The sequence below is a fragment of the Nocardia sp. NPDC051929 genome (assembly GCF_044548645.1).
Lineage (GTDB): Bacteria > Actinomycetota > Actinomycetes > Mycobacteriales > Mycobacteriaceae > Nocardia > Nocardia sichangensis.
In genome coordinates this window covers 115,344-160,249 of the sequence record NZ_JBIUCG010000002.1, presented here as the reverse complement: position 1 = coordinate 160,249, position 44,906 = coordinate 115,344, and the positions used below count along the sequence as shown (strand labels likewise).

General features: G+C 66.7%; 39 protein-coding genes and 2 tRNA genes (1 of these 41 only partly in view). 19 read left to right on the top strand and 22 right to left on the bottom strand.

Annotation, left to right across the window (positions count from 1 at the left end; genetic code table 11):
* Positions 1-811 precede the first annotated feature (811 nt).
* From ACIHAX_RS02860 to ACIHAX_RS02845, 4 genes are all read right to left on the bottom strand, one after another.
* A tRNA-Glu gene (locus tag ACIHAX_RS02860) sits at positions 812-884 on the bottom strand.
* 146 nt (positions 885-1,030) lie between these two features.
* Positions 1,031-1,102 (bottom strand) — tRNA-Gln (locus ACIHAX_RS02855).
* Positions 1,103-1,217: 115 nt separating this feature from the next.
* A complete protein-coding gene (gene gltX / locus ACIHAX_RS02850) occupies positions 1,218-2,708 on the bottom strand; it encodes a glutamate--tRNA ligase (protein ID WP_397275505.1) in 1,491 nt (496 codons plus the stop codon).
* A gap of 13 nt (positions 2,709-2,721) precedes the next feature.
* Complete coding sequence (locus ACIHAX_RS02845; RefSeq protein WP_355069792.1) at positions 2,722-3,495, bottom strand: fumarylacetoacetate hydrolase family protein; 774 nt, start codon at positions 3,493-3,495, stop codon at positions 2,722-2,724.
* Positions 3,496-3,700: 205 nt separating this feature from the next.
* On the opposite strand from ACIHAX_RS02845, the gene ACIHAX_RS02840 reads away from it, so the two are divergent.
* Positions 3,701-4,882, top strand: coding sequence for an MFS transporter (locus ACIHAX_RS02840; protein ID WP_397275503.1), 1,182 nt, complete (start codon positions 3,701-3,703; stop codon positions 4,880-4,882).
* Between the two features lie 237 nt (positions 4,883-5,119).
* On the opposite strand, the gene ACIHAX_RS02835 is transcribed toward ACIHAX_RS02840, so the two are convergent.
* Positions 5,120-6,127 (bottom strand): 3-isopropylmalate dehydrogenase, encoded by a 1,008-nt coding sequence (locus ACIHAX_RS02835; RefSeq protein ID WP_355069789.1) that lies wholly within the window; start codon positions 6,125-6,127, stop codon positions 5,120-5,122.
* Positions 6,128-6,570: 443 nt separating this feature from the next.
* A complete protein-coding gene (serA, locus tag ACIHAX_RS02830; RefSeq protein ID WP_355080573.1) occupies positions 6,571-8,169 on the bottom strand; it encodes a phosphoglycerate dehydrogenase in 1,599 nt (532 codons plus the stop codon).
* A 143-nt stretch (positions 8,170-8,312) separates the two neighbouring features.
* On the opposite strand from serA, the gene ACIHAX_RS02825 reads away from it, so the two are divergent.
* Positions 8,313-8,867, top strand: a complete 555-nt coding sequence (locus tag ACIHAX_RS02825) for a TetR/AcrR family transcriptional regulator (RefSeq protein WP_397275500.1) — start codon at positions 8,313-8,315, stop codon at positions 8,865-8,867.
* Between the two features lie 75 nt (positions 8,868-8,942).
* Positions 8,943-10,652 (top strand): alpha/beta fold hydrolase, encoded by a 1,710-nt coding sequence (locus ACIHAX_RS02820; protein ID WP_397275498.1) that lies wholly within the window; start codon positions 8,943-8,945, stop codon positions 10,650-10,652.
* A 909-nt stretch (positions 10,653-11,561) separates the two neighbouring features.
* Here the strand turns inward: ACIHAX_RS02820 and ACIHAX_RS02815 are convergent.
* Positions 11,562-12,488 (bottom strand): LysR family transcriptional regulator, encoded by a 927-nt coding sequence (locus tag ACIHAX_RS02815; protein WP_397275496.1) that lies wholly within the window; start codon positions 12,486-12,488, stop codon positions 11,562-11,564.
* A gap of 92 nt (positions 12,489-12,580) precedes the next feature.
* Here ACIHAX_RS02815 and ACIHAX_RS02810 point away from each other — a divergent pair, with 92 nt between their 5' ends.
* Positions 12,581-13,771 carry an MFS transporter gene (locus tag ACIHAX_RS02810; protein ID WP_397275494.1) on the top strand — a complete coding sequence of 397 codons (1,191 nt, stop codon included), beginning with the start codon at positions 12,581-12,583 and terminating at the stop codon, positions 13,769-13,771.
* 51 nt (positions 13,772-13,822) lie between these two features.
* Entirely contained in the window at positions 13,823-14,629 is an 807-nt protein-coding gene (locus ACIHAX_RS02805) for a DNA polymerase beta superfamily protein (RefSeq protein WP_397275492.1), read from the top strand.
* Positions 14,630-14,632: 3 nt separating this feature from the next.
* Here the strand turns inward: ACIHAX_RS02805 and ACIHAX_RS02800 are convergent, their stop codons facing one another.
* Positions 14,633-15,145 carry a helix-turn-helix domain-containing protein gene (locus ACIHAX_RS02800; protein WP_356961224.1) on the bottom strand — a complete coding sequence of 171 codons (513 nt, stop codon included), beginning with the start codon at positions 15,143-15,145 and terminating at the stop codon, positions 14,633-14,635.
* Between the two features lie 110 nt (positions 15,146-15,255).
* Here ACIHAX_RS02800 and ACIHAX_RS02795 point away from each other — a divergent pair, with 110 nt between their 5' ends.
* Positions 15,256-15,894: a dihydrofolate reductase family protein gene (locus ACIHAX_RS02795; RefSeq protein WP_356961223.1), complete on the top strand. Its 639-nt coding sequence runs from the start codon at positions 15,256-15,258 to the stop codon at positions 15,892-15,894.
* Positions 15,895-15,963: 69 nt separating this feature from the next.
* Here ACIHAX_RS02795 and ACIHAX_RS02790 read toward each other — a convergent pair whose 3' ends face one another.
* From ACIHAX_RS02790 to ACIHAX_RS02750, 9 genes are all read right to left on the bottom strand, one after another.
* Positions 15,964-16,167, bottom strand: coding sequence for a cold-shock protein (locus ACIHAX_RS02790; protein WP_014987157.1), 204 nt, complete (start codon positions 16,165-16,167; stop codon positions 15,964-15,966).
* Positions 16,168-16,635: 468 nt separating this feature from the next.
* A complete protein-coding gene (iolD, locus tag ACIHAX_RS02785; protein ID WP_397275489.1) occupies positions 16,636-18,477 on the bottom strand; it encodes a 3D-(3,5/4)-trihydroxycyclohexane-1,2-dione acylhydrolase (decyclizing) in 1,842 nt (613 codons plus the stop codon).
* Positions 18,474-19,364: a 5-deoxy-glucuronate isomerase gene (gene iolB, locus ACIHAX_RS02780; RefSeq protein WP_364429165.1), complete on the bottom strand. Its 891-nt coding sequence runs from the start codon at positions 19,362-19,364 to the stop codon at positions 18,474-18,476. Before iolB ends, iolD begins: the two co-directional genes overlap by 4 nt.
* Positions 19,365-19,584: 220 nt before the next feature.
* Positions 19,585-20,478, bottom strand: coding sequence for an aldolase (locus ACIHAX_RS02775; RefSeq protein ID WP_364429169.1), 894 nt, complete (start codon positions 20,476-20,478; stop codon positions 19,585-19,587).
* A gap of 526 nt (positions 20,479-21,004) precedes the next feature.
* Positions 21,005-21,943 (bottom strand): 5-dehydro-2-deoxygluconokinase, encoded by a 939-nt coding sequence (gene iolC, locus ACIHAX_RS02770; protein ID WP_397275486.1) that lies wholly within the window; start codon positions 21,941-21,943, stop codon positions 21,005-21,007.
* A gap of 16 nt (positions 21,944-21,959) precedes the next feature.
* Complete coding sequence (locus tag ACIHAX_RS02765) at positions 21,960-22,742, bottom strand: ATP-binding cassette domain-containing protein (RefSeq protein WP_355080596.1); 783 nt, start codon at positions 22,740-22,742, stop codon at positions 21,960-21,962.
* Positions 22,739-23,782: an ABC transporter permease gene (locus ACIHAX_RS02760; protein WP_397275483.1), complete on the bottom strand. Its 1,044-nt coding sequence runs from the start codon at positions 23,780-23,782 to the stop codon at positions 22,739-22,741. The genes ACIHAX_RS02765 and ACIHAX_RS02760 overlap by 4 nt, the downstream gene beginning before the upstream one ends.
* A 10-nt stretch (positions 23,783-23,792) precedes the next feature.
* Positions 23,793-24,800, bottom strand: a complete 1,008-nt coding sequence (locus tag ACIHAX_RS02755; protein WP_397275481.1) for a sugar ABC transporter substrate-binding protein — start codon at positions 24,798-24,800, stop codon at positions 23,793-23,795.
* 11 nt (positions 24,801-24,811) lie between these two features.
* Complete coding sequence (locus ACIHAX_RS02750; RefSeq protein WP_397275479.1) at positions 24,812-25,708, bottom strand: TIM barrel protein; 897 nt, start codon at positions 25,706-25,708, stop codon at positions 24,812-24,814.
* A 254-nt stretch (positions 25,709-25,962) separates the two neighbouring features.
* Between ACIHAX_RS02750 and ACIHAX_RS02745 the strand changes: the two genes are divergently transcribed.
* The 9 genes from ACIHAX_RS02745 to ACIHAX_RS02705 all read left to right on the top strand — a co-directional run bounded on the left by ACIHAX_RS02745 (position 25,963) and on the right by ACIHAX_RS02705 (position 37,908).
* On the top strand, positions 25,963-26,964 hold the full coding sequence (locus ACIHAX_RS02745) for a LacI family DNA-binding transcriptional regulator (RefSeq protein WP_355080602.1): 1,002 nt from the start codon (positions 25,963-25,965) through the stop codon (positions 26,962-26,964).
* Positions 26,965-27,013: 49 nt separating this feature from the next.
* On the top strand, positions 27,014-28,033 hold the full coding sequence (locus tag ACIHAX_RS02740) for a Gfo/Idh/MocA family oxidoreductase (RefSeq protein ID WP_397275477.1): 1,020 nt from the start codon (positions 27,014-27,016) through the stop codon (positions 28,031-28,033).
* 208 nt (positions 28,034-28,241) lie between these two features.
* Entirely contained in the window at positions 28,242-29,219 is a 978-nt protein-coding gene (locus ACIHAX_RS02735; RefSeq protein WP_397275475.1) for a DNA cytosine methyltransferase, read from the top strand.
* A 46-nt stretch (positions 29,220-29,265) separates the two neighbouring features.
* Entirely contained in the window at positions 29,266-30,375 is a 1,110-nt protein-coding gene (locus ACIHAX_RS02730) for a DNA cytosine methyltransferase (protein ID WP_397275473.1), read from the top strand.
* A 226-nt stretch (positions 30,376-30,601) separates the two neighbouring features.
* The gene (locus tag ACIHAX_RS02725; RefSeq protein ID WP_397275471.1) at positions 30,602-33,178 is read left to right on the top strand and encodes a Z1 domain-containing protein; all 2,577 of its coding nucleotides are present in this window, start codon (positions 30,602-30,604) and stop codon (positions 33,176-33,178) included.
* Positions 33,178-34,194, top strand: coding sequence for a PD-(D/E)XK motif protein (locus ACIHAX_RS02720; protein WP_397275469.1), 1,017 nt, complete (start codon positions 33,178-33,180; stop codon positions 34,192-34,194). Before ACIHAX_RS02725 ends, ACIHAX_RS02720 begins: the two co-directional genes overlap by 1 nt.
* Positions 34,191-36,185, top strand: a complete 1,995-nt coding sequence (locus tag ACIHAX_RS02715; protein WP_397275467.1) for a hypothetical protein — start codon at positions 34,191-34,193, stop codon at positions 36,183-36,185. Before ACIHAX_RS02720 ends, ACIHAX_RS02715 begins: the two co-directional genes overlap by 4 nt.
* Entirely contained in the window at positions 36,185-37,081 is an 897-nt protein-coding gene (locus ACIHAX_RS02710) for a hypothetical protein (protein WP_397275465.1), read from the top strand. Before ACIHAX_RS02715 ends, ACIHAX_RS02710 begins: the two co-directional genes overlap by 1 nt.
* Positions 37,078-37,908, top strand: coding sequence for a DUF6339 family protein (locus ACIHAX_RS02705; RefSeq protein WP_397275463.1), 831 nt, complete (start codon positions 37,078-37,080; stop codon positions 37,906-37,908). The genes ACIHAX_RS02710 and ACIHAX_RS02705 overlap by 4 nt, the downstream gene beginning before the upstream one ends.
* A gap of 92 nt (positions 37,909-38,000) precedes the next feature.
* Here the strand turns inward: ACIHAX_RS02705 and ACIHAX_RS02700 are convergent, their stop codons facing one another.
* A complete protein-coding gene (locus tag ACIHAX_RS02700) occupies positions 38,001-38,303 on the bottom strand; it encodes a hypothetical protein (protein WP_397275461.1) in 303 nt (100 codons plus the stop codon).
* A gap of 306 nt (positions 38,304-38,609) precedes the next feature.
* Positions 38,610-39,098, bottom strand: coding sequence for a DNA-directed RNA polymerase subunit beta (locus ACIHAX_RS02695; protein WP_397275459.1), 489 nt, complete (start codon positions 39,096-39,098; stop codon positions 38,610-38,612).
* Positions 39,099-39,276: 178 nt separating this feature from the next.
* Between ACIHAX_RS02695 and ACIHAX_RS02690 the strand changes: the two genes are divergently transcribed.
* The 3 genes from ACIHAX_RS02690 (at position 39,277) to ACIHAX_RS02680 (ending at position 41,988) form a co-directional block, all read left to right on the top strand.
* Positions 39,277-40,611: a helix-turn-helix domain-containing protein gene (locus tag ACIHAX_RS02690; protein ID WP_397275457.1), complete on the top strand. Its 1,335-nt coding sequence runs from the start codon at positions 39,277-39,279 to the stop codon at positions 40,609-40,611.
* Positions 40,608-41,228, top strand: a complete 621-nt coding sequence (locus ACIHAX_RS02685) for a GNAT family N-acetyltransferase (RefSeq protein ID WP_397275455.1) — start codon at positions 40,608-40,610, stop codon at positions 41,226-41,228. Before ACIHAX_RS02690 ends, ACIHAX_RS02685 begins: the two co-directional genes overlap by 4 nt.
* Positions 41,229-41,754: 526 nt before the next feature.
* Complete coding sequence (locus tag ACIHAX_RS02680) at positions 41,755-41,988, top strand: hypothetical protein (protein WP_397275453.1); 234 nt, start codon at positions 41,755-41,757, stop codon at positions 41,986-41,988.
* Between the two features lie 97 nt (positions 41,989-42,085).
* Here ACIHAX_RS02680 and ACIHAX_RS02675 read toward each other — a convergent pair whose 3' ends face one another.
* Complete coding sequence (locus ACIHAX_RS02675) at positions 42,086-42,436, bottom strand: DUF6463 family protein (RefSeq protein WP_397275451.1); 351 nt, start codon at positions 42,434-42,436, stop codon at positions 42,086-42,088.
* 30 nt (positions 42,437-42,466) lie between these two features.
* Here ACIHAX_RS02675 and ACIHAX_RS02670 point away from each other — a divergent pair, with 30 nt between their 5' ends.
* Complete coding sequence (locus tag ACIHAX_RS02670) at positions 42,467-43,090, top strand: TetR/AcrR family transcriptional regulator (RefSeq protein ID WP_364429210.1); 624 nt, start codon at positions 42,467-42,469, stop codon at positions 43,088-43,090.
* 122 nt (positions 43,091-43,212) lie between these two features.
* On the opposite strand, the gene ACIHAX_RS02665 is transcribed toward ACIHAX_RS02670, so the two are convergent.
* Both ACIHAX_RS02665 and ACIHAX_RS02660 read right to left on the bottom strand, forming a co-directional pair.
* Positions 43,213-44,637: a VWA domain-containing protein gene (locus tag ACIHAX_RS02665; protein ID WP_397275449.1), complete on the bottom strand. Its 1,425-nt coding sequence runs from the start codon at positions 44,635-44,637 to the stop codon at positions 43,213-43,215.
* Between the two features lie 146 nt (positions 44,638-44,783).
* Positions 44,784-44,906, bottom strand: the 3' end of a protein-coding gene (locus tag ACIHAX_RS02660) for an AAA family ATPase (protein WP_397275447.1). The gene runs 762 nt beyond the window's last position; only the last 123 of its 885 coding nucleotides appear in the window; its start codon lies off the right edge, out of view — the gene reads right to left on this strand; its stop codon occupies positions 44,784-44,786.

The window sequence follows — 44,906 nt, the reverse complement described above, 5'->3', positions numbered from 1 at the left end:
GATTTGCGTCCGTCCCCCGCGACCGGCGCGGCCCGGCGGCCGATTTGCGTCCGTCCCCCGCGACCGGCGCGGCCCGGCGGCCGATTTGCGTCCGTCCCCCGCGACCGGCGCGGCCCGGCGGCCGATTTGCGTCCGTCCGCTGCCACCGGCGCAGCCGGGCCGCTCATTTGCCCCCATCTCCCGCGAACGGCTCGGCTGGATTGCCGGACTCACCGGGACGGCTCGAACAGTCCCGCACCCGGAAGACCCGGCACGGGCAATTCGGCGCCACCACCGCGCTGCCCGATTCTGCCGGTGGGCGATCCTGACCGTCCGCACAGGCGGCTCCGACGCTCTCTGCCGTGCGATCCAGGTCATTGCGGATCGAGACTCGGGCCGACTGCCGCAGCATGCGAATCGGTCCACACGAGCACGTCGCATGGGATGCCGCTCTGCCTTCGATGACTCGGCGGCGTTCCCATGGTGGGACGGCACCAGAGCTGGTACCCGCCGAACACCTGGATCATGGCCCCTTCATACGGAGCCGGACAGCGCCCACGGGGTCCAGCGCGAACCCGATCGGCCGAGAGTGAGATACGGCACAGTCAAGGTACCACCAAACGACAGGACGAGCTTCCGAAGAGATCCGCCGCCCGCCTAGGCCCGGATCCGCCACTGACCACACCACCGGACCACGACCATCCAGGCGCGGCGAAGCCCTCACGGGGGTCCGGGGCGAAGCCCTCCGGGCGGGGCGTGGGGGTTTGCACCCCACAAGACACTGCGAAACGAGAAAGGCCCATGCTCCATGAGCATGGGCCTTCCATTCGTGTAGCCCCGACGGGATTCGAACCCGCGCTACCGCCTTGAGAGGGCGGCGTCCTAGGCCGCTAGACGACGGGGCCAGGACTGCTTCTCACTGTCGCGAGGAGCGCCGTGGTTGATCTTTCGATCAGGAGGCTCGGCTAGTTTATCTGGCCGAGGCCCGGCGACCAAATCGCCAGGTGCTGAGGGATTTCGGCCGCGAACCGAAGTCTTACAACACACTCCGCTGGGGTACCAGGACTCGAACCTAGAATGGCTGAACCAGAATCAGCTGTGTTGCCAATTACACCATACCCCAATGACCAGGTCGTTCAGCCTCGCGTCTGGGTGACTCGAGACCGTGTTCCGGGCCGAGAAGAAGAGTACCAAACGGCTACGGGTTAACTACAAATCGCCTGGTCAAAGCCATATTTTCAGCCTTCGGAGCCGGTCTGGGCGGTCTCCTTCCAGTCCAGCGCCGCGCGCAGCCGATCCAAGGTGAGGTCGCGGCCGAGCAGTTCCAAGGATTCGTACAGCGGCGGGCTGATATGCGATCCGGTGATCGCGACCCGCACCGGAGCGAAGGCTTTGCGCGGTTTCAGCCCGAGATCATCGATCAGCGCCTTTTTCAGTGCCGCTTCGATCGCTTCGGTGGTCCACTCGGTCAACGGCTCCACAGCGGTAATAGCCGCCTGCAATACCTGAGCCGCGTCGGGACCGAGATTCTTGGCCCCCGCGGCCGGTTCGATCGCGAACTCCTCCGCCGGTGCGAACAGGAAACGCAGAAGGTCCCAAGCGTCGGACAAGACGACAATCCTGGTCTGCACGAGTTCCGCCGCCGCGGCGAACACTTTTTCATCGATTTCGGCGCCGATATGGCCGTGTCCGGTGAGATACTCCCGCAGCCGGTGGGCAAAATCACCCGGAGCCAGCAATCGGATGTGCTCGGCGTTGAGCGCGTCCGCCTTCTTCTGGTCGAATCGGGCCGGATTCGAATTCACTTTCGAAATGTCGAAGGCCTCGACCATCTCCGCCATGGAGAACACGTCGCGGTCCTCGGACAGGCCCCAGCCGAGTAGCGCGAGATAATTCAGCAAACCCTCGGGGATGAACCCGCGGTCGCGATGGGCGAACAGATTCGACTCCGGATCACGCTTGGACAACTTCTTGTTGCCCTGACCCATCACGAACGGCAGATGGCCGAACTCGGGAGTGAAATCGGCGACCCCGATCCGGCGCAGCGCGGCGTACAGCGCGAGCTGGCGGGGAGTGGAGGAGAGCAGGTCCTCGCCGCGCAGTACGTGGGTGATCCGCATCAGCGCGTCGTCGACGGGGTTGACCAGCGTGTACAGCGGCTGGCCATTGCCGCGGGTGAGCGCGAAGTCCGGGACGCTGCCCGCCTTGAAGGTGGTCTCCCCGCGCACCAGATCGTTCCAGGACAGGTCTTCTTCCGGCATCCGCAGCCGGACGACGGCGGCGCGCCCCTCGGCCCGGTACGCCTCGATCCGCTCCGGCGTCAGGTCGCGATCGTAGTTGTCGTAACCGAGCTTCGGATCGCGTCCCGCGGCGCGATGACGGGCCTCGACTTCCTCCGGCGTGGAGAACGATTCGTAAGCCTCACCGGCCTCCAGCAAACGCCGAACAACGTCCTGGTGCAGTTCTTTTCGTTGCGACTGGCGATATGGCGCGTAAGGCCCGCCGACCTCCGGCCCCTCGTCCCAGGTGAGGCCGAGCCAGCGCAGCGCGTCGATAATCGCCCGGTAGGATTCCTCGGAATCCCGTGCGGCATCGGTGTCTTCGATTCGAAAGACGAATGCGCCACCGTGGTGGCGGGCGTAGGCCCAGTTGAACAGCGCCGTCCGGATCAGGCCGACGTGCGGCGTCCCGGTCGGTGACGGGCAGAATCGGACCCGTACTTCAGTCATGGCTCTCTTTCGATCAGCGTTTGGCGGCAACGGGATTGGTGAGGGTTCCGATGCCCTCGACGGTCACCGACACCTGCTGGCCCTCCCGCATCGGGCCGACGCCCTCCGGGGTGCCGGTGAGGATGACGTCACCGGGCAGCAGTGTCATCACGGTGGTGATCCACTCGATGAGCTTCGGAATGTCGTGCAGCAGAAGCGAAGTGCGGCTGCGCTGACGCACTTCACCGTCGAGCTCGGTGACGACCTCCAGATCCGAAGGGTCCAGGGAGGTTTCGATCCACGGACCGAGCGGGCAGAACGTGTCGTAGCCCTTGCCCCTGGTCCACTGGCCGTCGTGGCGCTGCTGGTCGCGGGCGGTCACATCGTTGGCGGCGGTGTAACCCAGCACCACGTCCAGCGCGCGGGCGGCGGGCACGTCCTTGCAGGGGCGGCCGATGACGATCGCCAGCTCCCCTTCGTAGTCGACCTGAGATGAACTGGGCGGCAGGATGATCGGGGCGTTCGGCCCCACGATCGCGGTATTCGGCTTGAGGAAGATCACCGGGTCGGCGGGCGCGGGACCACCCATCTCCGCAGCGTGGGCGGCGTAGTTCTTGCCGATGCAGACCACCTTGCTGGCCAGGATCGGCGCGAGCAGCCGCACGTCGGCCAGCGGCCAGCTGCGGCCGGTGAACGTCGGTGTGCCGAACGGGTGTTCCGCGATCTCCTTGGCCACGCTGTCGCTTCCGTCGCCTTCGATGCTGACGAAAGCGACTCCATCGGGACTGGCAACTCGACCTAGACGCATGCCCGGAGTCTATCGACCCACCGTCACCTGCTCGAACGCGCCCGACCGGGTGGTACGGAATCCGCCCGGATCCGGCGGTGGCGCGCGCTGTGAGCAGCCCGACAACCGCAACCGTCGAATCGAGCCGCCGCCGGGTGTACCGTGAGCAGCGAAGTTCACACAATGGGAATTGTATCCCAAATAATGAGATTCCGAGGTGAGGCCGATGGCGACCGTTACGCAGATCGACGAGGTTCGGCGCTGGTCCATGCTCGGTCTCGGCGTGTTCGCCCAGGCCTCCAGCGCGGTCTTCATCCACGGCGTCCCGTTCCTGCTGCCCGCGCTGACCGACCGTGGCTTGCCGCTGGCGACGGCGGGCCTGCTGGTGGCCATGCCCACCGTCGGGCTGGTGTGCACCCTGATCGCGTGGGGTTATCTGGTGGACCGGATCGGCGAACGCAAGGTGCTGGTCGGTGGTCCGCTGCTGATGCTGGCGGCGGGCTGCGCCGCCGCGGCGACGACGAACGACATCGCCCTCGGCGCGCTGCTGTTTCTCGGGGGCGTCGGGGCGGCCAGCACGAACGGCGCGAGCGGCCGGGTGATCGTCGGCTGGTTCCCGCCGCAGCGGCGCGGGCTGGCGATGGGCATCCGGCAGACCGCGCAGCCGCTGGGCGTCGGTGTCGGCGCGCTGGCGATTCCGGCCGTCGCCTCCGCCCACGGTGTACCCGCGGCCATTCTCGTTCCCGCACTCATGGCGGGTGTGGCGGCCATGGGTTGCCTGGCCGGCATCGTGGACCCGCCGCGTCCCGATCGCGCCGCCGCCGATCCGGCGTTGCGCGCCAATCCCTATCGCGACAACGCCATGCTGTGGCGCATCCATCTGGTCTCGGTTCTGCTCGTCGTCCCGCAGGGCACCGTGTGGACGTTCGCGCTGCTGTGGTTGCACCGGGATGTCGGCTGGTCGTTGGCCGCGGCGGGTGCGCTGGTGACCGTCACACACATCCTCGGCGCGCTTGGCCGCATCGGTGCGGGCGCGTGGTCGGATCGGGTCGGCAGCCGGATGGGCCCGCTGCGCACGGTGGCCGTCGCCGCCGTGCTGTCGATGACCGCGCTGGCGCTGACCGCGTCGACCCACTGGTGGTGGGCCGCCATTCCGCTGCTGATCGCCGCGTCCGTGATCACCGTCTCCGACAACGGCTTGGCCTTCACCGCGGTCGCCGAGATCGCGGGCCCGTACTGGAGCGGCCGGGGCCTCGGCATCCAGAACACCGGGCAGAACCTCGCGATGGCCGCGGTTCCGCCCGTGTTCGGCGCCCTGATCACCGCGAGCGGCTTCCCCGCCGCCTTCCTTCTGGCCGCGGTCTCGGCCGTCGCGGCGGTCCCGCTGGTTCCCCGCGACCCCGCCTAGGTTCGCGCGTCGAAGGATTGCCGGGTCCGCGCCACAGGGCCGCACTCCACATGCAGATCGCCCCGGACGATCTCGACTCGATGTCGCTGTGTCACCTGAATTCGGTGACACAGCGCTGGTCGAGCGCGCCGCGGGCGCGGGAGGCCGCCGCGGGATTCGCCCGCGCCGGCGGGGCGGACGGCTGAACGCGGAAGGTCCCGTTGCCGGAGGTGGCAACGGGACCTTCCTGGGCGACGGTCAGAGAGTGGCCGCGATGCGGTCGCCGATTTCCACGGTCGACGCCGTGCCGGAGCGAGACTCGAGGTCCTTCGCGACCGCCGACTCGATGCGCGCGGCCTCCTCGGCGTCGCCGAGGTGGTTGAGCAGCAGGGCGACCGAGAGGATCGCCGCGGTCGGGTCGGCCTTGGACTGGCCCGCGATGTCGGGGGCGCTGCCGTGCACCGGCTCGAACATGCTCGGATTCGTGCCGGACGCGTCGATGTTGCCGCTGGCGGCGAGGCCGATGCCACCGCTCACGGCGGCGGCCAGGTCGGTGATGATGTCGCCGAAGAGGTTGTCGGTGACGATCACGTCGAACCGGCCCGGGTCGTTGACCATGTGGATGGTCGCGGCGTCGATGTGCTGGTAAGCCGTTGTGACATCGGGGAACTCGGCCGCGACCTCGTCCACCGTGCGCTGCCACAGCGAGCCGGCGAAGGTGAGCACGTTGTTCTTGTGCACCAGCGTCAGGTGCTTGCGCCGGGCCTGCGCCTTGGCGAAGGCGTAGCGCACCACGCGCTCGATGCCGAAGCGGGTGTTGGTGCTGACCTCGGTCGCCACCTCGTGCGGGGTGCCGACGCGGATCGCGCCGCCGGTGCCGGTGTACGGGCCCTCGGTGCCCTCGCGCACGACGACGAAGTCGATGTCGGGGTTGCCGGCCAGCGGGCTGGTCACGCCAGGGAACAGCTTGGACGGTCGCAGGTTCACGTGGTGGTCCAGCGCGAACCGGGTGCGCAGCAACAGGCCGCGTTCGAGCACGCCACTGGGCACCGACGGATCGCCGATCGCGCCGAGCAGGATCGCGTCGTGCTGCTTCAGTTCGGGCAGCACCGAATCCGGGAGGATCTCGCCGGTCGCGTGGTAGCGGCGCGCGCCGAGGTCGTACTCGGTCTTCTCGACGCCGGGCACGACCGCGTCGAGCACCTTGAGCGCCTCGGCGATGACCTCGGGCCCGATCCCGTCGCCCGGGATGACAGCAAGCTTCATGACAAATGCTCCGTTCGATATTGCCGGTCGCGGGCCGCCGCAACGTGCGGCCCGGAGGCGACCGTCGGCGTGCGCACGACATTCCGGCCGGGTGACCGCAGCACCGTCACGGTACTCGGCGCGGCCGGATCGCCGAGCATCGGGCGCGCGGCGGGCCTGCGCGCCGACGAAGAGACCGGCGCCGGGCCCCCGGGGGCGGGGGCGGGGCGCGGGGGGGGGGGGGCCGGGGCCCCCCCCCGCCCCGGGGGGGGCCACGGGGCCCGCACCCCCCAGGGCGCGCCCCCCGGCCCCGGCGGGGGCCCCCTCATCCCCCCCCGCCCCCCGCCCCCCCCCCCGGGCGGGGGCGGGGGGGGGGGGGGGGCCGCCGCCCCCCCCGCCCCCCCCCCCGCGGGGGGGGGGGCGCCCCCGATTCCGAGTTCACCGGGGCCGCGCCCCGGATCGGATCAGGACAGGTCGACCTGCACGACCTTGGCCGCGCCGACGGACTCGGCGATCGCGGCCTGGACGTCGGCGGGCACCTCGCGGGCCACGCGCAGCACCACGGTGGCGCCTTCCTTGTCGACGTCCTGGGTCAGCTGCGCGGCCAGGATGTCGACCTCGGCCTCGCCGAGCTTGGTGCCGATCTTGCCCAGCGCGCCCGGCCGGTCGTCGTAGTTCAGGATGGCCAGGTTGAGGCCCTCGGCGCGCATGTCGTAGTTGCGGCCGTTGACGTTGACGATCTTCTCCACCAGCTGCGGCTCGGTCAGCGTGCCCGCCACGTTCAGGGTGCTGCCGTCGCCGAACACGGCGCGCAGGTCGACGACGCTGCGGTGGCTCGGGCTCTCCGTCGCGGTAGTGACCTCGGCGGTGATGCCCCGCTCCTTGGCCAGCGCGGGCGCGTTGACGAAGGTTACCTGGTCCTCGACCAGCGCGGAGAAGATGCCGCGCAGCGCGGACAGCTCCAGTACGCCGACCTCTTGCGCGGCCAGCTCGCCGCGCACCTGCACCTCCACGCTGACCGGCAGCTCGTTGGACAGCGCGCCGAGCAGGGCGCCCTGCTTGCGGACGATGTCCAGCCAGGGGGCGACCTCTTCGCCGACGGCGCCACCGGTGACGTTCACCGCGCCGGGCACGAACTCACCGGCGAGCGCCAGCAGCACCGACTTGGCGACGTCGGTGCCCGCGCGGTCCTGCGCCTCGGAGGTGGAGGCGCCCAGGTGCGGGGTCACCACGACCTGCGGCAGGTCGAACAGCGGGCTGTCGGTGCACGGCTCGGTCTCGAACACGTCCAGGCCCGCGGCGCGCACGTGGCCGGACTTGATGGCCTCGGCCAGGGCGGCCTCGTCGACCAGGCCGCCGCGCGCGGCGTTGACGATGATCACGCCGGGCTTGGTCTTGGCGATGGCCTCCTTGCCGATGATGCCCTTGGTCTCCGGGGTCTTCGGCAGGTGGATCGAGATCAGATCGGCACGCTCGAGCAGTTCGTCCAGGCTGAGCAGCTCGATGCCGAGCTGCGCGGCGCGCGCGGGCGACACGTAGGGGTCGTAGGCGACGATCTTGGTCTCGAAGGCGGCCAGTCGCGCGGCGAACAGCTGGCCGATGCGGCCGAGGCCGACGACGCCGACGGTCTTGTCGAAGATCTCGACGCCGTTGAACTTGCTGCGCTGCCAGGTGTGCTCACGCAGGGTGGCGTCCGCGGCCGGAATCTGGCGGGCGGCGGACAGCAAGAGGGTGACCGCGTGCTCGGCGGCGGTGTGGATGTTCGAGGTGGGCGCGTTCACGACCATGACGCCGCGCTCGGTGGCGGCGGGAACGTCGACGTTGTCCAGGCCGACGCCCGCGCGAGCGACGATCTTCAGGTTCTTCCCGGCTTCCAGGACCTCGGCGTCGACCGTGGTCGCCGACCGCACGAGCAGCGCGTCGGCCTCGGGCACCGCGGCCAGCAGGGCCGGGCGGTCCGGTCCGTCCACCCACCGGACCTCGACACCGTCACCGAGCGCGTCGACGGTCGACTGGGCGAGCTTGTCGGCGATCAGAACTACAGGACGGCCTGCTTGGCTCACGTGGAGTACTCCTGGGGAATGGGGTCGGCAATTACCGCCGACCAGCTTAGTGCGCGCGATTTCCGACCCGGCTACCACCTGGTGGGCGGCCGTCGTCAGTCCCGACGCTGGCAAAAATATGCAGACCGGTCTACAGTCACCGCATGGGCGTCAAAGGCACCGAGACTCGCGGCAAACTCGTCGACGCGGCGCGCACGCTGGTGGAGCGGCACGGTTACTACGGCGCCGGGCTCAACCAGATCCTGGCGGCCAGCGGGGCGCCGCGCGGATCGTTGTACTTCCATTTCCCCGGCGGCAAGGACGAATTGGTCGCGGCGGCGGTCGCCCAAGCGGGCAAGGAGATCGCCGCGCTGATCGACGCCATCGAGCCCGGCGATGCCGCCGAGGCCGCGAGCAGGCTGCTCCGAGCGTTCGGCGACCGGCTGGAAGCATCCGGCTGGCAACAAGGCTGCCCGGTCGCCACCGTCGCCCTGGACGTCGCGGCGGCGAACGACCCGATCCAGGCCGAGTGCGCCGCCGCCTACGCCGCTTGGGAGCAGGCGCTGCGGATCCGGCTGCGGGCCGACGGCCGCGACGACGCGGACGATCTGGCGGCAGCGGTGCTCGCGATGGTCGAGGGCGCACTGCTGCTGGCACGTGCGCAGCGAAGCCGTGAACCCTTGGAACGGGTCGAACGCACACTGCGCGCCATGATCTGAGGCCGAATCCGCCGATACCGCAAGAAGTTTTCCATGTCCACAGAATATGTAGACCGGTCTAGTAAGGAGGACGTCATGTCCGACAGCATCGTTTTCGGAGCCGCCGGGTTCCTCGGCCGCAATGCGGTCGCCCGCCTGCTCCAGCAGGGGCATTCCGTCGCCGCCGCATTGCGTGCGGGCAGTGCGGAGCGGCTCACCAGTTGGCTGCGCAGACAAGGCGTGGACGAGAGCGGGTTGGAGATCCTCACCTGTGACGTGACCGCGCCGGACCTCGGCCTGCCCGCCGAGTTCGATTCGTCCGGCGTGCGCGACGTGTACAACTGCGCGGCCCGCTTCGCCTTCGGGCTCGCCCCCGAGGACGCGTACGCGGTGAACGTCACCGGGGCGCTGCGGGTGTTGGAATGGGCCGCCGCCCTCCCCGAGTTGCGACGCGTCGTGCACATCACCGGGTACCGGATCACCGTGGAGGAATCCGAGGAGCAGCACTACGAGAACGGCGCGTACGGCGCGTCGAAGTTCGAATCGGATCCGCTGCTGCGTCGCCGGGCGGCGGAACTCGGCGTCGCGCTGACCATCGCGAACCCGAGCAGCGTCATCGGTCCCGGTCAATACATCGGGCTGGCGAGCGTCGTCGAGGATCTGTGGAACGGGCGGCTCCCGGCTCTCCCCGGCGGGCCCGAGACCTTCGTGCCCATCGTGGATCTGGGCTACTTCACGGATTTCTTGATCAGCCTGCCCACGCTGCCCGATACCGCGGGCCGGTCCTACACGGTTCTGGATGATCGGACTCCCGTGCTGCCGAAGCTTGTTCGGCTACTGGCGGATCACCTGGGCGTCCGTGCGCCCCGGTTCTCGATTCCGGTCGGCGTCATCTCGAAGCTTCCGCCCGCACTCACCGGCGCCGACCCGGAGACGCTCAGCTTCATCGCCGACGACCGCTACGACACATCGGCGGCGCTGGAAGTGGCGCGCCGAGCCGGGCTCACCATGCCGCCGACCGAGGCGACCCTCCTGGGCTGGGCCGACCATCTCGTGGCCACCCGGTTCGGCGCGGTGGCCGATGACCCGACAGCCGGTTTCGCCCACGGTGTCTGGGTCGGCGGCGAGCGCGTCCGCCCCGCTTACGTCCTGGTGCACGGCCTTCCGTTGGACGGCGAGTCGTGGAACGAGGTGCGCGCGGAGCTGGACGGGCCCAGCCTGGTCGTGGACCTGCCCGGCCTCGGGCGTTCGGCGCCCGGGGATCGTGACGCGGTGCTGCCGGGATTGCTCGCTTCGGTGCACACGCGCCCCGTTCTGGTCGGCCACTCGCTCGGCTGCGGCCCGGTGCTGCGGTACGCGGCGCAGCATCCCGACCGAGTCTCCGGCGTGGTGCTGGTCGCGCCCGCCTTCTTGCAGCCGCGGTCGGGCCGGCTGCTGCGCTCGCCACTCGCGACCGCGGCGATGCGCCGGATCTCGGCGGCGGCCTTGTCGAAACGGCTCGGCGTGCCCGAGAGCGACGCCATCGCGAGCGCGGCGGCGAACCTGCGCAGGCCGGGCGTCGCGGGTCGAACGGTCGGCGCGTTACGCGAGGCGAGCGCTCCCGCGCGGCGTGCAGAGTTGCGAACTCTGCTGGAACGGATCGACGTGCCGGTGCGGATCATCGCCGGTTCCGACGACCCGATCACCGCTCCGACCGTGCGAGAGCGGATTTCGATCGAAGGCGCGGGCCACTACCCGCAACTGACCCACCCGGCCCAGGTGGCGGCAGAACTCAGCCGGATCTCCGCCGTCGCGGCGCAGGGCTGATCTCGCACTCCGACATCGCGGCGCAAGGCTGATCTCCGACTCCGGCGTCGAGGGCACGGGGCCACACCCACCGCTGACCACGCGGCACGAGGCCGATCCCGACCGCCGACATCCCGGCCGCGCGGCCGATCCCGCCCGTTGCGGGGCGCGGCTTGTCGACGCGCAGCACACGCGGCCGCACTGTGCTTCGACCTTCCCGGCATCGGCGCGGACCTCATCGCGGCGGAACCCGACCACCCCGGCTCGTCCACCAACCGCACACAGCGGCGGGCCCCCACACCACCAGGTGCGGGGGCCCGCTCGGTCACGCCATCGGTCGGCGTGCGACCCGGTCGACTCTGCTCGACCGTTACGTCGGTCAGCGGCCGCCGAAGGAACCCGTCCACAGGGTGTCGACAAGACCGTGCAGCGCGGCGCCAAGGGTGCCGAAAAGACCGTTCAAGGCAGCGCTACCGGTGTCGATGATAACGGGGATCATGGAAATACCTCTTCCTCGAAACTTATCCAGTCGAACTGGCTGACACGGGGCATGTCGGCGCCGGATCGGCGACAGTTACAGAATTCGAATGTTTGGTAATGCAGACCACATATCAATCGAAATGTGACTCACGACACTCATCTCATTGCGAATGAGCTGGGAATCTATACGTTTGTCCAGGTCAAGACACCGAAAGCGCTAGAAGATTTCCCTCGCTAATAGAAGTCGAATGCGACATTCCAGAAAAACTTCGTACGAATCTCGCGCCGCGTCCGGAAATGAGGCTGCCGAGTGATTCGAGCCACTTCGACAGACCCGGCAATAGAGATACCAAATAACTTTCGAATACGTCGAAGCGGTAGACGGAGAAATGCTCGGCTCCACGTCGGCGGCCCTGTTCCCGATTCTCCGGGCGCCGCGGCGGCAGACCGTCAGGATGCCCCGACAGTGACCGATCGCACATCTTCGGACGGCTTGGTGGCCGCGACGGCGCGGGAGAACGCGCGCACCCGCGGTGTCTCGCGATACCGGCGCCACACCAATCCGAGCCGGGACTCGGCGATCCCGGTGACCGGCACGAAGGCCACCGGCCGTCTGCGGTGGGAATCCGCGGTGGGATGACACAGCAACATCGCTCCGCGGCCGGCCGCCACCGCGGCGAGACCTTCTTCCAACGTGCCGACCTCGGGCCCGGAGCGCACCCTTCGACCGCCCGGCGTGACGTCGAGCGCCTGAGCTCTGCGCCAATACTCCGGCGCGGGCGCGCGCACTCCTATCAGTGGAAGATCGGCGAGTTCCTCTACCGACAGTTCGGCCCGGCCCGCAAGCGGGTGGGCACTGGCCAGCGCGAGCGTCTGCGGCTGCCCCACGAACACCGAGCCGAGCACGAGATCTCCCTCGCCCATCGGCAGCAGCACGACGGCGGCGTCGACCTCGTCGCGCCGCACCGCACCGAACGGGTCGGCCAGCGGTATTTCGACCAGCTCGGCCGAGCAGTCCGGGTGCCACTGCTGGAACAACTCGACCGCGGCCATCAGGTGATCGTTGCCCGCGCCTTGGAATCCGATGCGCAAGATCCCGTCCGCACCCCGGGCGGCGGCGCGAGCATCGTCGACCGTCGCGCGCAACGCGGCATAGGCGGGCCGCAGCGCGGCGAGGAAATCCGCGCCGAGCGGGGTCAACCGGACGGTGCGACTGGTCCGGTCCACGAGCTGTCCGCCGATGCGCCGCTCCAGCGAGCGCAGTAGCTGGCTCACCCGGCTCTGCGACACATACAGCCGAGCACCGGCCCGCCCGAAGTGCAGTTCCTCGGCGAGCGCGAGAAACGCTTCCAGTTCACGGACCTCCAGCCCACTCATCTGCTTCCCTTCCACGGTCGATGAGTCCAGCTCATAGAACTATGAGACCTTCGCCGTTGTTTCCCCATACCGGGAGCCTTTGTCTGGAAGACATGACACAGGTTCGAGAAGTCGTTGCTTCGCAGCCGGTTTCGTCGCTACGCGGTTGGCTCGGAGTCGGCGCGGTGGCAGCGGGCACGTTCACGGTGGTCACCGCCGAGATGTTGCCGGTCGGACTGCTCACTCCGATCGGCTCGGCGCTGCGAGTGAGCGAAGGCCGCGCCGGTCTCGCGTTGACGGTGACAGGCCTGGTCGCCGCGCTGGCCGCGCCCTTGGTCACCGCGACGCTGCGCCGAGTCGAGCGCAAGGTGGTGCTGTGCGGATTGCTGGCGCTGCTCGCGCTGGGCAATCTCGGCGCGGCCGCCGCCCCCACCTTCGGCGTGCTGATCGGGGCGCGGGTGCTGGTCGGCGTCGGCATGGGCGGGGTGTGGGCGATCGCGGCGAGCCTGGCCGCGCGGCTGGTGCCCGCGCGATCGGTCGCCGCCGCGACCTCGCTGGTCTTCTCCGGCGTCGCGGTCGCGTCGGTGCTCGGCATTCCGGCGGGAACTTTCTTGGGTGCGCTCGCCGGGTGGCGGATCGCGTTCGTGGCCGCGGCCTGCCTGGCAGTACTGGTGCTCGCGGCTCTGGCGGTGCTGCTGCCGCGTCTGCCCGCGACGGAAACCTCGGCATTGCGTGGCGTGTTGCGACTTTCGCGGCAGCCCGGCTTGCGAATCGCCTTGCTCGTTGTCGCATTCCTGGTAACCGGCCACTTCACCGCCTACACCTATGTGCGGCCTGCGCTCGAGGGAGCGACCGGCGTCGATGCGGAAACGCTCGGTGCGCTGTTGCTCATCTACGGGATCGCCGGTGTCGCAGGCAATTTCGGCGCGGGAGCCGCTGCGGCGCGGGCACCGCGGAAGACCTTGACAGCGATCGGCTCGATTCTCGCCGCGACCACGATCGCCTTGCCTGCGCTGGGCGCCTCCCTGCCAGGGGCTGTCGTGCTGATGATCGTGTGGGGCGTGTCCTACGGCGGGGTCTCGGTGAGCACGCAAAGCTGGGTCTTCGCCGCGGCGCCGCAGGCGAAGGAAGGCGCGTCCGCGCTGTTCGCGGGTGTTTTCAATGCCGCCATCGCGCTGGGGTCGCTGACCGGCGGTCTGGCGGCGGACGCGATCGGCGTGGCCGCCGCCATGTGGCTGGGCGGGACGCTCGCGCTCATGGCCGTGCCGGTCGCCGCGCTCGGAAGGGGCGTGCACCGGTCCTGAACGACGAAAATGCAGCTGCGACAACCTCGCTGCGGCACCTACCATCGCTCCATGTCTCTGCGCGCGATACCGGATTCGATGGACCCGACGGTGGTCGGGTCCATCGATCGCGAGCTGGACCGGGTGGAGCTGGACCACCGGGTGTCGATCCGGTTGGCGATCGAAAGCGGCAGCCGCGCGTGGGGCTTTCCGTCTCCCGATTCGGACTACGACTGCCGGTTCGTCTACGTCGCCGCGCTGGAGACCTACCTGTCCCCGTGGCGCACCCGCGACGTGGTGGAGACGCCGCTCACAGACCTGCTCGACGTGAACGGCTGGGATCTGGCCAAAGCGCTGCGCTTGCTGGTGCAGGGCAACGCCGTGCTGATCGAATGGCTGATGTCGCCGATCGTGTACCGCGGCGACCCGCTGTTTCGCGACCGATTGCGCGCGCTGGCCGATGAGGTCGCCGACCGTGACAGGGTCGCCCGGCACTATCTGCACCTGGGCGCCAAGCAGTGGGAGCTGTTCGAGCGCACCGGATCGCTGAAGAAGGTGTTCTACGCGCTGCGTCCGGCGATGGCACTACGCTGGCTGCGCGAGCGTCCCGGGGCGGCGGTGGCGCCGATGCATCTGCCCACACTGTTGCGGCAGTGCGAGCTGCCCGCGGAGTTGTCGGCGGCGGTAACCGAGCTGACCGATCTCAAATCACGAACCCGCGAGATGGGCAGCGGTTCGGTGCCCGCGCCGATCTCCGCGTTCATCGCCGCCGAATTCGCCTGTGCGGAGGATGTTTTCGTTAAATCTCGGGGCCAGGACCTCACTCGGGCCAGGGCGATCACCGCGGAGTTCTTCCGCTCCGAGGCACTGGCGGGCTGACGCCTACGAGGCGACTTTCCGATCGTCCTCGGCGACGGCGTCGGCGTAAGCCTGGGCGAGTCGCTGCGTGGCGGTCGGACGGTCCGGATCCGGGCGCGGGATGCCGAGGTGGCCCTCGCGCAATTCGTCCATGAAATCCGCCCATAGCCGCGGACCGCCCGCCTCGAGCAATTCGGCGCGAACCCGGAGACGCTTGGTGGTCGGGCGGTGCCGCAGACCCCACGCGCCGAGCTGCGCCATGATCGGCACCAATTGGATGGCCGCTTCGGTGAGCCGGTATTCGGCCTTCTGGCCGGGCCTGGTGTCCGCACGGCTGAGCAGCCCGGCGGCCACCAGGCGCTTGAGCCGGTCGGACAGGATGTTGGAGGCGATGCCCTCCTCCGATCCGGCCAGCAGTTCGCGGAAGTGCCGCCGGTTGCCGAACATCACGTCACGCAGCACCAGCAGCGTCCACCGATCGCCGATCACCTCGATCGTCGCGTTGATCGGGCATCCCGAACGTCCCTCCTCGCGCATCCGGCACTCCTGTCGGTCGTCAACTACTGCTTGCAATATACAACCAGTTGGACGTACGCTGCCGCATAACCGATTGCGAATTGCAATCACTTAGTGGGAATGAGTGGGCCATGCCGAAGCTGCGCGTACACAACCTGGCGATCTCCCTGGACGGCTATGTCGCCGGTCCGAACCAAGGGCCGGACAATCCGCTGGGCGAAGGCGGCACGCGACTGCACGAGTGGGTCTTCGCGACCCCTTACGCCAACCCGGAGGCCACGAACGATCCCGGCGTCGACGATGAGCATCTGGCCGCGGGCGATCGCGGCATCGGCGCGACCATCATGGGACGCAATATGTTCGGTCCGATTCGCGGAGCATGGCCGAACCACGAATGGACGGGTTGGTGGGGCGACAATCCGCCGTACCACCACGACGTCTTCGTCCTGACGCACCATCCACGCCCGTCGTTCGGGATGGAGGGCGGGACCACCTTCCACTTCGTGGACGAAACCCCCGAGGCGGTGCTGCACCGCGCGTTCGACGCGGCGAACGGCCAAGACGTGCGCTTGGGCGGCGGTTGCTCCACGGTGCGGCAGTTCCTGCGGACGCGGCTGGTGGACGAGTTGCATTTGGCCGTCGTCCCGATCCTGCTCGGCGCGGGCGAGCGCCTCTACGACGATCTGGGCGAACTGCCCGGCTACCAGGTCGCCTCGGTGACCCACTCACCCGCCGTCACCCATGTCACCTTCACCCGCTCCGAGGCGTGAGGACCCTCCAAACAAGCGGAAAGGCCCCACACCGTCCCGGTGCGGGGCCTTTCGAAAGTCAAGTCGCGATCAGAGAACGCGGACGTCCTGGGCCTGCGGACCCTTCTGTCCCTGGCCGATCTCGAACTCCACGCGCTGCCCCTCATCGAGGGACCGGAAACCCGAGCCGCTCACAGCCGAGTAGTGCACGAAGACGTCGGGCCCTCCGCCGTCTTGTGCGATGAAGCCGAAGCCCTTCTCGCTGTTGAACCACTTCACAATGCCTTGAGCCATTTCATACTTTCTGTAGACGAGCCAGGTGGTGTTATCGAGATGCCCTGGTCTCGTAGATCAACGATGCCATGATCCGACGAATTACTCACGTTTCGCACCACCAACTGTGAGCTAACGCTCACGAGGACGCTCGGCTCGGTCGTGCGCGAGTGCACTCGCAATGCTCGCTCAGGGGCGGGCTGGTCTGTCACCTCCCACGCTCGGTCGGGTCCCGATCACGCGACATCGCCGGGGCCCGCCCGTCGGGTACCCGTACTTTTCGCCGGATAACGCCCGTCACCCTCCCTGACGAGCATGCTCCACCGACCTGCGCCAGGCAGCGTGGAGCTTCTTTGCGACGCGGCTCGAAACCGATACGGATTCGCTACCAGTTATCTTGTGCCGCAGCGTATTTCAGCGTACCACGCCTAGACTCCTACTTCAGCCTAGGTCCGTGGCCCATCGGGCGCACTGTTCATTAAGTTCTGTTCACGGCCGGAGGTAGCGCACCTGGCGCGGTTTCGCCACGTCGTAGGCGGCGCGGCCCGGCAGCTGCTCGGGCACGCCGACCTCCCACCAGGCGCCCGCGTCGGTCCACGACGACGGCCGCGTCCGCACAACCAGCACGGCGGGGCGCTGCTCGGCCATCGCCGTCGCCCGCGCCCGCAGGTACGCGTCACGAAATTCGTCCAGGTCGGCGGCGGTGAAAGCGGCACACCCCAGAGCGGCGGCATGGGCGGCGAAATCGACTCGCGGCGGTTGTTCCCGCGTGGTGCGGCAATCGGCATAGAAGTTGTTGAACGGCTCGCCGCCCTGCCCCTCTTGCAGCCTCGCGATCACGGCATAGCCGTCGTTGTCGCAGACCACCGCGACGAACGGATGCCCGGCGAAGGCCGCCGAGAACAACTCCGAGTTCAGCATCAGATACGAGCCGTCGCCGAGCAGCGTCGTCACCACGCCGTCGGTGCGCGCCATGGCCGCGCCCCACGCGCCCGCCAGCTCGTAGCCCATGCAGGAGAAGCCGTATTCCACGTCCATGGTCGGCGCGCCACCGGTCGCCCGCCAGCCGCCGACGAGTTCACCGGGCAGGCCGCCGGAGGCCGTCAGCACATAGTCGCTCGGCCCGCTCAGGTCGTTCACGGCGCCGACCACCTGGGCGTAGCTCGGCGCGCCCGGGGTCGGCGCGCGCAATTCATCGATGTGCGCGTCCCAGGCGCCCCGCTGCTCGGCGGCTCGCGCGGTCCACTCGGCGTCGACTCGCCACTTCCCCATCCGCCCGGCCAGCTCGCACACCGTGGCCTCGGCGTCGCCGACCACCGCTAGCGCGCCGTGCTTGACGGCGTCGAAGCGTGCCACGTTGATGGTGACCAGGCGAACGTCCGGTGCGAAGACCGTCCAGGACGCGGTGGTGAAGTCCTGCAACCGGGTGCCGACCGCGAGGACCAGGTCGGCGTCGGCCGCCATCGCGTTCGCCGACGCCGAGCCGGTGATGCCGAGCGGTCCCGCGTACAGCGGATGCTCGTGCGGCACCAGGGTGCGGCCCGCGGTGGTCTCCACGATCGGAATGCCGTGCTTCTCGGCGAGTTCCAGCAGGATGCGTCCCGCGCCCGAATACCGGACGCCGCCGCCGAGGATCAGCAGCGGACGGTGCGCGGCGCGCAGTGCGGCGACGGCTTCGGCGAGTGCCCGGTGGTCGGGACGTGGCCGGGTGAGACGGTGCAGCACCGGCTCGAAAAGCGTGTCAGGGAAGTCGTAGGTCTCGGCCTGGACATCCTGTGGAAGCGCCAGGACGACCGGGCCGGCGTCGGCCGGGTCGGTGAGCACCCCGGCCGCCTGGGGCAAAGTGGCGATCAACTGTTCCGGGCGTGTGACGCGGTCGAAGTAGCGGCTCACCGCGCGGAACGCGTCGTTCACGGTGACGGTCGGGTCGCCGAAGTGCTCGACCTGTTGCAGAACCGGGTCCGGCGCGCGTCCGGTGAAGGTGTCGCCAGGAAGGAGGAGGAGCGGGAGGCGATTCGCGTGTGCGACGCCCGCCGCCGTCACCATGTTGAGCGCGCCGGGACCGATCGATGAGGTGGCGACACCGACCTGACGCCGATGAGTGGCCTTCGCATAGCCGACGGCGGCCAGCGCCATCCCCTCTTCGGCGTGCCCGCGCCAGACGGGGAGTTCGGCGCGCCGCTCGTGCAGCGCGGTGCCGAGGCCGAGCACGTTTCCGTGGCCGAAGATCGCGAAGACGGCGGGGAACAACGGCGCCTCGCGGCCGTCGAGTGTCTCCGAGCGCTGGGCGATCAACCAGGCCACCAGCGCCTGCGCCGTGGTGAGCTTCATCCGATCCGTCCTTCGTGGGAAGTGACCGGGCAGCGCGGATCGATCGGCTCGGCGTCCCAGCGCGCCCGCACCCAGCTGTGCGCGGGGTCGTCGCAGAACGCCATCGATCGCTCGGGCGCCGGACCGGCCAGCACGTTGAGGTAGTACATGGGGTAACCAGGCGCGGCGATGCACGGGCCGTGATAACCGCGCGGGATCAGGAAGACGTCACCGTCGCGGGCCACGACGTTCTCGTTCACCGTGCCGTCGGCGGTGTACGTGCGGTGCATACCGAATCCCTCGCGGGACGGGGTGATGCCGTCCCGTCCGGCGATGCGGAAGTAGTAGATCTCCTCGTTGACGACCTCGCAGGCGCTGGCCTCGTCGTGCTTGTGCGGCGGATAGGACGACCAGTTGCCGTCCGGGGTGATCAACTCGCAGGCGTTGAGCTTGTCCGCGTGTTCCCACACACCGGGTATGCCGAAGTTGGTCACCTGACGCGTCGCGCTTCCCGCGCCTCGGATTTCGACCGGCACCTCCTCGGCAGGGCCGTATCTCGGCTCGAGCCGCTTCCCGCATCGTGCCATCGGCAGTGCTACCTCGAGGTCGCCGCCCTCGGCCACGAGTTCCAGTTCGGCGTCGCGCGGGACGTAGGCGAAATCCGTCACTCGGGTGAAGACCGATTCCCGGCCGGTCAGCGCGTAGGTCTCGCCGTCGACGCGTACCGTGCACGCCCCTGACAGCGGCAGGACGAACGCCTCGAACTCCCCCGTCCGAACTGTCCGCGACTCGCCCGCGTCGATCCGCAGCACCCGCAGCCCGGCATAGGTCCATCCGGCGTCGTCGGGAGTCAGCAGGATCGGGTCACCGTCATGACGCAGCGTTCCTTCCGGACGATGCAGTGTCATCGCACCTCCTCCATGCTCGATCCAGAACCGGCAACTCGGTCGCCTCGCCGGGCGAACACATTCGGCCGACCCCTTCGCCGACGACCGTGCCAGTGGTCGGAGACTGTGCCCGTGCTGTACACGGCAGGAACGACGGGAACCGCTCGGATCGGCTCTGTCGGTGAGCGATCGCCGCCGTCTGTGGCACATCGCGAGGCCGGTACCCAGATGCTGTCCCGCCTCATCGGGCTTCTTTCAGCAAGCGGGCGGCGGTTTCGACCGCCCTGGCGACGTCGCCGTCCGGTGGGTACAGCAGGGTGCGGCCGACGACGAGACCGCGAACAACGTCGTGGCCGAGCGCCCCGCCCCACAGCGCTCGATCCACCGCCGGATCTCCGGACGGTGCACCGCCCAGCACGAGAACCGGCAGTGTGGTGGCGTCCAGTACCGAAATATCCTGCGGTGCGGGGATCTTCAGCCAGGTGTAGGCCGAGGTGACGCCGAGTCCGGAGGCCACCGTGATCGCCCGCGACAGCGAGACCGCGTCCTTGCTCATCACCAGCGCATCGGAGCCGTCCCGGTGATACGGAAGCGGCTCGACCATCGCCATCAGCTCGTGCGCCGCTAGCTCCGAGACCGCCTCCGCGCAAGCTTGCAGCGTCGGCACGGTGCCCGCGTCGGAGTCGACCAGGCGCAGCAGCATTTTGCCGCCGTCGAGCCGGAACCGCGCGATGGAGTCCGCGTCGTATCCGGTGAAGCGGTCGTCGATCTCCCACTCCGCGCCCGCCAGCCCACCGCGGTTCATCGAACCGATCACGACCTTGTCGTCCAGCGCGTCCAGCAGCAACAGTTCCTCGACCACGTCCGGCGAGCCGAGCACGCCGTCGACATCCGGGTCGGCCAGGGCGATCAGCAGCCGTTCCAGCAACGCGCGCCGATCCGCCATGGCCGTGCGATCCGCGCCGACGCCCAGCGCCCCGCGGGCCGGGTGGTCGGCGGCGACGAGGAACAAGGTCTGCTTGCCCGCCAACAAGTCGGCGCGGCGTACTCGTTTGGCGTAGGCCCGTTCGACCGCGGCGGGGTCCGTCGCGCGCACGTGCAGTAACTCACGCCAGCGTTCGTCGGTCACATGCATGACAGTTACTCCTTCCCGCACTCAGTGCTCAGCCGCGGTCCGCGGCTCGATCACAGATCGGTCCGCGCGCCGCTTCTCGATTGCCGGCCCAGCTCAACCGCACAGCTGAGTCTCCATCGGTCCGGCTGCCCCTGATTTCCGGCCCGGCTCGACCACACAGCTGCTCCCCATTCGGTGCGGCCGGCCCGGAATTCCAGCCCGGCTCCACAACACGGCCGCTCCCCATTCGGTGCGGTTGCCTGGCAGATGCTCGATCTCCGCGTCCGTGTGCCATCGCATCCGCCGCACGCCGGGCAAGAAGCGGCCGATCCGCCCATCGTGTCGGCGTTGGTGTCGGTGCACGCGAGGCCGATCCGAAAGCAGACCATGGATCGGATAGCGGCACTTGCGCTTCGCGGGCCACCGAGCTGCCGGAGCCCGTAGCTGCGCTCCGTCCCGACGGGCATCCGTCGCACACACGCGCAGTGACTCGCCCGAGAGCCGTCGGCCACCGGCACGACAGCCGCTTCGCCCCGCCCTCGCGACTTCAGCCGCACAGCAGTTCCTCGATCTCCGCGCCCGTGGGCATCGCGTCGGCGCAGGCCAGGCGCGCGGCGACCAGAGCGCCCGCCGCGTTGGCGTAGGTGGCGATGCGGCGCGGGTCCCAGTCCGAGAGCAGTCCGTGGATCAGCGCCCCGCCGAATCCGTCACCCGCGCCGAGCCCGCACACCACGTCCACGCGGCACGGCGGCACCGTCCAACGTTCCTCGGCGGTGGCCACCAGCACGCCGTCGCCGCCTTGCTTGATCACCGCGAGGCGCACTCCGCGGGCGAGCAACCGATCGGCCGCCGCGTGCGGGTCAGCGGTGCCTACCGCCATCTCTACCTCGGCGCGGTTTCCGACCACTACGTTCACGTGGTCGACCATCCACCCGATCTCGGTCCGCGCGGTCTGGACATCCGGCCAGAACATCGGCCGGTAGTCCAGGTCGAGCACCGTATGCCCGCGTCGTGCACGCCGCAGCAATATGTCCCGCTGCGTGCCGCGCCCCGGCTCCGCGCTCACTCCGGTGCCGGTGACCCACAGCAGGGGCACGGCATCCACGACTTCCCAAGGCACTTCGTCCGGAGTGATGGTCAGGTCCGGCGCGATCGGCGCGCGGTAGAACAGCAGTGGCGGATCGGACGGCGGCGTGAGCTCGCAGAAGACCACGGGCGTCTGGAGGTCCGGCGCGGTCGTCACATAACGGGACGAGACGCCGAAGTCCTCCAGCGCCGTGCGCACGAAGTCGCCGAAGCCATCGGGGCCCACCTTGGTCAGCACCGCCGTACGGCGACCGAGCCGGGCGGCGGCCACGGCGACGTTGGTCGCGGTGCCGCCCAAGAATTTCGAGAAGCTGCGCACCTGTGCCAAGGCGACGCCGCTTTGTTCGGGATACAGGTCCACCCCGACCCGGCCGATGGTCAACGCCTCCAGCTCGGTCACGAATTCGCCTCCTCGTTCACGGCGTCACCACGCGTCGCAGTTCGTGCTGCAACGCCTCCAGTTCCGCCCCGCCCGCCATCTGGCGGGTCAGTTCCGGCAGGTCGATCTCCGATTTCTCGTACGAGCCGAGCATCGCGCCCCGCTTCAGCAGCAGGAATCGGTCGCCGACCGGATAGGCGTGGTGCGGGTTGTGCGTGATGAGCACGACGCCGAGCCCGCGTTCGCGCGCCCGCACGACGTACTGCAACACCACCCCCGCCTGCTTCACGCCCAACGCGGCGGTCGGCTCGTCGAGAATCAGCACCTTCGCGCCGTAGTGCACGGCCCGCGCGATGGCGACGCACTGCCGCTGCCCACCCGACAGCGTGCCGACCGGCTGTTCCATGTCGCGGATCTCGATACCCATATCCGCCAACGCCGTTCGCGCGATCGCGCAGCCTTTCTTGCGGTCCAGCAGCCGGAACGGGCCGAATCCGAATGTCGGCTCCGAGCCGAGCACGAAGTTGCGCCACACGCTCATCAACGGCACCACCGCGAGATCCTGGTACACCGTGGCGATGCCGCGATCCAACGCCTCGCGCGGTGAGGCGAACCGCACCGATTCGCCCTCGACGCGCAGTTCGCCTCGGTCGTGCCGGTGCACTCCGGCGAGGATCTTGATCAGCGTGGATTTGCCCGCGCCGTTGTCGCCGAGCACGCAGGTCACCTCGCCCGCGTTCACCACCGTCGACACCTCGCGCAGGGCGACGACGCCGCCGTAGCTCTTGCCGAGGTCCACGGCCTCGATGAGGGAAGTCATCGGCGCACCCTTTCGGCTCGTTTCTGGAATCGGTTGTTGACCAGCACCGCAGCCAGCAGCAGCACACCGAGGAACAGCATGAACCAGTCGCTGTCCCAGCGGGCGAACACGATGCCTTGGCGCGCCATGCCGAAGATCAGCGCGCCGATCGCGGCCCCCACCGCCGAACCGAAGCCACCGGTGAGCAGGCACCCGCCGACGACGGCGGCGATGATGTAGTGCAGCTCCAGCCCGACGCCCTGGTTGGCCTGCACGCTCGCGAACCGCAGGATGTTGCAGGAGCCGACCACCCAGCCGGCGAACGCCGTCCCCATGAACAGCAGGATCTTGGTGCGATCCGCGGGCACGCCCACCGCGCGGGCGCTGGGCAGCGCGCCGCCGACGGCGAAGATCCAGTTGCCGAACCTCGTGCGGACCAGAACTATCGCGGCGATCGCGGTGAGCACGACCCACCAGACCACCGACGCCTGGAGGTGCGCTTCCCCGATATCGAGTGTCGAGGCGAACACCCAGCCCGCCGACTGGTAGCCGTCCGCGCCGCGCACCCCCGATACTTGCACCGTGTCGGTGACCAGCCGTGTCACGCCGAGATTCAGGCCCTGAAGGGCGAGGAACGTACCCAGGGTGACGATGAAGCTGGGCAGGCCGGTCCGCATCACCACCCAGCCGTTGAACGCGCCGACGACCAGCGCGAACACCAGCGAAGCGAGCAGCGCGAACCACACGTTCCAGCCGGCGTGCACTGCGAGCAGGGCGGTGACCAACGCCGTGGAGGCGGTCATCACGCCCGCCGACAAGTCGAACTCGCCGCCGATCATCAGCAGGGCCACGGCCACCGCCATGATGCCCAGCGTGGAGGCGTCGTCCAGCCAGGTCGCGACGCCGAGCGGACTCAGGAACCGGTCGGTGATGACGGAGAAGAAGACGAACACCAGCAGCGCCCCCAGCGCCGCGCCGATCTCCGGCCGCACGGCCAGGCGTTGCAGCGGTGAGCGGCCCGTGTCTTGGGTCCGGTCGGGTGTCTTTGTGGCAACGGTCATTTCATCCACCTCATCGCGTGCCCTGCGCGACGAGCGCGGCGACGGCGTCCACATTGCTCTTGTCGACGAAACCGGGTCCGGTCTGCACCGGAGCGCCGCCTCCGGCGGTGTTCAGATTCGTCCGGTACAGCTTCAGCAGCACGATCGGCAGATAGCCTTGCTCGTACTGTTGCTGATCCACCGCGAACAGCAGCTTCCCGGCCCGGATCGCTTCCACCACATCGGAATTCAGGTCGAAGGTGGCGACGGTCGCGGCCGAACCGGCTTCCCGCACCGCGTCCACGGCTCGCGCGGCGACTTGCGAGTTCAACGTCAGAACCGCGTCGATGGAGCGGTCGGCCTCCAGCGCTCCTTTGATCCGTGATTGCGCGTCGGTCGGATTGTTGATGTCCACCTGGAGCGTGGTGGCATTGCCGAAGGCCTTGGTCGCGCCCGCGCAGCGCTCGTTCGCGCCGATATTGCCCGCTTCGTGGATGACGCACAGCATCTTCGTGCGCCGCGCCTCGGCGAGCCGTCTGCCCGCGGCCTGCCCGGCCAGCGACTCGCTTTGGCCCACATGGACGAACGCGCCGAACTTCGCGCTCTCGGACTCGCCCGAATTTATGGTCACCACCGGAATGCCAGCGGCGACAGCCTTTTCCACCGACGGCCGCAGCGCCTCGGGATTGGCCATCGAGACGACGAGCCCGTCGACGCCCTGCGCCACCGCGTTGTCGATCAGCTTCGCCTGCTGGCCCGGATCACCGGAAGCGTTGTACTCCACCCGGATTCCGAGGTCCTTGCCCGCCGCTTCCGCACCGTTCTTGACCACATTCCAGAACGCGTCGCCAGGGCTGCCGTGGGTCACCACCGCGACGGATTCCACCGTCCCAGCGGCCATCGGTGTTTGCGAGGGCGCGGGCGCGTCGGCGCCGGGGCCGGTGCACGCGGCCAGGAGCGCGGCCGTGGCGATCCACGGCAGCAGGCGGCTCGAACGCCGCCCTCTCGCGGTGAGGCAGCGCTGTGGTGTCGGAGACATCGTCGCTTCCTTCAGATTCCCGCGGCGGCGAGCGCGATGTCCGCGAGGTGGCGCAGGCTGCGCCCGGTGTCGTCGCTCGCCTGCCGCGCCGACTCGCCCGGCCGCAGCGCGGCGTCCTGCTCCAGCACGTACCAGCCCCGGTAGCCCGCGGCCCGCGCGGTGTGCACGAGTGCCGCGATGTCGACCTCGCCCTCGCCCAGCGGCACATACAGCCCACGGCACACGGCCGAGCTGTAGTCCAGCTTTCCGGCACGGACCTGATCGGCCAGCGCGCCGCGCACGTCTTTGAGATGGATGTGCCCGATCCGCTCCGCGTGCCGTCGCGCGAGCCGGACCGGGTCGGTGCCGCCGATGAGCAGATGCCCGGTGTCCAGGCAGATGTCGAGATCGGAATCGGCGAGGAACCGCTCGACCTCGGCCTCGCTCTCCACATGGGTGCCGACATGAGGGTGCAGCACCGTGCGCAGGCCGTGCGCGGCGGCGACGTCCCGGATCGCGGTGGCCGTGTCGACCAAGGCGCTCCACTCGGAGCCGTCCAGTTGCGGGCGCGCGTCGTACCCGTCGAAACCGGTCGCGGCGGCGAGGACGAGGACTTCAGCGCCCGCGGCGGCCAGCTGGGCGGCGGTGTCCTCGGCGCGGGCGATGGCGTCCTGCCGGCCGCGGTGCAGCACGGCGGCGAGGAATCCGCCGACGGCGGTGAGTCCGAAGGTCTCCAGTAACCGGCGCAGCTCACCTGGGTCGCGTGGCAGATAGCCGGGAGGACCGAGTTCCGTCGCGGTCAGGCCGAGTGCGGCCATCTCCGCCAAGACGGTGTGCGCGTCGAGCATGTGGCCCCAACCGGGGACCTCGCATACTCCCCAGGAGATCGGCGCGGCCGCGATGCGCAGCGGGTAGAGGGATTCGGTCATCGGTGCTCTCCGACCTTCGACGTCGAGGTGAACCGCTCTATTGGAGCGCTCCAACTATGTAACGCAGGTCATAGCGTGTCAAGAGTCGTCAGCGCGTCGCCAAAACGCAATTACCAGGCGATATTCGGCTGTGAGCGCCTGGCCCGAACCGATACGCCACTCGTGAAGTCCGATTAGAGCGCTCTATTGATCAGCCCGCGCGGAGCTTGTATCGTCCGAGCCGAAAAGGCCTGCGAACGCGGAACGGAGGCGATATGGCACGACCGACCATGGAAGATGTCGCCGCCCGCGCCGGCGTCTCCCGCGCCCTCGTCTCGCTGGTCATGCGCAACTCCCCGAAGGTCAGCGAGCACCGTCGCCGCGCCGTGCTCGACGCGGCGAAAGACCTCGGCTACCAACCGCACATCATGGCGCGCTCGCTGGCCAGCCGGACCTCCAACATCGTCGGCGTCATGGTCTCCGACCTGCGCAACGCCTTCTTCGCCGACGTCGTCGAAGGCATGGACGCCGCCGCCCAGGCCGCCGGCCTCGAACTGATCCTCAACACCGGCAGACGCACCGCCGCCCGCGAGCGCACCGCGCTGGAGAGCCTGCTCTCCTTCCGTCCCGGGGGCATCATCCTGCTGTCGCCGATCCTGCCCGCCGCCGCCATTCGCGCAGCGGCGCAGCAGGCTCCGCTGGTGCTGGTATCCCGCACGTCCACCGTCACCGAGATCGACACGGTCAACGACAACGGCGAGGTCGGCACCGGATTGGCCGTCGACCACCTGGTCATGCTCGGACATCGGCGCATCGTGCACCTCGACGGCGGCGGCGCTTTCACCTCGGCCCCACGCCGCAAGGGCTACCGCGCCGCCATGCAGCGCCACGGCCTGGAACCGATGGTCGTGCCGAGCGAGCACACCGACTCCGCGGGCATGGCCGCGGTGCGCAAACTGCTGAACCTGTTCTCCCACGACAACTTCCCCACCGCCCTGGTCTGCGGCAACGACTTCAACGCCGTGGGGGCGATGTCCGCGCTGGAGGAAGCGGGCCTGCGGGTGCCAGAGGACGTCTCGGTGGTCGGCTACGACAACACCTCGCTTGCCGCGCTGCGTCACGTCGCGCTGACCACCATCGACCAGCCCCGCATCCAGATGGGCCGCCTAGCGATCGACGCGCTCACCGAACGACTCCGCGACGGCCGCACCACCCCAGCGCGCCGCCGGGTGGAACCGTCACTCGTCGTCCGCTCCACCACAGCCGCCCCACGCTGAACCACCGGCGCCCGCCAACACACGTCGCGTCCATATATAAGGAGAGCCGATGTCACCCCACCGACCCGTCACGCTGGGCCTCGCCGGAACCGGCCGCATCGGGACCTCACACGCCGAGACCCTGAAGAAGCTCCCGAACGTCGCCACCGTCGTGGTCGCCGACGCCGACGCCGACCGCGCCCGCACCACCGCCGCCGTCCTCGGCGTCGAATTCGCCCCCGACCTCGACACCCTCTTCGCCGCCGACCTCGACGGCCTGATCATCGCCACCGCCACCGACTCCCACCCGGAACTCATCATCCGCGCCGTCGACGCGGGGATCCCCGTCTTCTGCGAGAAGCCCGTGGCGGCCGACATCACCGGCACGCTCGCCGTCATCGATCACCTCCGCAACTGCCCAGTCCCTGTCCAGATCGGCTTCCAACGCCGGTTCGACGCGGGCTACCGGGCGGCGCGCGAAGCGATTCGCTCCGGAAGCCTCGGCTGGCTGCACACGCTGCGGGCCACAACCCTCGACCCGGCTCCTCCACCCGCCGACTACATCCCCCGCTCCGGCGGCATCTTCCGCGACTGCGGAGTGCACGACTTCGACATCATCCGCTGGGTGACAGGGCGGGAGATCGTCGAGGTGTATGCGCTCGGGGCGAACCGGGGCGCAGCGTTCTTCGCCGAAGCGGATGACGTCGACACGGCGGCGGTGGTGCTGCGTCTGGATGACGGGGCGCTGGCCACCGTATCGCTGACCCGCTACAACGGGGCGGGGTACGACGTTCGGTTGGAAGCGTTGGGTTCCAAAGGGAATGTTGTGGTCGGACTGGACGACCGCGCACCCCTGACTTCCGTCGAACCCGACCACAGTCCCTCGCCCTATCCTCCCTATGCGGGGTTCATGGAACGGTTCCGTCCGGCGTATGCCGATGAACTGGCAGTTTTCATCGAGGTTGCGACCGGGCAGCTCGGGAATCCCTGCACTCCGGCGGAGGCTCTGGAGGCGTTTTATGTTGCCGAGGCGTGCGAACTGTCGGGGCGCGAGGGGCGAGCGGTTGAGGTCGCCGAACTCCGACGCTGACCCAGCTCCGGGTCTACAACACGATGGCGAGATCCAGCCGGTTCCAGCACCCGATCACCGGCGAAGCGTCTTAGTGCGGCGTTGTCTGGATGGCGGAATGCATGGTTTGAACTGCGCACTATCCTGATGAGACATCTACCAGGTGGGGAGGTAGGCATTGCCTAAGGCAGGACACACCAACGCTCGAGTGGTTCCCATGGGGCGGCGAATGCGCTCGGTTGAGTTCTGCGCAGGCGCCGGCGGCCTCGCACTCGGTCTCGAGCAAGCGGGATTCGATCCCATCCTGCTTCTCGATAATCGCGATGTCGCGTGCGCGACGCTGGTTACGAACCGGCCCCAGTGGAGGGTGGTGAACGCCGACCTGCTGAAGTTCGAGCCGCGGTTGGAGTTACCGCGCTCGACCGAGATCGATCTCTTGGCCGCCGGCCTCCCGAGAGTGAAATCTGCGGCAACCGCATCCAGACAGCGCGGCAGCGGGTGGGAGTTGGAACTGCTGGAGACAACAGGCCGGTTGACTTCAGAGATGCGCCCTCGCGCGTTGCTGATCGAGAACGTGCCGGACATGGTTACTCGACCCGAATACCGTGAGAGCCGGTCCTGCGTCGAGAAATACCTGGATAGCGCCAGCTACGAATACCGATGGCTGGTGATAGACGCACGCGACTTCGGAGTGCCGCAGCATCGACTGCTGGGCCTACTGGTCGCCTTACGCAACGGAAACATCGCACAGTTCGAAAGGAATCTGACCGCTCCGCCGCCGAGCTTGGCCTTGACGGTCGGCACGGTGTTGGGGCCGTCCATGGGTTCGCGCGGCTGGCCTCGAGCCGACGAGTGGGCTGCGCAGGCGAACGTGATCGCTCCCACCATTGTTGGTGGCTCGTGGGACCGCGGCGGTGGGGACCTTGGCCCGCAGGGTTCTGTCAACGTTTGGGCGAGAATCGGCGTCAACGCACGATCGATCAGCGACGAACTACCAGCCGCCGACTTCGTGTGGAACCCGGCTCTCGGCCCGGACCACATGGTGAAACTCACCGTCGAACAGGTCGCCATATTGCAGGGTTTCCCTGCGTATTGGCGTATCGCAGGCCGCAAAACCGCGCGGTATCGCCAGGTCGGAAACGCGACCCCGCCACCCGCCGCGCGCGCGGTTGGCATTGCCCTGCGGGCAGCGTTGACCGCCTGTTGAGCGCCGTATGGCGAGGCCGCGTCACGCCGCTCTAAGATCGCGAGTCATGCCCTCCGATCCACACGAGCAACCCCGACCGCGCCAGGTCGACATGATCGACTTGTTCGCCGGACCTGGGGGGCTCGATGTGGCGGCGCGGTGGTTGGGGCTGAGCGTCTATGGGTTCGAATGGGATCGGAACGCGTGCGCGACAAGGTCCGCCGCCGGTCTCAACGACCGCCCGCACGATGTACGTGACTTCGGACCCGAGACAGCACCGAGCGCCTGGATACTGGCCGGCGGGCCGCCCTGCCAAACGTTCACCGTCGCCGGTTCGGGCGCAGGGCGCAGGGCACTCGACGAGGTCTTGAGCTACGTCGTTCGGATGGGTGACGATGAAGACGTGTCCGCGGACCTGAAGACCTTAAAGGACGAGCGGACCGGTCTGGTTCTGGAACCCTTGCGATGGGCATTGGCTGCGCATGGCCGCAGCGATCCGTACAAAGTCATTGTGCTGGAGCAGGTTCCGGCGGTCTTGCCTATCTGGCAAGCGATGAGCGACGTTCTGAAGAAGCGCGGGTATCACGTCGCATGCGATGTACTGCGGACCGAACAGTTCGGCGTTCCACAGACTCGCCGCCGAGCCATTCTGATCGCCAGCCTCGAAGGTGAGCGCATGCTTCCGGAGGCCACACACCGGCCTTACCGCAAAGGTGTCGAACGCACCGAGGGCGAGTCCGATCTCCTCCCTTGGGAGACGATGGACGCAGCACTGAATCGTGGATACGACTTCTGCGTGGTTTCGAACTACGGCACAGGTGGCAACCCCAAGTTGCGGGGTCGTCGCCATTCTCGTGAGCCATCGGCCACGATCACCGGCAAGGTGTCTCGGAACAGGATCGTCGATGACGCCGGCATCGACAGCCCACGGTTCAGCCTGGCTGAGGCGGGTCGACTGCAAACATTCCCGCTCGACTACCCTTGGTCGGGCAACGACATCGCCCAGCAGATCGGCAATGCGATCCCACCCGTGCTTGCTCTACACGTCTTGTCCGCTGCGCTGGGGAAGCAGGTGAGTCACGAGGATGCGCGGAAGGTCGTCGATCGTCCATGGATCGACACCCGCGACTCAGCTCCACTGGACCATTTCGCACGAGTCGGCCAACTATTCGTCTGACCGTTCTCACAGGTGAGGGCGTTGCGCACACTCCTCTGCGCCGATCCAGTCCAGTCTGACGACTGCTGTAGCAAATCCGCGCCAAGAACCGATACGTGACATCAGCGGGGTAACACTTCGTCCACTTACCCGGAGATCATCGGATCGAGCCGATACAGTTACCCGCAACGCGGGGGAGCCAAACCTCCCATCGTTGACGTAGGGGAAGCACTCAGTGGGAGATGCGGTGAGCGATGTAATCGATGAGCAAGACGAGCTGTTCGATGTGTTCAGGTTGTTGCTCGACACTTACACGCCGGCCGAGGCGATCAAGAAGCTCCGTTTGTTCTCCACGCCCGATGAAGTCATCAAGCGGATCGTGGACCGTCACGAGCAGGAAGTCGTGCGCATCAAGGAGATGCGAGAGCCACACTCTGTCGTGATCGACAATTATGAAACCTGGTATGCCGGGCCTCATCCCGATGACAAGCTGTGGCCGTCGATCACCGCCGGCCTAGCCAAGGACGGCTGGCCCAAGACATCGATCGAGAGCCTGGACGGGGCCTCAACGCGGGTTGTCTCACTTCTACAGCATCCGAGACAGAGTTCCTTCTCGACGCGTGGCTTGGTCGTCGGTTACGTGCAGTCCGGCAAGACCACCAACTTCACTGCGGTGATGGCCAAGGCGGCCGATCGCGGCTACAAGCTGTTCATCGTGCTCGCAGGAATCCACAACGGCCTTCGCAGACAGACCCAAGCCCGGTTGGTCCAGCAGCTCGTGGAGCCGAACCCGACGCTCTGGTCCCAGATTACCGACCTGGATCATGACTTCCGACCGACCGCCAACCCCGCCAGCTTCTTCGGCAAGTCGAACAAGACGCACGTGCTGTGTGTCGTCAAGAAGAACGCCACTGTACTGCGCAAACTGGTGAAGTGGCTGGGCAATGCTTCTGAGTACTTGGCGGATTGCCCGGCGCTGATCATCGATGACGAGGCCGATCAGGCCACCGTCGCGACAAAGTCGATCAATCCGTTGATTCGACAGATCCTCAACACCTTGCCGAAGTCTGCCTATGTTGGCTACACAGCCTCACCGTTCGCGAACCTGCTGATCAACCCTGCCGCTGAGGATCTGTATCCCGAACACTTCATCGTGAATCTCCCTCAACCGCACGGTCATTTCGGAACGGAAGTGTTGTTCGGCAGGTACGCGCTGGATGGTGAAGATCCCAACGACGTCGATGACGGTTACGACATGATCCGCACTGTCCCCAACGACGATGTCGAACTAGTCCGACCGAAGACTAGGGCGGATGCTGAGGGCTTCTATCCGACCGTTACTGACACCCTGCGCCATGCAGTGCTTTACTTCTGGCTCACGACCGCGGCCCGTCGGGTACGCGGTGGTGGAAATCCCCATTGCACCATGCTGATTCATACCAGCGTCCGAACGGCGGTCCACAACAGCTTCCGGGATCCACTGCTTTCCTTAAGAGCCAAGGTCGGACGCACCCTCAACGATCCGGCGCTCCGGAGTGAGTTACGTACGCTCTGGGATGAGGAAACGTCTCGCGTGCCCGCTGCGGAGTTCGGAGAAGCGGTTGTTTCGTTCGATGAGCTCGCGGCAGAGCTGCCGGGCGTACTCCGTGATTGCCGCGTCGTGATGGACAACTCGGAGAGCACTGACCGCCTCGACTACGAAAACGGGCCTGTGGTCGCGATAGCGGTGGGCGGCAACACGCTGTCGCGAGGTCTGACGCTCGAGGGTCTGTCCGTCAGTTACTTCGTACGCTCAGTCTCCACGTATGACACATTGCTGCAGATGGGTCGCTGGTTCGGCTATCGCAAGGGATATGCGGACCTGCCACGCATCTGGATGACCAAGGAACTCGAGGACTGGTTCCGCCACCTTGCCACGGTCGAAACGGAGATGCGCCGCGACATCGACGTCTACATGACAGAGGGCAAGACGCCGATGAACTTTGCGGTACGCCTCCGGACGCATCCTGCACTGCGCGTGACCGCAGCCGCGAAAATGAAGGACGCGGTATCGGCGTCGTCGTCCTATGGCGGACAACGCGTTCAAACGCGGTACTTCCGTCTGGAATCAGGATGGTTGCTACAGAATCAATCAGCAGCACGCAAGGTGGTGAGTGAGGCAGCGCTGATCGGTGGCGTGGAAGGAAGCTCAGCGGACGGTCGCTATCTCATCCGAAATGTGTCCAGTGACGTCGTCCTCGAGTTCCTCCGTGACTATCAGTTCCATGAGCGGTCGCAGGAGTGCGACGCGAAGCTCATGGCAGGATACATCGAGAAGCGCATCCGGAACGCGGGGACCTTGCGACGTTGGAACATCGCAGTAGTCGGGAAACCAACCGACCACGTCTCGGAGCGGTTCGACTTCGCCCCCGGGATCAGCGTCGGACGGATCGTTCGGTCTCAATTCGCGCTTGGGCCGGACTATTCCGACATCAAGACGCTGATGAGCCGTCGTGACGCAGGCCTCGATCTAGAGGGCATCACGACCAGCACCACCGAAGAAGAAATCAAGAAGGCGCGCAAGGCGCAGCAGCCCGACGCCGGATTGCTGGTGCTGTATCCAATCGACAAGGTGTCGAGCCCGGAGCCCAAGCCGGACTCACCTAAAAATATGCGTCAACCGCTCGACGCACCAGAGCACGTCATCGGCGTTGGTTTGGTGTTCCCGACACCGACGAACGACGACAGCACCGTTGCCTGGGAGGCCAACTACATATCGGCAGACCTCTCCGGCGTCGAAACCGAGGAGGAGGACTTCAGCGCCCTCGAAGCCGAGGACATCTGATGTCCTCAGAGATCAGAGACGTGCTGGATGATCACTGGCGTCGCCTCGCACATCGTCCACCGTCGATGTCGTCGGTCGTCGCCGTTTCCGAACTACCCGTACCGACACCGATCGGGTCGCTGGCAGCCGCACTCGACAGCACGGGCAACCGGCATCTCCTCGTGCCAATCGGAGCACATCAGAACGTGCGCAAAGGGCTCAACGGACCGGTCCTGATGTTGCACAAGCGGACCCTCGATGACGACCGGACGCGACACGACTATGCCGACCTTGCCTGTCTTCGTCAGGATCTCAGCGACATCTTCACAACGCTTTGCGCCGATGTACTCATCGCCACAGAGGCAGCACCCGAGAATCCGCTGAAGGTTCTCAACCGGGTACTCGATCGGTGGAAGGCACTGTTCCAGAATCCCGGTCCTCCGTTGGGCTCGGAGAAACTCGCCGGACTGTTCGGCGAGCTGATCGTGCTGGCGCGCCTTCTCGAACATGACAGCAGTGCGCACCTCTTGTGGCGAGGGCCGTCAGGCCATCGTCATGATTTCGCGACCGACGCGGGTGCTCTCGAGGTCAAGACCTCGACAAGTCCCAACGGTCGCCAGATTCGGATCCACGGTCTAGATCAATTGGAGCCTCCTGCCAACGGCGCATTGGGTCTGGTTTGGCTTCGGCTGGAACCGGTAGTGCGCGACGGAATCGGTTTTCTCGATCTGGTCGATCGAGTGCTCGGACTTTCCGATGACGAGACGGCCGTTCTCAACCAACTGGCATCGATCGGCTACCGAAAAGCCGACGACGACCACTACCGCCACGCCCGGTACCAGGTGGGCGAACAGCGCTGGTACAACGTGGATATCGCGTTTCCGAGACTGACCACCATCGACCTCGCAGCGGCCGCGATCTCCTCGAACGTTCGCGATGTCGACTACACGATCGACCTTTCGGGCGACACGCCCGGCCCGATGGAGGACAGCCAAGTGGAACGACACATCCGGGTCATGATCGAGGAGCATGTGTGACGCCGCCTGCCTGGGTTTCACAACCTTTTCCGCCGGAGGGTGCCAGTGCCGCGGAAGGTATCAGGAATCAACTCGGCAAGCCCGAGCTCGATCATCTGACCATCCTGGTCCGCGAGTCGGCGCAGAACAGCTGGGATGCTCGTCGCAGTGACGGCATTTCGGTGGACTATCGCATCGATCTGCAGACCGTTAGCGCCGCCGATGCACCGGCCTGGAGAGATAATCTGCTGCGTCAGGCGCCTGCTAGGCAGGTGCTTCCACTACGCGACTCATTGCAGCAGCCCACTATCCGGGTGTTGACGATCTCGGATCGGGGAACCCGCGGACTTGGCGGACCGACGCGCGCCGATGCGGTTACCGAGCAGGGGCGTGACTTCGTTGCCTTCCTCCGAAATATCGGTGAACCACGCGACCAGAAATTGGGTGGCGGCACGTACGGTTTCGGTAAGGGCATCCTGTATCTCGTCTCGAAATCAGGCACCATCCTCGTCCACACCAGGTGCCAGTACGAGGGACGCTATGAGACTCGACTGATGGGCGCCGCTCTGTGGAAGAGCTATGACGCGAAAGAGTCCAACCGTGAACGCCGTTACACCGGCAGGCACTGGTGGGGAGACACGTCCGAGGACGTGATCGAGCCGCTCATCGGCGCCGAAGCCGACGCGATGGCGCGAAGGCTCGGACTGCGGACGTTCGGCCCCACCGAGACCGGAACGACGATCATCATCCTCGATCCCGATCTCGACGGCAGGGAACCAGCGAACGTAGCCCGGTACCTTGCGGAGACGATCACGTGTCACTTGTGGCCGAAGATGATGTCCGACCGTGACGGCATTGTTCCGATGCGGTTCTCGGTGATCTGCGACGGTATCGATTACAAGGTGCCGGAACCGGCCTCAATGAAGTCCCTGCGCTTGTTCGTCACCGCCTATCGCAAAATGGTCGGCAGTGAGGCGCAAGAGTTGCACTGCCGCAGGCCGAAGAAGCTGCTCGGGCAGTTTGCCCTGCATCAGTCGATGGCGCAACGCTTCGATCCCACGGACGCCGAGCGGATGGCAGGCTTCGAGAACGGAATGGTGCACCACGTCTGCCTGATGCGCCCGGCCGAACTAGTGGTGACTTATTGGCCCGGCCCCAAGCCTGCAAGCGAGTACTCCGCGTATGCAGGTGTGTTTCGCGCCGATCCCGCGATGGACGAGGCTTATGCATCGGCCGAGCCGCCGACTCACGACAACTGGAACTATCAGTCGCTGGACCACCCTGACTATTCATTCGTCAAGACGACCTTCGTACGCATCAGGGAAGTAATCGATCGGGTTCTCGGCCCGCGTGGCAGTGGTGGGGTCGAGGTCGCCCGAGTGTCCCTGGGCGCTGCCAGCGAACGCCTTTCGCCTTTGGTGGGTGGTGCGTGGGGAATCGGAGCGGCCACTGACTATGGCAAACCAGGCGACACCGCACCACCCGCTCGACCGATATCTACTCGTCGCCCGAGTGGTCGACGGCAAGATGTCGATGAGACTGTAGACGTGGAGATTCCGGACCCAGCGAGCATCGGAGGACGCGAGCCCACCGACTCGAATGGAACTGCCGGAGACGGAAAGTCGTCCGAATCCGACGTCTTCGCCGAGCCCGCAAAGATGGTCAAGCAACGGCGGCGACGCCCGAAAATCGAATACGTCGGTGATCCGGAACCAGAGGAACTGTGGGGCAATGCCGTAGTGGTGCAGCGTTTCCGCCTGCCGGTCGGCATTCCGCAACGAGTCACCGTCGATTTGGCCGTTGCATTGAACAGCGATGGCGGTCTCGAGATGGACCCTCCCGCTGGTGCGGAAATGCCGGGCCTCGTCGGTTGGCAGGACCCACACGGGGAGCTCCACCAAGTGCCGTCGTATGTCATCGAAGGCGGCGACGGTCAGATCTGGAAAGCTGTCGTGAAGCCTGCCACCGACACGATGACCGACATCATGCTCTACGCAGAGGCGGTCGGCTGATGGTCCATCGCGTTCTTCCCTATAAAAAGCCGTCGCCTGCCGTCGTCCAGGCAGGTCAGTGGTTGCTGTCGGTCGACGGCGACGAACTGCCACTGCCAGAGTCGTACCCGCATTGGGACTACCAGACGACACTCCGCATACGCCGCATCGTCAAGGTCGATCTGCACCGCGCCCTTGCAGAATCGACGCTGGCCCCCGGCACCGAACTCGCGCTCGCTGCGATCTGGACATCGACCGGATCGAAACTCAGGGGAACAGTGATGCGCACAGTGGTTCCCGAGAATGGCGACGTCGAGTTGCAAGCCGACCTGCCGGGGGCCGACCTGGGCGGCGTCGTCCTGTTGGATACCGCCCTGGTCCTTGCCCGGCGCCGACATGGCGGTGACCGGCCGGTGGCACCCCGCCGCGGCGGTTCGGTTCTATGGAGTGATCGTAGCCAGATCCGCCTTCAGGGCGACGCTCCTCAATTCCCTATCGCCATAGTTGACTTCGACAGAACCGACTATCCGAGTGACGCTGCGTGGCACTTGGAGATCGGCACGAACCTCGACGCGGCAACGATGGGCTCCCTTCTCCTTCTTGTCAACGAAAAGAAGACCGTCATCACAGAAGCCCTCCAACGCGCGGGCAACCCCCGTCTGGAGGACAAGATCGCCCTCTCCGCGCTCTATGCCGACGTGGCCCGCACCATGGTGGACCATGCCTTGCGCCTGAGCGAGTTCGATGACGAATCCCACCACATTGATGAGACCCTGGGTGCCACGCTGCAGGAACTGTTCGGCCGACTCTTCCCAGGCCGGTCGATCACGGATGTCCGGCTGGCGGCACAGGAGTCCCCGAACTTGTTCGCCTCCGAACTGCAGGCGGCTGTGAAGATTTTCGAGGGCGTCGCATGACACTTCTGTATCCTCGGCTGCTCCGGTACCGCGCAAAACCGCTTGCAGCCCAATACAAAGAGCTCACCCCGCTCGACCTGCACGACCGCTGGGCGGTCGCCGACGAATCGGCGGTGTTCGTTGCGACCGGTGGTACCCGGGTCGACGACGAGAAGCTGCGCTTCCTTCGCGACATCGTCATCGACCTCGCCAAGGAGTCCGGCTTCCCGGAACCACCTGACGCGCGCCAGAAGGTTGCATTCGATCTCAGCCTCGCCGTCGCGTTGCACAAGGAAATGCGAATCACGCCTGCGGAAGCTGCTGCAGGCGACGTGTGGGCCTTTCTGGCATTGATCGTCCTTCCCGACGTCGCTCACTGGCGCTACCCGAAGCCACCGGTCGATCGAGTCCTCGGTTCTGATCTCACTCGTCACGTGTTCGGCCGGATGTGGTGGCGCGCACACCTGGTGTATTCCCCCGCTGATCCCGATCCGTATTCGGCGCTGCATGTTCTCGGCGAAGCCGCATTCGATCAAATCTATGCGCGGCGCGCGGCCTTGGGCGGCAGTCCGCACCTGATCAAGTCGATCCTGAGAGTATGGCGACGTATGGACCTGAAAGGGCTGACGGAGAGGGACATACTTCGAGATTTCCTGAAGCGGCTGCTCCGGCTGGCTCCATTCGTCGTCTTCGAAGCATTGGACGAGCCAGCACTCGACGAGGAACTTGCCGAGATCGCGAAGGAAACGGTTGTCGGGGTGTTATCGGCGGGCGGGCGTGTGTCGGCCGAAGAAGCAGCAGTCCGCGCAGCTCGCGTATTCGGTGACTCAGGCTCGCCTTCTTCGTAGTACAACAACCTCTCGCCGGTACGACTACCCATCGCCCGAGCCCTCGGGACTCTGCGTGGCATGCTTCACGACCGATTTTCTGCGGCGCCCGACTATGGCGGGGTCTGGAGGTCGAGTAGCGCCGGTATCAGCAGATCCAACGGCGATAACTCGTCGGCAATCCCGGCACCTTCGAGGACCGGATCGAGGAGTGGTGCGGCGTATAGCCTTCCTGCGTCGGGGCCCACCACCCTGCGCGCACTGACGAACAATTCGTAAAGAACCACCGCGAAGAGGCGTAAACGGTCGGCATCGCTGAGTCTGCGACCAGCAGCCGTCGCGGTGGCGTTACCGAGCGCGGTCAAGACGTCCGTGAGCACGTCGATTTCTGCTTCCGCCCGGGTGTCGTAGTTCATGACCCAGACCGCTGGCCATCGGTAACGCGGAGTTCCGTCGAGAAATTCTCGAGCTTTTCGCACTGGGATGGACCGCGATCGTCGACCACCCGCATGCCGATCCATGGGCACCGACCGTGAGCTACACCGACCGGCGAAGTGTGCGGCGCGATCCGTCCTGCGACGAGCGGCACCATAAGGTCACAGCAGGTCTTCGACGGGCAACGTACTGCCAGGAGTTCACCGGTCGCGTAGTGGAACTTCGTCACGCCACAATGCGTGGCGGTCATCCACGGTTCGCATTCCGGACTACATCCGTGCGCGGTGTCAGGCATCTGCCACCAGTCCCTTCCGGTTCTTCGCGTGTTGCGCGGCACATTCCCGAATCGCGTCGACCACGTCACGGCCGGACGGGCGAAACGCGTCGCGCGGCGGTTCAACCCACGCGCGAAACAGGCCTGGGCGCCGGCCCGGACCAGGCAAAGCGATGACCCCTCCACCTCGGATGATGGACACCTGCAAGCGCACCATCTCTGCGTACAACCCGATTTCATTCGTCAGATCCGCATCCACCAGGAATGTCCAACGGTGCGAGCGCGGATGGGTCAGAATCGGCCCGACTTGGCCGTGGCACTGCATCCGTGCCTTCACCTCTGAACCGATGAAGGCCGGCATCATCAAGCCGCACACGCCTCCGGTGCGTATCACGATCCGCCCCGTATGCGCCGGGTCTACCTCAGCGGGTAGATCGCAGGTGTTTCGGTAGTAGTAACACACCGTCAACGCCGTGTCCTTGATGTCGTTCCGCGAACTCATTCGAGTGTCCCTCCGCCTGGTTCAACGTGGCATGCACCCGCCGCCGGGGAGCATTTTCAACCCGGCGGCGGGGCTGTTTCCAGCTTCGCCAGGCCAGGCATGCGATCCCAGTCACAGGACTCGCACAGAAGTAATACGCTTGCGCCAGCATGCTTTGCAGGGGCAACAGGGGGTGAGCATGATCGTCAGCAAGTGGACAAAGGTGGAGGTCAAAGCGCTTCGCTTGGCGGCCCTGCGGATGACGCAGGAGCAGTTCGCCGAGAAGATGGGCTTCACGACGGCGACAATTCGGAAGTGGGAGCGCGCAACCCACGCGAAGCCGGTGCGGAATGAGTCGGCTGAAGCGTTGGACACCGAGCTTGCTCGTCTCACTGATGAGCAGTGTGCCCGTTTCCGCGCCGAGATCAACTCCGTACACGAGGCCACGGTGCCCCTGGTTCACCAGCGCTTCGTCGGCATAGCGAGCGATAGCCTGGTCAGGGATGGTCGCGATAGCGCGCCGGAGGTCGAGGACATTGTGAAGCGACGTGAATTCGGGATGCTACTAGGTGCCGCCTACTTCGCGGCAGGTGGTGATCGAGCTCCAGCTCGAATCGGGATCGGCGACGCGCAAAGGCTCGACGCGCTTGCGGCCGAGTTCGGGCGGCGCGAGCAAGTCATTGGTGGTGCGGCCCTTGTGAGCGACGCCGTTCAAGGACTCGAGGCAGCTAAGCGCCTCTTGGACACCTGTGCGTTCTCCGAACAGGCGGGCCGCGCATTCATGAGTGCCGCAGGAGAGCTTGCGACGATTGCGGGTTGGCTGGCCTACGACGCCGATAGGTATCCGCTCGCCCGCAGCTGCTACGCCGACGCGTTCGCGCTGGCCAGCCAAGCCGGTGACGACCAACTGACCGTGCATGTCTGCCTCAACGCCGCGCAGATGGCGCTGTCGCGGCAGCGCACAGGCGAAGCGAATCCGCACCGTGCCCTGACTCTCGCAGGCCGCGCTCGGGCGCTCACACGCGGTCACGCACCGGGGCGAGTCCATGTCCTGATCGCGACACGCGAAGCGCAAGCGTACGGAGTCCTCGGCGACCGCACCGCGTTCGGAAAGGCCATGGCCATCGCTTGGCGGGAGCTTGATTTCGCGCTCGACCATGAGTCCCGTGAGGACTGCCCACCATGGTTGCGGTTCGTCAATGCCACCGAGATCAGAAGCCATGAAGCCCGCGGTTTCAGCCACTTGGGCGATCACGCGAAATCGGCAGACCTTTGTTCCGGGTTGGTTGTGGACAAGTCCAGTGCGCGTAACTCTGCGAACTATCGAGCAGGTTCCGCGGCGGCGCTGGCTGATCTGGGTGAGATCGGCGCTGCTATCGAAGAGGGCATGTCGGTTCTCGCCGACTTGGAGAACTCTGTGTCCTCCACCCGCACGCTGCGCCTGCTCGAACCAGTGCGGGTCGCGGCTGAAGGCCGGGACGAGGAATTTTCGACACGATTCGACGAGCTGGCGGAAAGGGCGATTACCGTATGACCTCCGAAGATTCCGCATTGTCTGACCTGAACTTTCAGCGCTACACCGCCGCGCAGGCACGCGAACTACGCGACGAGGTCGAAACCATCTTCCGAGACTCCTACGTTGACGCGATCGAGTCCGGTGAGGAGTTCGAATCTCCCGAAGCGTTCATGCACCGTTTCGACGCCTACACCGACCCCGCCCGCGCCGGTGCCTTCGAGCTGGTGATCGCCCGCCTCGACGGCGAACCCTGCGGCCAGGCATGGGGTTGGCCGCTCACTGCCAAGACCGCGTGGTGGGACGGACTGAAACTTGACGAGGGCGACCAAGCGTCCTTCACCGCCGAGAACGGCTCTCGCACATTCGCATTCAGCGAGATCATGGTGCGCAAGCAGTTTACGGGGAAGGGTATTGCGCGTGCCCTGCACGACGAACTACTCGAGGGTCGGCCGGAACAGCGCGCGACGCTGCTTGTCCGACCGGATAACCGCCGGGCGTATGACAACTATCGCCGCTGGGGGTGGCACCGCGTCGGCACACTGCGCCCGGATTGGCCCGATGCGCCGCGATTCGATGTTCTGATGCGCGATCTTCAACAGGCTCACGTGGACCAGCTGGGTACTGCTGCACACTGAGGAAAGAGCTGCGGCTGAGTCACGACGGCAACAGCTTCGCGATGAACTCCGTCAACTGCTTCTGCATAGGAGTGATTCCGGGCCAGCGCGGGGTAAAAACATTCTGGCAATTGGCATTTCACGAACCGCGGATCAACCGTTCGCACGCTTGCACATTGCTAACATCGGGCGGTCCGGGCAGTGGGGCGTATGAATCGGAGGGGAATGTATGAGCGGCGCATCGGGCTGCGATCGTGGGCAGAAGCGGGTCATGGCGTCGCGCCGTGTCTCGTACACATTGCCTGCCCTGGTGGCTACGGCGCTTATGTCGAGTGGGTGTGGGGCTGGTGGTACCGCTGCTCCCCGCCCGATCGTCACCACGGTCTACACCACCTCGAAGACCCCGGCTCGCACGACTCCGCCAACGACCACTACTACCCTGCCACCACCGACGACCACTCCTCGGATCATCCCGACTACGCCGGCCACCGACACCGCGCAGCCGATTCACGTCGGAATCTGTGTCGACCAGGCAACGGACACCCGGGTGATCGATGACCTGTGCGACAGCACCGAAAGCCGCTACGCCACCTTCTGGTACCGGCACACCGACGACCTGGTGTACCCGGCGGTCGGCGCCGCGGTGGCCTTGGCCGCCGGGACCTTCCTACGCCCAAGCGGAACCGTAGTTCACGATCGAGGCGTTCCGACCAGTGGCGGAACGATCCAGCGCGGCGTGCTCGGCCAGGGCCGCCCTGACATCGGCGGCGTCGGCTCGTAGTCCACTTGATAGCCGGTCGCAACTGCGATCTCGGTCAGGCTCGTGACGGCGCGAGACCGAGTCACGTCCGGTGAGATGTGGCCGAGCGGGGTCCGGTTCACCCTGCCGGGATCGCGGCGATGCGGCGACGGCGCACCCACCCACGGACGCCGATGGCCAGCGGTACCAGGACGGTGAGAAACCCTGACACCGGCTCGAATACGAGGCCGAACGCGGTGAGCACGGCGATCGCGGTGAGGATCGGCGCTGGTACGTAGCCGCGGGTTCGTTCCGTCTCGATCACGGCGATGCCGAAGCCGACGGCGGCGACGCCGAACGCGGTGAACCAGAAGGCGAGTTCGGTCTCCTCGCGACCGGTCGCCCAGATGACGCCGCCGAGCGCGGTATGTGCCGATCCGATGAATGTGAGCAGACTGCCCGTGATCGGGAACCCAGTTTTTGAATCCATATTCCGAAACCTTGCCTTAGGCTGTCCCCCATGGCAAGACCCCGGCGCTTCACCGATGAGCAGATCCTCGACGCCGCACGCGACTTGCTGGCCGATCCGGCGACGACCAGGCCGACCATCGCCGCGATCAGTGCCGCTTCCGGCGTCCACACCGGATCGATCTACGTGCGCTTCGCTTCCCGCGAAGAGTTGCTCGCACGACTGTGGCTGCGCTCGATCCAGCGCTTCCATATCGGATTCGTCGCCGCGCTGTCGGGAGCCGACCCACTGCTCGCCGCCGCGATGCACCTGCCGCGATATTGCCGCGAGCATCCCACCGAAGCTCGTGCGATGAAGATGTTCCGGCGCGAGGAACTGCTCGAAGTGGGCTCTGCCGAGTTGCGTGCGGATATCGCAGGAGTCAACGACCGGATGAACGACGCACTGCGTGCCGCCGTCGCGGCGGAATGCGGCGAGGCCGACGAGCATCACATGGCGATCGCGGTGGCTGCCGTCAAGGCGATTCCCTACGGGCTCGTCCGCGAATACATCGCGAACGCGGTGGCCATTCCGGACTGGGTCGACGACGTCACCGCTACCGCGACAGCCGCCGTTATCCACAAGCTGCGCCGGACTGGTGTTCAAGTAGGCGGCCGCAGCGCTGGTGGTAGTTGAGCAGGGCTTGGTGTTGTCGGCGACGCGCCAGCCGACCGAGCCCAGATGTGGTCAGCGGGACGGAGCGGTGGCAGTACCAGCCAGCTGAGCAGGCCAGATAAGACACCGTCGCAGCGGCCGACTCACGCTGGTAACAAACGCGCGATGACCTCGGTCAACTGCTTGACGTTTCGGCACTCGTGCATCGTGACGTTCGCCGCGTACACGTGGGCGGCGGAATCCCCCGTCGACCACGACCGCGACGGCTCCGGATTCAGCCAGTAGGCGTGTTTCGCCCGGTCGGCAATGGTCTGCACCGCAGCGAGATTCGGGTCCGTGCGGTTCGTGCGCCCGTCGCCGAGGATGAGAACCGACGTACGCGGACCGAGGGCCTCGGCGTAGTTGTCGAGAAACCCTTGAAAGGCCTCGCCGTAGTTCGAACTGCCGAAGCGGGCAACCTTGGTGGAGCGGATGATTCGGGCGGCGGTGCCGGGGGTCGGGGGTTCGCCGGGGGTGAAGAAGTGCGTGATCTCGTCGCAGGTGTCGACGAAGCCGAAGCTGCGGACCTTGCTGAACTGGTCTTGCAGGGCCTGGATCAGCTGAAGGGTGAATTCGGCGAAGCCGGTGACCGAGCCGGAGATGTCGGCGAGGACGACCAGGTCGGGGCGGCCGTGTTTGCGGGCGCGCAGAACCGGGTCGATGGGGACGCCTCCGGTGGCCATGGAGCGGCGCAGGGTGCGGCGTAGGTCGATCTGGCCGCGGACGGCTTTGCGGCGGCGGACGGCGAGGCGTGTGGCGAGTTTGCGGGCCAAAGGGTGGACCAGGCGACGCATTTCGGCGAGGTCCTGTTCGCGGGCGCCGAGGAAATCGATCTGGTCGGTGCTGGATTCGACGCCGCGGCGGGCGATGTATTCGGTGCCGCGCAGCTGTGCGGAGCGCAGGCGGGCCTCGGTTTGGACGGCGGTGCGGAAAGCGGCGAGGCGGCGGTTGGCCTCGATGGTGTGGACGGTGGTGTCGAGCTGGGAGGAGCCGTTCATGCCCGCCACGACGCGATCGATGAGTTCGTCCGGGCGTAGGGCTTTCATGGTCAGGTAAGAGGACCAGCCCGCGCCGGATGCGGTGGTGATCGGCGCGGTGGACTGCCCGGCGCCCGCGCCGCCGTAGCCGCCGAGTTCGGTCAGCGCCTGGCGGGCCAGTTCGGCGACCGACTCCGAATCGTCCTGTGCCAGTGTGGCAACGAGACGATCTCGCAGCGCTTCGATGGATTCGGGCGTCGACGGATCGACGGACTGTGGCTGTTGGGCGGTAAGGAAATACAGGTCGAAGAGTTGATCGAACACGGCGCGTTGACCATTGCGGCGCAGCAGGCAGGCGGCCATGCCGGAGCGCAAACGATTGCGATCATCGATTCCGAGGACGATCATCGCCTCAGCCGCGTCGATGGTTTCACTCGGCCCGGCGTTGATGCCGTGATCCCGCAGGAGTCCGACGAACTCGACGAGGCGATCGGTTATCGAGTCGGAGCCTCGGCGGCCCGTCTCGCCGAGGCGGTTTTCAGCGATGCTCATGCTCGACTCCGGCAACCTCGCGCCACAAGCAGCGCAATGATCCGCCCGGACGGTAAGTCCGGTTCGAGGGAGCAGACGCGCCGAGCCTCGGGGCGGGTTGGGTTGCGAACGGCAGGAGTGGCGCGAGCCCGAGGGGGCACTTCATCTCACCGTCCTCCTTGCTCGGCATCCAGATCGAGTCCGAGCCGCTCGATCGCCACGCGGTGGTCGGATTGATATTTCAACAGCACACCGAGCGTCGAGCGGACGACACCACCGGATAGATTGCG

What these genes read in the sequence shown, in the direction of transcription:
- gltX (WP_397275505.1), bottom strand. Translation starts at nt 2,708, where the DNA reads ATGACTGAAGTACGGGTCCGATTCTGCCCGTCACCGACCGGGACGCCG.
- ACIHAX_RS02845 (WP_355069792.1), bottom strand. Translation starts at nt 3,495, where the DNA reads ATGCGTCTAGGTCGAGTTGCCAGTCCCGATGGAGTCGCTTTCGTCAGC.
- ACIHAX_RS02840 (WP_397275503.1), top strand. Translation starts at nt 3,701, where the DNA reads ATGGCGACCGTTACGCAGATCGACGAGGTTCGGCGCTGGTCCATGCTC.
- ACIHAX_RS02835 (WP_355069789.1), bottom strand. Translation starts at nt 6,127, where the DNA reads ATGAAGCTTGCTGTCATCCCGGGCGACGGGATCGGGCCCGAGGTCATC.
- ACIHAX_RS02825 (WP_397275500.1), top strand. Translation starts at nt 8,313, where the DNA reads ATGGGCGTCAAAGGCACCGAGACTCGCGGCAAACTCGTCGACGCGGCG.
- ACIHAX_RS02820 (WP_397275498.1), top strand. Translation starts at nt 8,943, where the DNA reads ATGTCCGACAGCATCGTTTTCGGAGCCGCCGGGTTCCTCGGCCGCAAT.
- ACIHAX_RS02815 (WP_397275496.1), bottom strand. Translation starts at nt 12,488, where the DNA reads ATGAGTGGGCTGGAGGTCCGTGAACTGGAAGCGTTTCTCGCGCTCGCC.
- ACIHAX_RS02810 (WP_397275494.1), top strand. Translation starts at nt 12,581, where the DNA reads ATGACACAGGTTCGAGAAGTCGTTGCTTCGCAGCCGGTTTCGTCGCTA.
- ACIHAX_RS02805 (WP_397275492.1), top strand. Translation starts at nt 13,823, where the DNA reads ATGTCTCTGCGCGCGATACCGGATTCGATGGACCCGACGGTGGTCGGG.
- ACIHAX_RS02800 (WP_356961224.1), bottom strand. Translation starts at nt 15,145, where the DNA reads ATGCGCGAGGAGGGACGTTCGGGATGCCCGATCAACGCGACGATCGAG.
- ACIHAX_RS02795 (WP_356961223.1), top strand. Translation starts at nt 15,256, where the DNA reads ATGCCGAAGCTGCGCGTACACAACCTGGCGATCTCCCTGGACGGCTAT.
- ACIHAX_RS02790 (WP_014987157.1), bottom strand. Translation starts at nt 16,167, where the DNA reads ATGGCTCAAGGCATTGTGAAGTGGTTCAACAGCGAGAAGGGCTTCGGC.
- iolD (WP_397275489.1), bottom strand. Translation starts at nt 18,477, where the DNA reads ATGAAGCTCACCACGGCGCAGGCGCTGGTGGCCTGGTTGATCGCCCAG.
- iolB (WP_364429165.1), bottom strand. Translation starts at nt 19,364, where the DNA reads ATGACACTGCATCGTCCGGAAGGAACGCTGCGTCATGACGGTGACCCG.
- ACIHAX_RS02775 (WP_364429169.1), bottom strand. Translation starts at nt 20,478, where the DNA reads ATGCATGTGACCGACGAACGCTGGCGTGAGTTACTGCACGTGCGCGCG.
- ACIHAX_RS02765 (WP_355080596.1), bottom strand. Translation starts at nt 22,742, where the DNA reads ATGACTTCCCTCATCGAGGCCGTGGACCTCGGCAAGAGCTACGGCGGC.
- ACIHAX_RS02760 (WP_397275483.1), bottom strand. Translation starts at nt 23,782, where the DNA reads ATGACCGTTGCCACAAAGACACCCGACCGGACCCAAGACACGGGCCGC.
- ACIHAX_RS02755 (WP_397275481.1), bottom strand. Translation starts at nt 24,800, where the DNA reads ATGTCTCCGACACCACAGCGCTGCCTCACCGCGAGAGGGCGGCGTTCG.
- ACIHAX_RS02750 (WP_397275479.1), bottom strand. Translation starts at nt 25,708, where the DNA reads ATGACCGAATCCCTCTACCCGCTGCGCATCGCGGCCGCGCCGATCTCC.
- ACIHAX_RS02745 (WP_355080602.1), top strand. Translation starts at nt 25,963, where the DNA reads ATGGCACGACCGACCATGGAAGATGTCGCCGCCCGCGCCGGCGTCTCC.
- ACIHAX_RS02740 (WP_397275477.1), top strand. Translation starts at nt 27,014, where the DNA reads ATGTCACCCCACCGACCCGTCACGCTGGGCCTCGCCGGAACCGGCCGC.
- ACIHAX_RS02735 (WP_397275475.1), top strand. Translation starts at nt 28,242, where the DNA reads ATGCGCTCGGTTGAGTTCTGCGCAGGCGCCGGCGGCCTCGCACTCGGT.
- ACIHAX_RS02730 (WP_397275473.1), top strand. Translation starts at nt 29,266, where the DNA reads ATGCCCTCCGATCCACACGAGCAACCCCGACCGCGCCAGGTCGACATG.
- ACIHAX_RS02720 (WP_397275469.1), top strand. Translation starts at nt 33,178, where the DNA reads ATGTCCTCAGAGATCAGAGACGTGCTGGATGATCACTGGCGTCGCCTC.
- ACIHAX_RS02710 (WP_397275465.1), top strand. Translation starts at nt 36,185, where the DNA reads ATGGTCCATCGCGTTCTTCCCTATAAAAAGCCGTCGCCTGCCGTCGTC.
- ACIHAX_RS02705 (WP_397275463.1), top strand. Translation starts at nt 37,078, where the DNA reads ATGACACTTCTGTATCCTCGGCTGCTCCGGTACCGCGCAAAACCGCTT.
- ACIHAX_RS02700 (WP_397275461.1), bottom strand. Translation starts at nt 38,303, where the DNA reads ATGAACTACGACACCCGGGCGGAAGCAGAAATCGACGTGCTCACGGAC.
- ACIHAX_RS02695 (WP_397275459.1), bottom strand. Translation starts at nt 39,098, where the DNA reads ATGAGTTCGCGGAACGACATCAAGGACACGGCGTTGACGGTGTGTTAC.
- ACIHAX_RS02690 (WP_397275457.1), top strand. Translation starts at nt 39,277, where the DNA reads ATGATCGTCAGCAAGTGGACAAAGGTGGAGGTCAAAGCGCTTCGCTTG.
- ACIHAX_RS02685 (WP_397275455.1), top strand. Translation starts at nt 40,608, where the DNA reads ATGACCTCCGAAGATTCCGCATTGTCTGACCTGAACTTTCAGCGCTAC.
- ACIHAX_RS02675 (WP_397275451.1), bottom strand. Translation starts at nt 42,436, where the DNA reads ATGGATTCAAAAACTGGGTTCCCGATCACGGGCAGTCTGCTCACATTC.
- ACIHAX_RS02670 (WP_364429210.1), top strand. Translation starts at nt 42,467, where the DNA reads ATGGCAAGACCCCGGCGCTTCACCGATGAGCAGATCCTCGACGCCGCA.
- ACIHAX_RS02665 (WP_397275449.1), bottom strand. Translation starts at nt 44,637, where the DNA reads ATGAGCATCGCTGAAAACCGCCTCGGCGAGACGGGCCGCCGAGGCTCC.